This is a genomic window from Blastococcus brunescens (genome assembly GCF_035320885.1).
Lineage (GTDB): Bacteria > Actinomycetota > Actinomycetes > Mycobacteriales > Geodermatophilaceae > Blastococcus_B > Blastococcus_B brunescens.
The window spans coordinates 2,301,545-2,354,349 of record NZ_CP141261.1 but is presented as its reverse complement, the minus strand read 5'-3'; the positions used below and the strand labels follow the sequence as shown (position 1 = coordinate 2,354,349).

Below are 52,805 nucleotides of genomic sequence, written 5' to 3'. Positions count from 1 at the left end.
CGATGCCGCCCCCGATGAAGAGGTACTCCTCGGACGGCACCAGCGGGAAGTTGTTGCGCGGTCCGCCGACGCCGACCAGATCGCCGGGTGCCAGGACGTCGTGGACGTAGGTGGACCCGCCCCGGCTCGCGGGCTCCAGCAGCACCCCGACGCGGTAGGTGAAGGGATCCCACCGGTCACCGCAGAGCGAGTACTGGCGGGTCATCCCGTTGGCGAGCGCCAGGTCGATGTGGGATCCGGGCGTCCAGTCCCGTAGCCGCCCGCCGTCAGGTGCGCCGAGCTCCAGCGTGAGCACGCCGTCGGCCACCAGGGTCTTGCGCAGCACGCGCAGCGTGGCCACGTCCCGCGGTGCGGGGGCTGCGCGGGAGCGGCTGCCCCGTTCTCGAGTGTCAGCACCCGACCTCCTCGTCGTCCCGGGGAGCATGCAAGGCGCACCGGGCGGTCGGTAGCAAACTCTCATTGATTGAGACGCAAACCACAACAAGTGGGAGACTGCGGCCATGGTTCGTACCGGCACAGGGGAGTCGGTCCTCTCGCGCGCCGTCCGGATCTTCGAGGCGTTCTCCCCGGACGACACCGTTCTCCAGGTCTCGGAGATCTCGCGGCGCACCGGGCTGCACCTCGCCACCGCCTCGCGGCTCATCGCGGAACTGGTCGAGCACGGGCTGCTGGAGCGCGGGCCGGATCGCGAGGTCCGGATGGGCCGACGGATGTGGGAACTGGGACTACGGGCTTCGCCGACGCTGTCGCTCCGGGACGCCGCCATGCCCTACCTCGAGGACCTGCACGCCGTCGTGGGCCACCACGTCCAGCTGGGCGTCCTCGACGGCGACGACGTGCTGTTCATCGAGCGACTCACGGCGCGTGACGCCGTCGTGAACTTCTCGCGGATCGCCGGCAGGTTGCCGCTGCACATCTCCTCGTCCGGCCTGGTGCTCCTCGCGCACGGCCCCGCGAGCTGCAGGAGCGGGCTGTATGCACACCCCTGGATCGATACACCGACCGGACCATCACCAGTCACGAAGCGCTGGGAGCCATGCTGGTCCAGGTCCGCAGGCAGGGATACGCGCTGCTTCCGGGGCACGTCCACGAGGACGCCGCCGGCGTCGCTGTGCCGGTCCGCAACGGACTGCAGGAGGTCGTCGCCGCGCTCTCGGTCATCGTCCCGAACGACGGGCGGGCGACGGCGCAGGTGCCGGCGCTCATGGCGGCCGCCAGGGGAGTGACGCGGTCCCTGTGCCAGGTCCACGTCTCGGCCTGATCGTCCGGCACTCTCGCTCAGTGAGAGTTTTCTGTCGTTCGGTGTGACCTGCGCCGCATGCTCCGCATCTCACCCAGCGACGAGGGGATGTCAGGGGCTCCACGGGACTGCAGGGCAGCCGCGCCGGCACACGGCGCGCGAGGAGCGCGCCGGCGCGGGACCGCGGACCGGAGGACGTGAAGGTCGCCGAGGCCGTGGGTCGCACGCTCGGGGAACTCGGCGTCCGGCGCGTCTTCGGGGTGGTCGGGAGCGGCAACTTCCACGTGACGAACGCGCTGATCGACGCGGGCGCCCGATTCGTGGCCGCCCGGCACGAGCACGGCGCCGCCGTCATGGCCGACGCCTACGCGCGGCTGACCGGTGAGGTGACAGTGGTCAGCCTGCACCAGGGATGCGGTCTCACCAACGCGCTCACCGGCATCACCGAGGCAGTGAAGAGCCGGTCGCCGGTGCTGGTCGTGACCGGGGATACGCCTCCGACCCAGACGACCTCCAACTTCTGGATCGAGCAGGCGGCGGTGGTGGGCGCGCTGGGGGCGACGCCCGAACGCGTTCACGGTGCCCGCACCGCCGTGGCCGACACGGCACGAGCCTTCTCGCGGGCACTCCTGGAACGCCGGACCGTGGTGCTCAACCTGCCACTGGACGTCCAGAAGGAGGAGGTGGACTGGAGGCCCGGCGCCGTACCCGCCGTGCCCCGGAGGGTGCTGCCGGGCCCGTCCCCGGACGCGGCCGCGTCCGGACTACCGCTCCGAGCTGGTGGCCGAGAAACTCACGGCCGGCCGGCGGTGGCAGGACGAGCCGTACGAGGACACCTCGGACGCGGAGCACATCGACCCCGGACGCTCACCATCGCCCTGGACGGCCTCCTGCCCAGCCGGCGCGTGGTCGTGCCGGCCGGCGGCAACTTCAACGGATACCCGGCGATGTTCTTCGACGTCCCCGACGCGCAGGGCTTCTGCCTGCCGCTGGCCTTCCAGTCGATCGGGATGGCGCTGGCTGCTGCCATCGGTGCGGCAGTGGCGCTGCCGGACCGGATCGCCGTCGCCGCCATCGGTGACGGCGGCTTTCTCATGTGCCTGGCCGAGCTCGACACCGCCGTCCGGCTGTCTCTCCCCTGGTCGTCGTGGTCTACGACGACGCCGCGTACGGCGCCGAGGTCCACCACTTCGCGCCCGAGGGAGCCTCGATGGGCACGGTGGTCTTCCCCGACACCGACATCGCCGGGATCGCCCGCGGATTCGGCTGCACCGGGGTGACCGTGCGCACCGTCGACGACCTGGCGGCGGTGCGGGACTGGCTGTCGGGTCCCCGCGCGACGCCGCTCGTCATCGACGCCAAGATCACCAGCTTCCCGTCCTGGGTGCTGGCCCATTCCTTCGCAGGTGAGTGACCTGCGAGCCCCGGAGAGGAGAGGTCATTGATCCACGCCCGTGAGGAAGGTCGCCGTCGCCGGCGTCGCCGCTCCACAGGTCTGGCCGTGAGTTGCGCTGCCGCGCTCGTGCTCGCGGCCTGCGGCTCGTCGGACGACGATGGCGGCGGAGGCGGCGGAGGCGGCGACGAAGGCCCGCTCGAGCTCACCGTCGGCTACTTCCCCTGGTGCACACGGCGACCGCCGTGCACGCCGACGAGGAGGGCCTGTTCGACGAGCAGGGGCTGGACGTGACGCTCGAGCAGACGTCGGGCGGCGCGCAGGCGATCCCGTCGTTGATCGCCGGGGAGTACGACATCACCTACGGCAATTACACCTCAGCGCTCCTGGCGGCGCAGCAGGGGCTGCCGATCCGCATCATCGCCGGCAACGACGTGGGTGCGGACGACCACGGGATCATGGTCAACGAGGACTCGCCCTTCCAGGAGCCGGCCGACCTCGAGGGCGCGCGGGTGGCGGTGAACAACCTGCAGAACATCGGCACGGTCGCCGTCCGGGCGGTCCTGGAGGACGCCGGCGTCGACAGCTCGACGGTCACTTTCGTCGAACTGCCCCTGCCCGACATGCAGGGTGCGCTCGACGCCGGTGACGTCGACGCCATCTGGCAGGTGGAGCCGTTCCAGGCATCCTCCCTCGCGAACGGGGACAGGATGCTGTTTCCCTCTTCAGCGGCCCGGTGGACGACATGCCCGTGGCCGGCTGGCTCACCACGGAACAGTTCGTCCAGGAGAACCCGGACGCCGTCGAGGCGTTCAGGGCGGCGTTGTCCGACTCGGTCGACGTGCTGCAGGACAACCGCGAGCGACTCGTGGAACTGGTGCCCACCTACACCCAGGTGCCCGCCGAGGTGGTGGAGCAGGTGGGGATGCCGGAATGGGACGCCGAGCCGAACCCGGAGCAGCTGCAGAAGATGGCGGACCTGATGCTCGAGTACGGGCTCATCTCCGAGGAGTTCGAGGTCTCGGAGATGATCGCCGAGTAGCTCCGCACCGCCCGGCAGGGCGAGCCCACCCCGACGGCGTGGGCTCGCCTTGCCGGGCCCCGGCGCGGTCGTCAGATCTCGGTGGAGGCTCCTGCCACTGCCACTGCCGCACCCAGGCCCGGCCGTAGTCGTTGCCGGGAGGGTGCGCAGCACGGTGTGGATGTGGGTCGCGGAGGTCCGGCTCGCCGTAGAGGGCGATGGTGTAGCTGAACTCGTTGAGGACCGACTCCGGGTCGACGACCTCGCCGACGAAGCCGTTGATCAGCATCATCGCGTGGGCCGTACGCCTAGGGGTCCAGCCCGCGCACCTCGGCGAGGCGCGGGTGGTCGTGCGGGAAGACGTACTGGCGGTACTCGCCGGACATCTCAGTCCTTCCGGGCGTCGTTGACCACGACCGGGTTGCGGAGCACCCCAGCCGCTCGACCTCGACCTCGACGACGTCGCCGGGCTGGAGCAGCCACGGCGGCGTCCGGGCGTAGCCGACACCGGACGGCGTGCCGGTCGCGAGCAGGTCACCGGGCCGGAGGGTGAAGGTGTGCGAGACCAGCGAGAGGGTGTCGCCGACGGTGTACACCATCTCGGAGGTCTGCCCGTCCTGGACGGTCTCGCCGTTGACGCGGGTCTGCACCCGGAGACCGTCGCGGAGGTCGCCCACCTCGGAGGCATCGACCATCGGCCCGAGCGGACCCGACCGGTCCCCGTTCTTGCCGAGGATCCACTGGCTGGTCAGCTTCTGCGCCCGCCGCGAGGTGAGGTCGTTGAAGGTGGAGTAGCCGACGACTGCAGCCAGCGCCTCGTCCGGGGTGGCGTCCACCAGCGGAGCGCCGACGTAGGCCATCACCTCGCCCTCCCAGTCGAGACCGTCCTCGTTCGAGGGGACGGGGACCTCGGCGCCGCCGACGGTCAGCGACTGCGTCCAGCGGGCGAACAGCGTCGGGTGCGGCGGGATCTCCTGGTCGCGGAAGCTCCCTCCGCCACGTGCTTGAGGTAGTTCAGCCCGATGCAGATCACCCGGGCGCCCGGCAGGACCGGGGGCACGAACTCGACGTCGCTCGCGGAAAGCGTCTCCCCGCCGGCCGCGCGGGACAGATGCCCGGCTGCGTCCGCCCAGAACTCCTCCAGGCCGGCGATCACGGTCACCTGCGAGCCGTCGTCGGACAGCGCCGCGACCTCCACGCCGCCGGTGCGGCGCATCCCCACGATCCTCATCGGTCCTCTTCCTTCGTCATCGGGTCGTCCTGGAGGCCGAGACGCCGGCGCAGCTCGTCGACCGTCCGGTCGAGCGCCAGCTTCGCGGCGGCCGGTGCACCTCGTCTCCGGCGGGAGAACGACGTCGAGCTCCACGCCCTTGCGGAGCACGTAGGGGACGACCGGCTTGCCGGGCAGCGTGCCCTTCCACTGGGGCCCTTAGACGGGTCGATCAGGTACTTGAAGCTCATGGGGTCCCTCCCGGCTGGGTCGACGACGACGGATCGAGCACCGGTGACCGGCGTCACCGGACCCATGCCGCTGCCCATCAATGGCAGGGCGCTTGCCGAGGACAGCCTCTCCCGGCGTGGAGCCGGAGCGCGAGCTTGGCCACTACGCCACCGTCGACCGACCGGTCCGGTACCCGTTCGGCCACGGGCTGAGCTACACGACCGTCGAGACCGGCGACCTGCAGGTGACCCCGGCCGGCGACGACACCGCGACGGCGACCCTCACCGTCACCAACGCCGGTGAGCGCACCGGTCGACACGTCGTCCAGGTCTACGTCGCGACCATGGCCGGGCCGGTTCGCGACCGACTTCGGCTCCGCCATCCCGCACGGGGAGCTCGAGCGGCTCATGGCCGAGGCCCGGGCCGCCCGCGCCGGCTGAGGCCTGCAGCGTCCGGGCGACCCGGTCACCCCTCCGGTCGCCACGCCGCCGCCAGGCCAGCACGACGAGCCGGACCACGACGGCCAGCAGGACCAGCCCCGTGATCCAGCCGGCCGGTTCGGCGCCGGCGTCCCCGACGAGCAGGCTCCACACGCCGTGGCCGACGACGTAGCCGAGCACGACGACGAGCAGCGCCGGGACGGCGACGACGAGGATGGACACCGAGCACTCTTCGGGCCCAGGAGCCACGACGGATGCAGCGGACGACGACGTGCGCGGAGGCCCCGTTCCCGGCTGTGGAACGGGGCCTCCGCGCACACGCTCGGTGCGGCTACACGCGGGCGGGGGTCTCGCGTTCGTCCGCGTCCTCGTCGTCGCTGCTCTCGACGACGACCACCTCGTCGACGGCCGCCGGAGCCGACAGCTCCGCGAGCTCCTCCTCGGAGTTCACGGCCTCGCCGCGGGCGACCATGCCGGCGTGCTCGGACAGCGGGATCTCCTTGAGCACCAGCGCCAGCAGCAGGCCGACGGCCAGGATCGGCACGAGGTACCAGAACACCGGGGCCAGGCTGGAGGCGTAGGCGTCGACGATCGCGCTCTTCAGCGGGTCGCCGGCCGCCTCGACCGCCGACGGGACCAGCGTGTCCGGCGAGGTGATGCCCGCCTGCACGGCCTGCTCGGCGTTGGTCGTCAGCGCGCCGGTGAGGTTGTCGGCCAGCCGGCTGGTGAACAGCGTGCCGAACACGGCGACGCCGAGGGTGGCGCCGACCTCGCGGAAGTAGTTGTTCGTCGAGGTGGCTGTGCCGATCTGCTGGGCGGGGACCGCGTTCTGCGCCGCGAGGACGACGTTCTGCATGATCAGGCCGAGCCCGGCGCCGAGGACGAAGAACATCGCGCCGATCGTCCACAGCGACGTGTCCCCGGACAGCGTCGTCATCCAGATCATCGCGGTCATGATCACGGCCACACCGGCGATCGTGAAGATCTTGTACCGCCCGGTCCGCATGATGAACGTCGCCGAGCCCTGGATGGTGATGATGATGCCGACGACCATCGGGACCATCAGCAGGCCGGAGTTCGCGGCCGAGAGGCCCGACGCCATCTGCAGGAACGTGGGCATGAAGGCGATCGCCGAGAACATGCCGAGCCCGACCGCCATGCCCAGCGCGGTGGCCACGACGAAGGTGCGGTTGCCGAACAGGGTCATCGGGATGATCGGCTCGGCCGCGCGCAGCTCGACGGCGACGAAGGCCGTAGCGGACACGACCAGGGTGGCCAGCAGCGAGAGTGCCTGCCACGAGCTCCAGCCGTCGCGTCCACCGAAGTCGGTGAACAGGACGAGGGACGTCGTGGCCGCTGACAGCAGGAGGATGCCGGCGTAGTCGATCGGGGTGGTGGTGCGCTTGCGCGGGAGCGTCAGGGCGAACCAGCCGATGGCGAAGGCCGCGAGGCCCACCGGCAGGTTGATCCAGAAGGCCCACTCCCACCCGAGCGACGGGTGGTCGGTGAAGAAGCCCCCACGAGCGGCCCGGCGACGGCCGACAGGCCGAACAGGGCGCCGATCGGCCCCATGTACTTCGCCCGCTCACGGGCCGGGACGATGTCGGCGATGATCGCCTGCGACAGGATCATCAGCCCGCCGCCGCCGAGGCCCTGGACCCCGCGCCAGACGACCAGCCAGCCGAAGTCAGGGGCGAGGGCGGCACCGGCACTGGCGACGGTGAACAGCCCGATCGCGACGAGGAAGAGCGTCCGCCGGCCCCAGAGGTCACCGAACTTGCCGTAGACCGGCATCACGAGCGTCGTGGCCAGCAGGTAGGCGGTCGTCATCCACGCCATGTGCGAGACGCCGCCGAGCTCGCCGACGATGGTCGGCATCGCCGTCGAGACGATGGTCTGGTCGAGACTGGCCATGAGCATGCCGGCCAGCAGGGCGCCGAAGATCGTGTTGATCCGGCGGCGGGTGAGCACGATCGGAGGCGCGCCGGACTCGGGCGCGGACTCCGTGGTGGGGGCGAGCAACTGCACTCCTCGGCGGAAGGGCGGTGCCGCGGGCGCGGCACCGTAGAAGGACCCCGTCCTCCTCGCCCCTCGTACCTCGCGGCGAGCCTCTGGACGGGGCCGCGTCAGCGCGGCGGTGCGGGCAGGCCGGCGGCGAGTGAGTTCCAGCCCTCGTCGACGAGGACCGGCAGGGAGGCGGTGAAGTCCGTGCCCAGCCAACGGTGCAGTGCCGTGCGCATCACGCAGGCCTGCACAGCGGCGAGCAGCGTCGGGTAGACGTCCATCCCGACCTGTGTGCCGGTGCGCTCGGCGATGGCCTCGGCCAGCATCCGCTCGGACTCGCCGAAGCTGGCGATCAGCTGCTGGACGAGGACGGGATGGGCGTCGATGACCTGCATCCGGAGCGGCCACAGCTCCGGCTCCTCCGCCATCTCCTCGGCGACCCCCGCTGGACGGCACGCAAGGACTCGATGGGGGACTCGCCGGCCGGCCGGCCGGCGAAGGCGTCGCACATCCGCCGGGGTGCGGCCGGGTCGAGGCCGACGACGGCGTCCACCTTCGACGCGAAGTAGTTGAAGAAGGTCCGCGGCGACACGTCGGCCCGCTCGGCGATGTCGTCGACCGAGACGGCGTCGAGGCCGTGATCGGCCACCAGGCGGAGGGCGGCCTCGTGCAGCGCCTGCCGGGTGGCGAGCTTCTTGCGTTCACGGAGGCCGGCGGTCACGGTCGCCATGGTGCCTAGAAATGTGCACAACGTGCAAGTTTGCAGATCATGCACGGCGTGTCGCGTTGAACACGCGCAGGAGGAGCAGACGTTCTAGACGATCGGTTGCGCGTCCGTGAGACGTCCCACATGCTGTCGGCGGGCGGAGCCCCGGGTCGAACCAGGGTTGCGCTCCGCCCGCCAAACTTCCTGCCGCACCGCCGCCGACGCCCAGCAGGGCCGACGCCGGGGACGGCGCCACGGGACACGCGCCCGGACGGGTCTCGATGCCCGGGGGGCCGCGCCGGGCCTGCCGTGCGCCGGAGCGATCCGGTAGCTCCCCTGCGGGGCTAGCGTCCGTCTGCCGCGCATCGCGTGCGGTCGAAGGGGCGACCCATGGACCATGCGGATCCTCCGGGTGCCGGCCGGCAGTCCCTCCCGGCTTTCCTGGTCGTGTCGGACGACCGGGTGCTGCGGAACGGCCTGGTTGCCGACCTCGATCGCCGCTTCGGCCGTGACTACAGCGTGCATGGCGTGCCGTCCGGCGAGGCCGTCGACGTCCTCCACGCGACGACCAGGGGATCGCTCGCGCTGCTCCTGGTGGACGAACGGGTCACCGCACCCACGGCACTCGAGACCTTCGCGCGCGGACGTGAGCGACATCCCCTCGTCGAGCGGGTGCTCCTCGTGCATCGCGGGAAGTGGTCGTCGCGGCACCCGGTGGTGGACGCGATGGCGCTGGGCCGGGTCGACTACCACCTGTACGTCCCGTGGGTGCCGATCGAGCGCGTGCTGTACCCGGCGATCAGCGACTTCCTCGCCGCCTGGGACACCTCGCGCGACGTACCGGTCGTGCCGTTGACGGTCGTCGGACCGGCCCGGGACGCGCGGTCGCACGACATCCGCGACAAGCTGGCCCGCGCGGCGGTCCCGTTCCGGTTCCACGACCGCGCCAGCGCGGCGGGACGCCGGGTGCTGGCGGAGGCCGGACAGGCCGCGGGGCGCCTGCCCGTCGTCGTCGTCTCCTCCACCGGGGCGGTCCTGGAGAACCCGACCGACGCCGACGTCGTGGAGGCGCTGGGCATGAAGACGCGGCCGACCACCTCCCGCTGCGACGTCGTGGTCGTGGGCGCGGGCCCGGCCGGCCTGGCAGCGGCCGTCTCCGCCTCGTCGGAGGGGCTGGAGACGATGATCCTCGAGCCCGAGATCCCCGGTGGCCAGGCAGGCACGAGCTCACTGATCCGCAACTACCTCGGTTTCCAGCGCGGCGTCCGCGGGGACGAGCTCGCCGCGCGGGCGGTCGAGCAGGCCTGGCTGTTCGGCACCGATTTCGTCCTGACCCAACCGGCCGACCGGATCTCCGCGCGAGGCGGTGCCCGTGTCGTGCGGACGGCCGACGGCACGGAGGTCGAGGCCCGCGCCGTCGTCCTCGCCTGCGGGGTCACCTGGCGTCGACTGGGTGTCCCGGCGCTCGAGGCCCATGTCGGGCGCGGCGTCTTCTACGGTGCGGCCGGGTCGGAGGCGAGGGCGGTCGCCGGTCAGGACGTGTTCGTCGTCGGTGCCGGCAACTCCGCCGGGCAGGCGGCGCTGCACCTCGCCCGGTACGCACGCTCGGTCACGATGGTCGTGCGCGGCTCCGGCCTCGCGGCCACGATGTCGGACTACCTCGTGACGGCGATCGGCGCCACCGCGGGGTGGAGGTGCTCGCGCGCTGCGAGGTGGTCGACGGGGGCGGTGAGGGCCAGCTGAGCCGGCTGACCCTGCGCAACCGCGACAGTGGCGAGCGCCGGCAGCTGGCCGCGGCCGCCCTGTTCGTCCTCATCGGCGCCGAGCCGCACACCGGGTGGCTGGCGGACTCCGTCGCACTGGACGACCGCGGATTCGTGCTGACCGGCCGGGACCTGAGCGGTTCGGGCGACCCCGCGGGACGGCCGGGCTCCGGATCACCCCTTCCGCTCGAGACCAGCATGCCGGGTGTCTTCGCGGCCGGGGACGTCCGTCATGGGTCGGTCAAGCGGGTGGCGGCGGCTGCCGGGGAGGGCGCGACGGCCATCCACGTGGTGCACGAGTACCTGACGGATGCCGCCGACCGGTGACGTCCGCGGCTCCGACCGGCTCAGGTCCGGTCGGGCAGGCGGGTCGCCAGCTCGGCGCGGGAGGACACCCCGAGCTTCTGGTAGACGTGCCGCAGGTGGTATTCGACCGTCTTCGGGCTCAGGAAGAGCGCGGCCGCCGCCTCCCGTGTCGTGCGGCCGGCGGCCAGCATCGTCGCGATCTGCAGCTCCTGGGGTGTCAGGGCGCCCAGGGCATCGGCCCCCGCCGCTGAGCTGTCTCGCCGGTGGCCCGCAGCTCCACCGCCGCCTGTTCGGCCCAGGCTTCGGCGCCGAGGGCGTCGAAGGTGTCCAGTGCCGCGCGGAGCTGGCCGCGGGCGTCCACCCGGCGGCGAGCCCGCCGCAGCCGCGCGCCGTAGGCCAGCTGCGTCCGCGCCAGCTCGAACCGGTCCGTCGTCCGCTCGTGGTGGTCCAGCGCCCGGGCGAACACCCGGTCGATCTGCTCCTCCTCGCAGGTGAGGGCGACGGTCCGGGCGGCCCGGGCCAGCGCCCACGGCTGCCCCTTCTCGGCTGCCCGGGCGGCGTGACGGGCTGCCTGCTCGGTCGCCTCCTCGACCCGTCCGAGGTGCACCAGCGCCTCGGCCAGCTCCGGCGCCGGGGACAGGTCGACGTCGACCAGTTCCCGGTCGCCGAGCAGCGCGTCGAGACGCCGGAGGTGCTCGAGCGCCGCCTCGGGTCGGCCGAGGCCGAGTTCCAGGGCGCCCAGCGCGGAGAGCGACCACACCTGGAAGGTCGCCAGGTGTCTCGGCGCGCAGAGGTCCAGTGCCTCGGCGGCGTGCGCCCGGCAGGCGGCCTCGCGGCCCTGCCGGGCCTCGAGCCAGGCAAGGCCGGCGAGACAGGCGGCCAGGTCGGTGGTCGAGCCGGTCTCCCGGGCGAGGTGGATGCCTTCGGTGTAGTTGACCTCGGCGAGGTCCCACCGGTCGCCGGTGGCCTGGTCGCGCGCGATGAGGAACAGCAGGAACGGGAGCCCGCCCAGGTCGCTGCGCCGCCGGAGATCGTCGACGACGGTGGCGACGACGCCGCGCTCGCGCAGGAAGAGCACCCCCAGCACCAGCCAAGGCGCCAGGCGCGGGTCCCGTAGTAGCGGTCCCTCGGGGCGCAGCAGCCGGACGGCGCGGCGGATCCGCTCCGGCCCCCGTGCCCGGTCAGCACGCCGGCCACGCCACCGGCCACGGCCGCCGTCCACCGGGCAGGCTCGGTGGCGGCCCGGTCGACGAGCCGGTCGATCCGGGCGGCTGCGTCGGCCACCGCGGCGGTGTCGGCCAGGAAGAAGCCGGACAGGATGGCGTCGGCCAGCAGCAGGATCGCGGTGTCCGGATCGGTCTGCGCGCTCTGGTCCGCGGCGGCCATGAGCTCGTCGCGGGCGCTCTCCACCGAGCCGGTCCGGGAGGCGATGGCGCCGCGCAGGCCGGACGCCCTGACCCGCAGCTCCGGGGGCTGGGGCAGCTCGGCCGCGCGCGCGAGCAGTGCTGTCGCCCGGTCGGCCAGGCCGGCCCGCCACGACGACTCCGCGGCGTCGACCAGCCGGTGGACCGCCCCGCCGGGGTCCGTGCTCAGCCGGGCCGCGCGCTCGGACGCGCTGGCCGCCACGGCGTGGGCACCGCGCTCCCGTGCCCTGGCGGCCGCGGCGTCGAGGATCCGGGCGGTGTCCTCGTCGGGCCCCAGGGCCGCCTCGGTGAGGTGCCACGCACGCCGGTCGACGTCGTCCTCGGGGAGCGCCGCGGCGAGCGCGCGGTGCACGTCCCGGCGCAGGCGCGCCGGCGCCTCGGCCCACACGGCGGAGCGCACGAGGTTGTGCCGGAAGACCACGAGCCCGGCCGTGACCCGGAGGAGCTCCGCCGTCTCGGCCTCGTCCAGCGCGGCGGCGTCGATCCCGAGCCGCCGGCAGGCGCGGTCGATGAGCGGCAGGTCCTCCCCGCCGGCGGCCGCGACGAGGAGCGCGGTGCGTGCCGGGTGCGACAGCCGGTCGGCCCGCAGCGCGAAGGCACGGGCGATCCGGGTGGGAACGGGAACGGGAGCTCCGGGCGGCAGGGCCTCCAGGAGCGGCACGTCGTCGGCCAGTTCCAGGAGGGCCAGGGGTTGCCGCCCGTGGCCTCGTGCAGGCGCGCCGCGACGGAGGTGCCGAGCCGTCGTCCCGTCGCCGTCAGCAGTTCGCCGGAGGCGGCGGGGAGAGCCCGCCGACGTGCAGGACGGGCAGCCCCGCGTCGGTGAGGACCGACGGTTCCCCGTCGCGGACGGCCGCCACGACCACCACCGGGTCGGCCGTCAGCCGCCGGGCAGCGAAGACCAGCGCCTGCGCCGAAGGCGGGTCGAGCAGGTGGGCGTCGTCCACGAGGATCGCGAGTGGCTGGTCCTCCGCGAACCGGCTGAGCAGGCTGAGCGTGGCCGCGCCGACGGCGAACCGGTCGCTGCCGGTCCCGGGTCGCAGCGCCAGGGCCGACGCCAGCGCCTCTGCCTGCGGGGCGGGGATCCGGGCCAGGTGGACGAGCGCCGCCCGCAGCAGCTGCAGCAGCGCCCCGAAGGGCACCTCCGCCTCCGACTCGGTGCCGGTCGCGCGGAGCAGCCGCATCCCGGTCGCCCGGGCCGCCGCGTCCTCGAGCAGCGCGCTCTTGCCGATGCCCGCGTCACCCACCAGGACGAGCACGGCGCTCTGCCCCACGCGGGCCCCCGACAGAAGGCCCTCGATGAGGGATCGCTCGCGCTCGCGACCGAGCAGCATCCGCCGAGTCTAGGGAGGTCCCAGGGGGTGCCCTGATGCGACGACGGGGTCCGCGCGACCAGGGTCGGAGATGACCGGACCCCCGACACCAGGAGCTGTCATGACCACCACCGAGCTGCCCACCACCCCCGTCCAGCCTGCACCGCGGCCGGTCGACCCCGAGAAGCTCATGGCCTTCGTCTTCCGCACCGTCGAGGAGGTGGGCGCCTCGCTCAACACCGCGCTCGTCGTCATGGGCGACGCGCTCGGCTACTACCGGGCCATGGCCGACGGCGCGGCCACCACGCCGTCCGAGCTGGCCGAGCGGACCGGCACCGACGAGCACTACGCACGGGAATGGCTTGCCGCTCAGGCGGCCGGCAGCTACGTCGACTACGACCCCGCGACACGGACCTACACGCTGCCCGCGGAGCAGGCCGCCGCGCTCACCGACGAGACCAGCCCCGCCTACCTGCCCGGCTTCTTCCAGATCGCCCACGGCACCGTCCGCGACGCCGCGGCCGTGATCGGGGCGGCCCGGACCGGCGACGGCATCGGCTGGCACGCGCACAACGGCGACGTGCACATCGGCTGCGAGCGGTTCTTCCGGACCATGTACAACGCGCACCTGATCGACGAGTGGCTGCCGGCCCTCGAGGGCGTGGTCGAGAAGCTCGAGCGGGGCGCCACCGTCGCCGACGTCGGCTGCGGGCACGGCGCCTCGACCATCCTGATGGCCCGGTCCTTCCCGCGATCGACGTTCGTCGGCTCCGACTACCACGCGGGCTCCATCGAGGTCGCCCGCCGGCGGGCCGAGGAGGCCGGGGTCGCCGACCGCGTCCGGTTCGAGGTGGCACCGGCCACCGAGTTCACCGGCAGCGGCTACGACCTCGTGACGACGTTCGATGCCCTGCACGACATGGGCGACCCGGTCGGGGCGGCCCGCCACGTGCGGCGGACCCTGGCCGACGACGGGACCTGGATGATCGTGGAGCCGATGGCCGGCGACCGCGTCGAGGACAACCTCAACCCGGTGGGTCGGGCCTACTACGGCTTCTCGACCCTGCTGTGCACCCCCGCCTCCCTGTCCCAGGACGTCGGCCTGGCGCTGGGCACGCAGGCCGGACCGGCCCGGATCCGGGACGTCGCGACCACGGCGGGCTTCAGCCGCTTCCAGCCGGTGGCGGGCACGCCGTTCAACAACGTCCTCGAGGTCCGGCCGTGACCGCGACGCGGACGGCCCGACGGCGGGCCGCCGAGGAGGAGGATGCCCACGTGGTGCATGCACCGAGCCGGGCCCGCGACCCCGACGTCCAAGGCGTCGCCGAGCGGGACGGCGTCCGGCTGGCCTACGAGGTCTTCGGTGAGGGTCACCACCCGACGGTGCTGCTGATGCCGACCTGGTCGATCGTGCCGTCGCGCCACTGGAAGGCGCAGGTCGGCTATCTCGCCCGGCACTACCGGGTGGTGACGTTCGACGGCCGGGGCAGCGGCCGGTCGGACCGCCCGGCCGGGGCCGCGGCCTACACCGACGCCCAGTACGCCGAGGACACCGTCGCGGTGATGGACGCGACGGGGACCGGGGCGGCGGTGCTCGTGTCGCTGTCGTGCGGCGGCACCTGGTCGGTGCACGTCGCGGCCGGTCACCCCGACCGGGTGCTGGGGCTGTTCGCCATCGCGCCGGCCTGCGGTTTCCCCGCGTCCCAGCCCGAGCGCGAGCAGTACGCGTGGGACCTGCGGCACGAGGCGCGGCAGGGCTGGGCCCGCTACAACCGGCACGTCTGGCTGGAGGACGACTACGACGGTTTCCTGTCCTTCTTCTTCGGCCAGATGTACAGCGAGCCGCACTCGTCCAAGCAGATCGAGGACGCCATCGGCTGGGGCCGTGACGTGGCCCCGGCCACGCTGGTCGACACCACCGCCGGGCGGATGGGGTGCGACGGCGCCGTCTGCCTGCCCCTCGAGCCGCTGTGCCGCCAGGTCCGCTGCCCGGTCACCGTCGTGCACGGCACCGAGGACCACATCCGGCCGCAGGTCATCGGTGAGCAGCTGGCCGAGTTCACCGGTGGCTCCCTCGTGCTGCTCGAGGGCAGCGGGCACGGGCCGCACGCCCGCGACCCCGTGCGGGTCAACCACCTGATCCGGGCCTTCGTCGACCAGGTGTGTCCTCGCGTCGAGCGGACCACGTGGACGCGGGCCGCCCGCCGCCCGAAGCGGGCGCTCTACCTGTCATCGCCGATCGGGCTGGGTCACGCTCAGCGCGACGCGGCCATCGCCGCCGAGCTGCGGCTCCGTCACCCGGACCTGCAGGTCGACTGGCTGGCGCAGCACCCGGTGACCACGGTGCTCGCCGAGCGTGGCGAGCGCATCCACCCGGCCTCGGCCTGGCTGGCCAACGAGTCGGGGCACGTGGAGCACGAGTCAGGGGAACACGACCTGCACGCGTTCCAGGCCATCCGCCGGATGGACCAGATCCTGGTGAACAACTTCATGGTGTTCGCCGACGTCGTCGCGGACGAGCACTACGACCTGGTGATCGGCGACGAGGCGTGGGACGTCGACCACTTCTTGCACGAGAACCCCGAGCTCAAGCGATTCGCCTACGCCTGGATGACCGACTTCGTCGGCTGGGTGCCGATGCCCGCCGGCGGCGCGGCCGAGGCGGCGCTGACCGCCGACTACAACGCGGAGATGATCGAGCAGCGGGCCCGGTTCCGGCGGGTGCGGGACCGCTCGGTCTTCGTCGGGAGCCCCGACGACGTCGTGGACGCCGACTTCGGGCCCGGCCTGCCGTCGATCCGGCAGTGGACCGAGACCAACTTCGACTTCGCCGGCTACGTCACCGGCTTCGACCCCGCGACGCTGACCGGCGGGCAGGACCTGCGGCACGACCTCGGGATCGGCCCGGACGAGAAGCTCTGCCTGGTCACCGTGGGCGGCTCCGGGGTGGGCGGCTCGCTGCTCCGACGGGTGCTCGACGCCGTCCCGCGGGCGCGGGACCTCGTCCCGGAGCTGCGGTTCCTCGTCGTCACCGGGCCGCGGATCGACCCGGCGTCCCTGCCGGCCGTTCCCGGCGTCCGGGTGACCGGCTACCTGCCGGACCTGTACCGGCACCTGGCCGCCTGCGACCTGGCGGTGGTGCAGGGCGGGCTGACCACCTGCATGGAGCTGACCGCGCTGCGCAAGCCGTTCGTCTACGTGCCGCTGCGCAACCACTTCGAGCAGAACATCCACGTGCGGCACCGCCTGGACCGCTACGGGGCCGGCCGGTGCATGACCTACGAGGACGCGATGGACCCCGACGCGCTCGCCGAGGCGATCGCGAAGGAGGTCACTCGGGAGATCGCCTACCGCCCGGTCGAGACCGACGGGGCCCGGCGGGCGGCGGCGCTGCTCGCGGACCTGCTCTAGCCCGCGTCACCGTTCGCGCGGCCCCATGCCAGGCATCGCCGCTCGTGCATCCCTGAGCGGCCCACTATGTGATTCCTAACCACGACGTCCTCCCGACGTGTCCCGGCCCGCCGAGCGATGTGCACTGAGGGCGACTTCTAGCGCCAAAAGCAGCCATCAGCGCACATTGCCTCCGCGGTCGTCGACTGTCCCTGAGGCCGCCGGCAGGGACTCGTGCTGGCTGACTCGGTCCGGCGGCCGGTTCATCGCCGAGCGGCCGGCCCCGGGAGCGGCCTCCGACTCGAGCAGCGGCAGCGTGCGCCACGGGACCAGCTGCGACAGGGCCACGACACTGGTCGACCGCACGATCGCCGACGACCGGTTGAGGTCGACCAGGATCTGCTGCAGGCCCTCGTTCGAGCTCGCGGCCACCCGGCAGAGCACGTCACCGCTGCCGGTGGTGGCGTGCGCCTCGAGCAGGCCCGGGATCGCCTCCAGGTCGCGCTGCACGTCCTCCAGGGCGCCCTGCGCGATCTCCAGCGTCACGAAGGCCTGGACCTCGAAGCCGGCCGCGGCCACGTCGACGTCCGGGCCGTAGCCGGTGACCACGCCGTCGTCCTCCAGTCGCCGGAGCCGAGCGGAGACGGTTGCGCGCGCGACCCCGTGATGCGCGACAGCTCCAGTGCGCCGGCTCGCGGGTTGCGGCGCAGGGCGCCGAGCAGGGCGACGTCCAGGGCGTCGAGCGTGCGACGTTCGACCATGCGCGAACTATGCGGGTTGCTCAGCTGATGCGCCACCAACGTGACTCGGACGGGCACACGGACCAGCAGCACCAGCACCCGTTGCACAGCCGCGACCGGAGGGTGTCCAGTGGTCCGGACAGCACCGCCGCACAGGATGGGAGAGACGACCGTGAGCCTCGAGCAGACCCTGAACGACGAGGAGCGCCTGGCCGGACTCGACCGCCGGCAGCTCGAGCAGCTCGTCGGCCTGGTCGAGTACGACGCGTCGGCCGACCCCTTCCCGGTCTCCGGCTGGGACTCCCTGGCCTGGGTCGCGGGGAACGCGACGCAGACCGCGCACTTCTTCCAGTCGGCGTTCGGCATGGAGCTCATCGCCTACTCCGGGCCCGAGACCGGCAACCGCGACCACCACGCGTTCGTGCTGCGTTCCGGCGCCGCCCGCTTCGTCATCCAGGGCGCGTACGACCCCGCGAGCCCGCTGGCCGACCACCACCGCCGGCACGGCGACGGGATCGTCGACATCGCCCTGTCGGTGCCCGACGTCGACCGCTGCATCGCCCACGCCGCGGCCCAGGGCGCCACCGTCCTCGAGCAGCCGCACGACCTCAGCGACGAGCACGGCACCGTCCGGGTGGCCGCGATCGCGGCGTACGGCGAGACCCGGCACACGCTGGTCGACCGCTCCCGCTACTCCGGACCGCACCTGCCCGGGTACGTCGCCCGGACGTCGTCCTTCGTGAAGCGCCCCGGCGCGCCCAAGCGGCTGTTCCAGGCCGTCGACCACGTCGTCGGCAACGTGGAGCTCGGCGCCATGGACCAGTGGGTGGACTTCTACAACCGGGTCATGGGCTTCACCAACATGGCCGAGTTCGTGGGTGCCGACATCGCCACCGACTACTCGGCGCTGATGAGCAAGGTGGTCGCCAACGGCAACCACCGGGTCAAGTTCCCGCTCAACGAGCCGGCCCAGGGCAAGAAGAAGTCCCAGATCGACGAGTACCTCGAGTTCTACGGCGGCCCCGGCGCGCAGCACGTCGCACTGGCCACCAACGACATCCTCGGTACGGTCGACGCCCTGCGCGCGGAGGGCATCGAGTTCCTCGCCACGCCGGACTCCTACTACGAGGACCCAGGGCTGCGCGCGCGGATCGGCACCGTGCGCGCGCCGATCGAGGAGCTGCAGGCGCGCGGCATCCTGGTCGACCGCGACGAGGACGGCTACCTGCTGCAGATCTTCACCAAGCCGCTCGGCGACCGGCCGACCGTCTTCTTCGAGCTGATCGAGCGGCACGGCTCGCTCGGCTTCGGCATCGGCAACTTCAAGGCGCTGTTCGAGGCCATCGAGCGCGAGCAGGAGAAGCGCGGCAACTTCTGAAAGTCGAAGGACCCCGCTGCCCCCACCGCTCGCTCCGCTTGCGGCGGGCCCCTGCAGCGGGGCCGACCGAAAGGGTCACCATGGCGCACTACCGGCAGGTGGGGAGATCCCACCGAAGCGGCACACGCAGTTCCGTCGTCCCGACGGCGGGCTGTACGCCGAGGAGCTGATGGGGAGGAGGGCTTCTCCTCCGACTCCTCGCTGCTGTACCACCGCGGCATCCCGTCGTCCCTGGTCGACGCCCGGCCCTGGGAGCTGCCCGACCAGACGACGACGCCGAACACCCCGCTGGTGCCCCGGCACCTGAAGCTGCACGACCTGTTCCCCGGCGAGGAGCACAAGAGCGTCGACCCGGTGACCGGCCGGCGACTGGTCCTGGGCAACGCCGACGTCCGGATTTCCTACGCCGTGTCGTCCCTGCCCAGCCCGCTCTACCGCAACGCCGTGGGCGACGAGTGCGTCTTCGTCGAGCGCGGAACGGCGACGGTCGAGACCGTGTTCGGCGCGCTCGAGGTGCGGCAGGGCGACTACGTCGTCCTCCCGCGGGCGACGACGCACCGCTGGCTGCCCACCGGCGACGAACCGCTGCGCACCTACGCCGTCGAGGCGAACGGCCACATCGCCCCGCCCAAGCGGTATCTGAGCAAGTACGGGCAGTTCCTCGAGCACGCGCCCTACTGCGAGCGGGACCTGCGCGCGCCGGGGAGCCGCTGCTGGCCGAGGGCAGCGACGTCGAGGTGTACGTGAAGCACCGCGGCGACGGCCCCGGCGGGCTGGCCGGCACGATCCACGTCCTCCCGGAGCACCCGTTCGACGTCGTCGGCTGGGACGGCTGCCTCTACCCCTACGCGTTCGACGTGGCCGACTTCGAGCCGATCACCGGTCGCGTGCACCAGCCCCCACCGGTGCACCAGGCGTTCGAGGGGCCGAACTTCGTCATCTGCAACTTCGTGCCCCGCAAGGTCGACTACCACCCGCTGGCCGTGCCAGTGCCCTACTACCACTCGAACGTCGACTCCGACGAGATCATGTTCTACGTCGACGGCGACTACGAGGCCCGCAAGGGGTCGGGCATCGGCAAGGGCTCGATCACGGTGCACCCCGGCGGCCACTCCCACGGGCCGCAGCCGGCCGCGGTGGAGCGCTCGCTGGGCGTCGAGTTCTTCGACGAACTCGCCGTCATGGTCGACACGTTCCGCCCGCTCGGGCTCGGCGAGGGCGGGCGGGCCGTGGACGACGGCCGCTATGCCTGGTCCTGGTCGGGGCGCGGGCCGGCCACGTGAGCTGGCTGGAGCTCCCGGAGGACACCGGCTTCGGCATCGACAACCTGCCGCTCGGGGTGTTCCTGGGCGGGGACGGCCCGGTTTCCGGCACGGCGCCCGAATCGGCGACTCCGTCCTCGACCTGTTCGGCATGACGGGGCTCCCGGTGCACGGGACCCGGACGCTCGACCCGTTCCTCGTCGCGGGTCCGGGCGCCTGGGGGACCTGCGCGCGCAGATCACCGAGTGGCTCACCGACGAGCGGCACCGCGCCCGCGTGGAACCGAACCTGGTCCCGCTGGACGCGGTGACCCTGCACCGCCCGATCGGCGTCCCGAACTACGTCGACTTCTACAGCTCGCGGCACCACGCCGAGAACGTCGGGCGGCTGTTCCGTCCCAACGCCGAGCCGCTGCCGGCGAACTGGCGGCACCTGCCGATCGGCTATCACGGGCGCGCGGGCACGGTGCAGGTGTCGGGGACGCCGGTGGTCCGGCCCTGCGGTCAGCTCGGTCCGCCGTCGGACGGTCTGCCGCCGTTCGGCCCGAGCCGCCGGCTGGACTTCGAGGCCGAGGTGGGCTTCGTGGTCGGGGCGCCGTCCGAGCCGGGGAGCGGGTGGCGGTGACGGACTTCGCCGAGCACGTGTTCGGCGTCTGCCTGGTCGACGACTGGTCGGCCCGCGACCTGCAGGCGTGGGAGTACGTGCCGCTCGGCCCGTTCCTCGGCAAGTCGTTCCAGACCTCGATGTCGCCGTGGATCGTGCCGCTCGCCGCGCTCGAGGCGGCACGTGTCCCGGCGCCGCCCCGCGACACGGAGCTGCTGCCCTACCTGCGCGACGACGACGACCCGTGGGGCCTGGACCTCGACCTGGAGGTGCGGCTGAACGGGCAGCTGGTCAGCCGGCCGCCGTTCCGCGACATGTACTGGACGCCGGCGCAGCAACTCGCGCACCTCACCGTGAACGGCGCCTCGCTGCTGCCCGGCGAGCTCTTCGCGTCGGGCACGGTGAGCGGCGGAGCCCGGGACCAGTGGGGATCGCTGCTCGAGCTGTCGGAGAACGGGGCGCGGCCGCTCACCCTCGCCGACGGCTCGACGCGCACGTTCCTCGAGGACGGCGACGTCGTCACCATCTCGGCGTCGGCACCCGGCCCGGGTCGCACCCGGATCGGGTTCGGCGAGGTCACCGGGACGGTCCTCCCCGCCCGATGAGGTGAGCCCCGGGCCGTCGCGCCCGCTAACCGGCCCCGGGCGGTGATCATGGGCGGATGCGCCTCCTGGTACTGGTCAACGCGGCGGCCGGCACGACCGACGACGAGTCGGTGGAGGCAGCCCTGACCGCGCTGCGCCGCGGAGCGGACGTCACCGTGGCCGCGACCGCCGACGAGGCCGAGCTCACCACCGCGGTGTCCGGCCTCGGAGACCGTCGTCCGGTCGTGATCGGCGGTGACGGCTCGGTCCACGCAGCCGTCCGTGCCCTGGACCGGGCCGGTGTGCTGGATCCGGGGCTGCCGGTCGGCATCGTCCCGCGCGGCACCGGCAACGACCTCGCGGGCACCCTGGGCCTGCCGCTGGACCCGGCGGAGGCGGCCGCCGTGGTGCTCGCCGGGACGCCGCGGCCGCTGGACCTGGTCCGCGACGACGCCGGCGGCCTGGCGGTCAACGCCGTCCACGTGGGGGTCGGCGCCCTCGCGGCGGCCGAGGCGCTCCGCTTCAAGGAGCGGCTCGGCACGGTCGCGTTCCCGCTGGGGGCCGCCATCGCCGGCGTCACCACGTCCGGCTGGCCGCTGCGGGTGGAGGTCGACGGGCGTGTTGCCGTCCACCCGGGCGAGGGGTGGGCGGCCGACGGGAGCATCGACGTGCTCATGCTGGCCGTCTGCACCGGCGCCACGATCGGTGGCGGCGCCCCGCTGGCCCCCGACGCCGTGCCCGACGACGGGCTGGCCGAGGTGGTGGTGAGCACCGCGACCTCCGCGGTGGCCCGCGCCGCGTTCGCCGCGGCCCTGCTGAACGGGCGGCACGTCGACCGTCCCGACGTCCTGGTGCTCCGCGGCCGCCAGGTGACCTTCTCCGGGGCTGCCGTGGACGTCAACGCCGACGGGGACGTCGAGGAGGGCGTCGACGCCCGCACCTGGCGGGTGGAGCCGCACGCCTGGTCGGTGCTCGTCCCGCGCTGACCCCGGCCGCTCAGCCGGCGAGGACGACGAGCAGCGTGCGCGGCCCGTGCACGCCCTCGACCCGTTGCAGTTCGATGTCGCTGGTGGCCGACGGGCCGCTGATCATCGTCAGGGGGCGAGCGGATCCAGTCGGGCCAGCCCTCGGGGACGCTGCCCACCACCTGGGCTGCCTCGACGACGCACACGAGGCAGTCGGGCAGGAGCGAGAGGGCGCGACGACCGGAGAGCGGACTGCCGTCGAGGACCAGCGTCCCGGTCTCGGCGATCGCGACGGCGACGCCGGTGACCGTCGCCGCGTAGCCGGCGAGGGACACGGCGGGACGACCGTCGTCCTCCACCGCACCGTCCGGCCGCCAGTTCCCGGGCACGCCGAGCGCGACGACGACGTCGCCCGGGGAGTGCTCGCCGAGCGCCGTCCGCAGCGCACCGGCGACGGCGATCGCGACGTCGGACGGCGCGCACCGCACGACCGTGGCCTTGTAGTCCTGGAGCCGGTCGGTGAGGACGTCGAGCAGCTCGCCGGGGAGCGGTCGTCGGTCAGCCGGTAGTCCCGCACGATCTCCGCGGGCTCGGCACGGTCGGGGCCGAGCGCGGTCCGGATCCGGTCCAGGATCTCGTCCCGGGCCGTCATCCGCCGTGCTCCCGCGCCCAGGCCTGCGTGAAGGTCTCCTTCGGCGGCGTCGGCAGGTCGCGGGTGCGGGTCCACTTCGAGGCCGGCGGCGGGAGCGCGGCCGGCAGAGTCGGCCTGCCCCGCGCGAGGAATCGGCCGAGACCCGCCGCCCGCTGGGCCAGCCGCCACAGCCGCGGATGCGACATGGCCGTCGACAGCGCCCGGAAGGCGACGGCCTCCGGCGTCGTGCGGGTCTGCGCCTCGACGTGCTCGGCCCGCAGGTGCACCAGGATCGAGGGGATGTCGATCGCCACCGGGCAGACGTCGTAGCAGGCCCCGCACAGCGAGCTCGCGTACGGAAGGGACGCGTTGTCCTCGACCCCGGTGAGCTGCGGGGAGAGCACCGCCCCGATCGGGCCCGGGTAGACCGAGCCGTAGGCGTGCCCGCCCGCACGCTCGTACACCGGGCAGACGTTGAGACAGGCCGAGCAGCGGATGCAGTGCAGCGCCTCGCGGCCCACCTCGTCGGCGAGCACCGCCGTCCGGCCGTTGTCGACCAGCACCAGGTGGAACTCCTGCGGTCCGTCGCCGGGCGTCACCCCGGCCCACAGCGAGGTGTAGGGGTTCATCCGCTCGCCGGTGGAGCTGCGGGGAGGAGCTGCAGGAACACCTCGAGATCGCGCCAGGTGGGCACCACCTTCTCGATGCCCATGACGGTGATCAGCGTCTGCGGGAGGGTCAGGCACATCCGCCCGTTGCCTTCGGACTCGACGACGGCGAGCGTCCCGGTCTCGGCGACGGCGAAGTTGGCGCCGCTGATGGCCACCCGCGCCCGGAGGAACCGCTCGCGCAGGTGGGCCCGGGCGGCCATCGCGAGCTTCCGCGGGTCGTCGGTCAACCCCGGGTCCACCCCGGGCATGGTCCGCAGGAAGATCTCCCGGATCTCCGCCCGGTTCTTGTGGATGGCCGGCACCAGGATGTGCGAGGGCTTGTCCTTGCCCAGCTGGACGATGAGCTCGGCCAGGTCGGTCTCGTGCGCGGCGATGCCGGCCGCCTCCAGGGCCTCGTTCAGCCCGATCTCCTGGGTGGCCATCGACTTGACCTTGACCACCTCGTCGGCCCCGGTGGCCTGCACGAGCCGAGTGACGACGGCGTTGGCCTGGGCGGCGTCGCGCGCCCAGTGCACTGTGCCCCCGCGGGCGGTGACCTGCTCCTCGAGCGCCACGAGGTGCTCGTCGAGGCGCGCCATCGTGGCCGCCTTGATCGCCCGGCCGGCCTCGCGCAGCTCCGCCCAGTCGGGGACCTCACCGACGACGGCGGCGCGCTTGCCCCGGATGGTCGCCGTCGCATGCCCGAGGTTGGCCCGCAGCTGGCCGTCGCGCAGCGACTCGCGGGCCGCGTCGGGGAACGACCGGTCGCCGCGCAGGTGGCCGACGCCCGGGGAGCGGTGGGGATCCCCAGGAAGACCGCGGTCATGCCTGGATCGCCGGCGCAGTCGCCTGCTGCGGGCTCACGGCTTCCTCCGTCGAGGCCAGGATCTCGGCGAGGTGCACCGTCCGGGTGCCCGAGCGCAGCCGGGACAGCCCGCCGCCGATATGCATCAGGCAGGACGCGTCACCGGCGGTGCACACCTCGGCGTGCGTGGCGAGGACGTTGGCCATCTTGTCGGTGAGCATCGCCGTCGACGTCTCCGCGTTCTTGATCGCGAACGTGCCCCCGAAGCCGCAGCACTCCTCCGCGCCGGGCAGCTCGACCAGGTCCAGGCCGCGGACCGCGCGCAGCAGCCGGAGCGGTCGGTCGCCGACCCGGAGCATGCGCAGCGAGTGGCAGGTCGGGTGGTAGGTGACGCGGTGCGGGTAGTAGGCCCCGACATCGGTGACGCCGAGGACGTCGACCAGGAACTGCGACAGCTCGTACGTCCGCTCGGCCAGGGCCGCGGCCTCGTCGGCCAGCGCGTGCTCGCCGGCCCGCCGGGCGACGGCGGCCTGCTGGTGGTGGATCGAGGCCACGCAGGACCCGGACGGCGCGACGACCGCCTCGGCCCCGGCGAACGCGCGGACGTGGTTGGCGACGACCGGCACGGCCTCGCGCCGGTACCCGGTGTTGACGTGCATCTGCCCGCAGCAGCTCTGGCCCGGCGGGACGAGGACCTCGTGGCCCAGCCGTTCCAGCAGGACCGCGGTCGCGTGGGCGACCTGGGGCACCATCGTGTCCACCAGACAGGTGGCGAACAGCGCGACCTTCACGACTCGGCGTCCCGGAGGGCGGTGCTCGGCCGCCGCACCGCGAGCAGCGGCTCCGTCGCCCGCCGGCCCCGCTCCTGCCCGGGCCGGCGGACCCCGCGGGCAGGGCCACGTCGCGGGTGCTGGGGGTCAGCGTCGCCTCCTGGGGTCCGACACCGGCGTGAACCGGTTCGTCGCGGTGCGCCAGGGCGGCACGCCGTGAGGGTAGGCACAGTCCTACCAGTCTCCCCGGCGGCCGGCGGCCGGCGCCGCGGCCGTCCGCCGTCGCCCCGCCGATCGTGGGGGAGACGGGACGTCCGGCACCATGACCGGATGACGACCGCCGCGGCCGGACCACAGGTCACCAACTGGGCGGGCAACCACACCTATCCGGCCGCGCGGGTGCACCGGCCGGCCGGCATCGAGGAGCTGCAGGAGATCGTCTCGCGCGCGCCGAGCGTGCACGTGCTGGGCTCCCGGCACTCCTTCAACGGCATCGCCGACGCCGCGGAACTCGTCTCGCTGGAGGCGCTGCACACGGCGCCGGCGCTGCCCGCCGCGGTGGCCGTCGGCCCCGACGGCCGCACGGTCTCCTCGGCGGCGGCGTGAAGTACGGCGAGCTGGTCGAGCGGCTGCACGACGACGGTCTGGCGCTGCACAACCTCGCGTCCCTCCCGCACATCTCCGTCGCCGGGGCGGTGACGACGGCGACCCACGGCTCGGGCACCGGGAACGGGAACCTGGCGACGGCCGTGGCGGCGCTGGAGATGGTTCTCTCCTCCGGCGAGATCCGGCGGGCCGAGCGCGGGGACCCCGACTTCGACGGCCTCGTCGTCGGCCTCGGTGCGCTGGGTGTGATCACCCGCTTGACCCTGGACGTGGAGCCCGCGTTCGACGTGCGGCAGCAGGTGTTCGAGGGGATGAGCTGGAGCGCTCTGCTGGAGCACTTCGACGAGGTCATGTCGTGCGGCTACAGCGTCAGCGTGTTCACGCTCCTCGCGGATGCCGTCGACATGGTGTGGGTCAAGACGCGCACCGACGTCTCCGACGCGCTGTCCGGCGACCTGTTCCGTGCGCGGCCGGCGCCCGCCGACCGGCATCCGGTCGTCGGGCTGGACCCGACCCCTGCACGCCGCAACGAGGCCGGTCCGGCCCCTGGCACGACCGGCTGCCGCACTTCCGCATGGGGTTCACGCCCAGCGCCGGCGAGGAGCTGCAGTCGGAGTACCTGCTGCCGCGTCGGCACGGTCCGGCGGCGATCGAGGCGGTGCGGGAGTTGGCCGATCGCATCCGCCCGTTGCTGCTCACCTGCGAGATCCGGACGGTGGCCGCCGACGGGCTATGGATGAGCACGAGCTACGGCCGGGACTCCGTCGCGCTGCACTTCACCTGGGTGCGCGAGCAGGGCGCCGGGAGGAGCTGCTCCTCGCACTGGAGTCCGCGCTGGCCCCGTTCGCCGCCCGTCCGCACTGGGGCAAGCTCTTCTGCGCGGAGGCCGCGGCGATCGCCCCGCTCTACGAGCGCCATCCGGACTTCGTCAGCCTGGCCGAGCGGTGGGACCCGCGCGGTGCCTTCCGCACTCCGTGGCTGGAGGCGCGGGTACTCGGCGTCCGGTAGCCCCGAGAACCCGGGGTCAGGCGCTGACGGCGTCCCGCCGCTGGACCCGCAGCCGACGGCGCTCACGCTCGGACAGGCCGCCCCAGATGCCGAAGCGCTCGTCGTTGGTGAGGGCGAACTCCAGGCACTCGGCGCGCACGGTGCAGCCGGTGCACACGCGCTTGGCCTCGCGGGTCGAGCCGCCCTTCTCCGGGAAGAACGCCTCGGGGTCGGTCTCGGCGCACAGGGCGTCCGCGCGCCACCCCTCCTCGCCGGCGTCCTCTCCGGACGTCCCGAGGACCGTCCACGGGGAGGGCTGCGACGGGGCGGCCCAGGGGAGGTCTCGGCGGCCGATGCGGCCGGACCCGCCGACGAATCGGTGAGCAGGGTCAGGAACGGGCGGGAGAACGACGACACGGGGAGCTCCTCGGGGAAGGGGGATGCAGGTGCCCCAGTCCGTGACGGACCGGTACGACCTGGCTGCTGTCCGTGACGTTACGGGCCGGGCGACCGAGTCGGCACCGGCACATATCCAACGAAACCGCACCGTCCGATTGGAGACATGTGTCGACATGTCGACGGGGGCGGTGCCGACCAGCCGGTGGTCAGGCGGTGCCGGTGCGGTCCGTCCGCGGCGGCTCGAGCAGCAGCACCGGGATCCGACGACGGGTCCGCCGCTGGTACTCCACGTAGGACGGGAAGACCGTGCAGGCCAGCGACCACCACCGGCTCCGCTCGGCACCGGTGGCCTCCCGGGCGACGAGGGCGAGCACCCGGTCGCCGTCCCGCAGCGTCACCTCCGGGTGGGCCAGCGCGTTCGCGTACCAGTGCGGATGCCGGTCCTCCCCGCGCGTCGAGGCGACCGCTGCGTAGAGCCCGGCGAGCTCGACGCGCATGAGCGGCGTCTTGCGGAGGAGCCGGGTGCGGGCGCCGACGGTGGTGAGCAGGACGACGGAACGACCCCGCAGCCCCGAGCCCGTGCGCTCGAGGTGCGCCACCTCCTCGCGGACCCACGCGACGGTGCTGGGCCCGTACTCGCCGGTGGATGGCATGTGCCCAGTGTGCGGTCCGGGCGCCCCCACCCGCCGGCGGATCGGTCAGCCGAGGGAGGCGATCAACTCGCGGCAGGCCTGCTCGCAGGAGCGGCACGCCTCTGCGCACACCCGGCAGTGCTCGTGCATCGAGGCGTGGCTCCCGCACTCGTCCCCGCACGCCTTGCACGCCGCGGCGCAGGCCTCCAGCACGGCGCGGGTGAGATTGGCGTCGTAGCCGGTGTGGCGGGACAGCACGCGACCGGTCGCGTCGCACACGTCGGCGCAGTCGAGGTTGGTGCGGATGCACTTCCGGAGATCGGCCACCATCTCCTCGCTGAGGCAGGCGTCCGCGCAGGCGGTGCACGCCTGGGCGCACTCCACGCACGCGTCGATGCAGGCCAGCAGCTTCGTCCGGTCGACACCGCCGAGATCCGCCGGGTAGGTCTCGAGCATCTGGGCTGCGACGGTCATGGGAGCTCCTGATGATCTCCGGTGGGGACGACACCGTGCCGCCCCGCTGGACACCGGTTCCCCCGGCCCCTACCCGGTCACCCGAGGGAGCCACCTGCGTCATCCAACCGTCATGTGGCGGTCCTCGCGCGCGGTGTCAGGCTGCGCGCGGCGGGGCAGGGACGCCGGGGCACACGGTGCCGACCGGCGACGACGGGGGCGAGAGGAGCTGGAGCCGTGATCGACATCCTGCTGGTGGCGGCAGGTGCGCTGGGGTTGCTCGTGGCGGCGTTGTCCGAGCGACTGCGCCGGCTGCCGCTCTCGGAGCCGGTGCTGGCGCTGGTCGTGGGCGTCCTCCTGGGGCCCGCGCTCACCGGCGTGCTGGACCTGCGCCCCATGACCGAGGACGCCGCCTGGCTGCACTCGGCGTCGAGGATCCTGCTGGCGGTCTCGGTCATGTCCGTGGCGCTGCGGTATCCGTTCGCCGCTGCGCGCACGCAACTGCGGCCGGTCCTCCTGCTGCTGGCGGTCGTGCTGCCGGTCATGGCGGTGGTCACCGCCGGCCTGGCGGCATGGACCCTGGGAGTGGGTCTGGGCACCGCGGCGCTGCTCGGTGCGGCGCTGTGCCCCACCGATCCGGTGCTCGCGTCCAGCGTCGTCACCGGCGGGCCGGCCGAGCAGGACCTCCCGGAGCGGGACCGGCAGATCCTGTCGCTGGAGTCCGGCGCCAACGACGGCCTGGCGCTGCCGCTGGTGCTCGTCGCCGTCGCGATCGCCGGCTCCGAGTCGCTGGGCGCCGCGGCCTTGGAATCGCTCTGGCAGGTGCTCGGCGCCGTGGCGGTCGGGGCCGCCAGCGGCTGGCTCGGGGGCCGTGCCCTGCGCCTGGGGAGGAGCACGGCTCCACCGATCCCGGACCCCGGCTGCTGTTCACCGCCGTGCTCGCCCTGGCCGTGCTCGGGCTGTCCGGGCTGATCCACGTCGACGGCATCCTGGCGGTCTTCGCCTGCGGGCTGGCGTTCAACGTGGTCAGCACCGGGTCGGAGCGCACCGACGACGCACCCATCGACGAGGCGGTCAACCGCTTCCTCGTCCTGCCGCTCTTCGTCGGGCTCGGCGCGGTCCTGCCGTGGTCGGCGTGGGCGGAGCTGGGCTGGCGCGGGCCGGCGCTCGTCGTCGGGGTCCTGCTGCTGCGGCGCCTGCCGATCGTGTGGCTGCTGCGCCGGCCCCTGCACCTCGGCCGGCCGGACGCGCTCTTCCTCGGGTGGTTCGGCCCGATCGGGGTGTCGGCCGTCTTCTACCTGGCCCTGGAGGCCGATCATCTCCGGCTCGACCCGGTGGTCCTCGCCGCCGGCAGCCTCGTCGTGGCAGCCAGCACGCTGGCGCACGGCATCACCTCCTCGCCCGGGCGGGACCTGTACCGCCGGGCCACGTCGTCTGACGCAACCGGTAGCGATGCCCCGAGCCGGGCCTGACCGGCAGCTGAGAGGAATGAAGCATGTGGTTCGACTCGTGGTCCGACCTGGTCCGCGTCCTGGTCGTCGGCGCCAGCGCCTACGTCACGGTGGTCCTGGTCCTGCGGTTGTCGGGAAAGCGGACGCTGGCCAAGCTCAACGCCTTCGACCTGGTCGTCACGGTCGCCCTCGGGTCGACGCTGGCGACCATCCTGCTCAGCTCCGACGTGTCGTGGACCGAAGGCGCGCTGGCGCTCGCGCTCCTCGCGGTCCTGCAGACCGCCGTCGCGTGGGTGACCTCTCACTGGCCCGTCGCGCGGAAATGGGTGACCGCGCGTCCCACGCTGCTCCTCCGGGACGGCAGTCCCATCGAGCCGGCCATGCGGTCGGAACGCGTGTCGATGGACGAGGTCCGGCAGGCCGTGCGGGCCTCCGGCTCGGGTGACGTCTCCTCGGTCGCGGCCGTGGTCCTCGAGAGCGACGGGAGCCTGAGCATCATCCCCGCCCAGAAGTTCGGGAACGGCTCCAGCCTCTCCGGCGTCCGGGGCTACGGCGAGTGACCGTCAGCCGACGACGACGTTCCACGGCCGGATCGTCCATCCGGTGACCAGCCCGTGGACGACGTAGGGGTCGCGGGCGACGAAGTCCTCGACGACCTCGCGGGTGGCGGCCCAGACCAGCACGGCCCGGTCGTAGGGGTCGGGCAGCGCGCCGGCGAGCAGCAGTTCCCCCGCTCGTGCGCCGCCCGGGCCAGCGCCAGGTGGTCCTCGCGCAGCGCGGTCCGGCGCTCGAGGTAGTCCTCGGCCAGCGTGTACTCGAGCAGCAGGTGCATGCCGACACCTTCACACGGTCGCGGGTAGCCGGGGCCGCAACGCCCCGCCCAGCAGCAGTGCCCCGAGCCCGGCCGCGACCACGGTCAGCAGGGCCACCCGGAGGCTCGTGGCGTCGGCCAGCACCCCGATCAGCGGCGGCGACACCAGGAAGCCGATGCGCAGCAGCCAGTTGATGACCGCCAGGCCGGTGCCGCGCCGCAGCCCCGGGAGCTCGTCGGCGGCGGCGTAGACGGCCGGGATGAGCGTGGCGACCCCCAGGCCCGCCAGCGCGAAACCGATGAGAGTGCTCGCCACCGAGGGGACGGCGAGCGCCAGGCCCATGCCGACCGCGATCAGCACGCCGCCGACCTGGGCGACCAGCCGCTGCCCGAAGCGGTCCACCACCCGGTCCCCGGTGAGCCGGCCGACGGTCATGGCTGCCGACAGCGCGACGAAGCCCAGCCCGGCGACGGCGGGGCCCGCTCCCAGCTCGGTGCGCAGGTAGAGCGCACTCCACGAGGACCCGGCGTCCTCGACGAACGCGCCGCAGGTCGCGAGGACGCCGAGCGCAGCCAGGGCGAGGACGGCGGTACGGCGTCCGTCCGGCCGGCGGGCGGGGACGTCCCCGGCCGTCCCCGCCACGGGCTCCCGGTCGTCGTCGTCGCCACCGGGCAGCAGTGCTCGGAAGGCCAGCAGCGACAGGAGACCGAAGACGACGGCCGAGGCGCCGAGATGGACCGCGAGCGGGATGCCGAGCCCCGCGGCGGCGGAGCCGAGCAGGCCACCGCTGACGGCGCCGATGCTCCAGAGGCCGTGGAAGCCGTTGAGGATCGACCGGCGGTACAGCCGCTGCACCCGGAGCCCGTGCGCGTTCTGCGCCACGTCGATCACCGCGTCGAGCGCCCCGGCGACGAGCAGGGCGGCGGCGAGCGCCCCCAGTTGGGCGCGATGGCGACCGTCCAGAGCGCGAGCCCGAGCAGCACCAGCCCGGTGCTCGCCACCCGTGCCGAGCCGAACCGGCGGATGAGCACCGCCGAGGAGAGGGCGGCGAGCAGGGCTCCCAGCGGCAGCGCCGCGAGGGCGGCGCCGAGCGAGGAGTTGCTCAGCCCGAGATCGGCCTTGATCTGGGGCAGCCGTGGCACGAGATTGGCGTAGAAGACCGCGTTCAGGAAGAAGCACGCGGCGACGGCGACACGTGCTCGGCGCAGTGCGCGGCTCGGAGCCGGGGCCCGGGTGTCGGTCACCGGGCGAACCGGGACAGGGCGTGCCGGATCTGGTCGCGGTCCATCGGGTCGGTGGACAGTGCGCTGTGCAGCACGAGTCCCTCGACGAGCGCGTCCAGCTCGCGAGCGGTCACCGGGTCGAAATGCCGCTCCAGGCTCCGCCGGCTGCGTGCCATCCAGTCCTGCGTCACCGCTCGCAGGGCCGGGTTCCGGGCGGCGGCGACGTACAGCTCCACCGTCAGGACGAGGTCGCGGGCGGAGTCGAGCAGGTCGCCGGCCAGGTGCTCCACGAGGTACTCCAGGACCTCCCCGGAGCCCGTCGCCGCCTTCATTCGCTCGTCGAACCGCGGGGCCACGGTGTCCACGTGCGCGGTGAAGGCGGCGCTCAGCAACTCGTCCAGGGACGTGAAGTGGTAGGTGATCGAGCCGAGGGGACGTCGGCGGCGCGGGCTATCACCCGGTGGGAGGCGCCGGCGACACCCTGTTCGGCGATCACGTCGAGGGTCGTGGCGACGATGCGGTCCCGCCGTCCCGGGTCGTACCGCCGGCTCCGTCGGGCCGGCGCCTGCGACACCGTCACGCTCCGTCGTCCAGGGTCCGCACCACGCGGGCCGGGTTTCTGACGGCGACGACGTCGGCGGGCAGATCGCGAGTGACGACCGCGCCGGCGCCCACCACGGTGTTCTCGCCGATGGTGACCCCGGGCAGCACGATCGCGCCGCCGCCGAGCCAGACGTTGTTCCCGATGGTGATCGGCTGCGCGGCCTCCACTTCTGCCGCCGGGGCTCCGGGTCGACCGGGTGGGTGGGGGTGAGCAGCTGGACGTTCGGCCCGATCTGGACGTCGTCACCGATCGTGATGGCGGCGACGTCGAGCGCCACCAGGCCGAAGTTGGCGAAGCATCGGGCGCCGATGCGGAGGTGGGCGCCGTAGTCGACGAAGAGCGGCGGCCGGATCTCGGTGCCCTCGCCGACCGCGCCGAGGAGTTCCTCCAGGAGCTGCCGGCGCAGCGGACCCTGGCGGGCCGACGTCGCGTTGTAGGCGGCCATCAGGTCGAGCGCGGCGGCGCTCTGCTCGCCGATCTCGGGGTCGTCCGCGATGTACAGGTCACCGGCGAGCATCCGCTCGCGCATGCTCCGGGAGTCGTCCACACCCGCACGCTACCCGACGATAGGAACACTCGTCCCTATCGGGGCGACGGGCGCGCGGGCAGAATCCCGGCATGCCCCGACTGCTCGTCATCCACCACACGCCCTCGCCCAACCTGCAGGTACTGCTGGAGGCGGTGCGGGAGGGCGCCGCCATGGTGGAGGAGATCGAGCTCGTGGCGCGGCCGGCCCTCTCGGCCGGCGCGGCAGACCTCCTGGAGGCCGACGGCGTCCTGCTCGGCACCCCGGCCAACATCGGCTACATGTCCGGTGCGCTCAAGCACTTCTTCGACACCGTGTACTACCCCTGCCTCGACGCGACGGTCGGGCTGCCGTACGGCGTCTACGTCCACGGCGGCGACGACACCGCGGGTGCGCTGACGGCGATCGGGAAGATCACCGGGGCGCTGCGGTGGAAGCAGGTCGCCGCCCCGCTGAATCTCACCGGGCCGCCCACGGCGGCCGATCTCGAGGCATGCCGGGAGCTCGCGGCCACCGTGGCGGTCAGCCTGTGACCACGGACCCTCGGGCCGCGCGGGCACCCACCGTCCCGCGAGGGCGTCCCTGACCTCCTGCTCCCAGGCGTCCGTCTCCGACCGGGGCACCGAGGTGGACTCCTGGGCGAGCTCGACCACCTGTCGGAGGTAGTCCTCGAGATCGGTGTCGAGGAGCCCGTGGGGGCGCGCCAGGCCAGTTCGCGCAGCAGCCCGGCGAGCCGGCGGAGCACGGCGGGTTGTCCGGAGGCGAACTGGATCGGCTCCTCGAGCCCCAACCGCAGCAGGGTGCCCACCTCCCACGCGGGGACGACGAAGCGGAGCACGCCGTCGTCGTCGCGGACGGCCGACGGCCGTGGCGGACGGGCCACCAGCTCCCCGAGCAGCGCGGAGACGTGCGAGAGGCCGTGCACCGCCGTGGTCGGGTCGTTGGTGCTCGGGGAGAGGGCGCGGATCACGATGTCGACGACCTTCCGCAGGCTGTAGGCGACGTCGCGGGTGGGCGAGCGCTCGAAACCGAGCCGCAGGCAACCGTCCAGCGCCGCCTCCAGCGCGTCGAGGTCCGGCGTCGCACTCGGGTCGGTGCTCCAGACCGTGGCCACCGGCGTCCCGACGACGACGGAGTCGCCGATCCGGGCGCTCAGCAGCACCGTGACGCCGGCCTCGGTGGCCGCCGTCACGACCCCGCGGGGATCGACGTCGACCACGAAACCGCTGGATCGCGCCGGCACCTGCCTGCCGGGTCCGGCGGGTAGCTCGATTCCCGGGTCGTCGCCGTCGTCGTCGGGGAGCTCGCGGGCATAGGTCTCGGTCGCCTCGTCGTGGACGTCGCGGAACATCGTCTCCACCCGCAGGGACCGCGCCAGGTGGGCGAGGAAGAGCACGATGGCGACGACGCTGACGAGGGTCAGCGCGAACCCGACGGTGACCGACAGGCGTGGGACGAAGGCGCTCTCGTCGTTCGTCGCGCTCTCGGTCCGGACCGTCCGGAGCACGGTGAGCGCGTAGACGAAGGTCGCCACCAGCTGCGCCAGCGTGAACTGGACGACGCGGTCGGTGACGAACGTCTGCAGGAGCCGGGGCGAGTGCTGGCTGCTGCTGAGCTGGAGCGCGACAACGGTGAAGGAGAAGGTCAGGCCGGTCACCGAGATGAGCGAGCCCGCGATCGCGGCCAGCAGGTCACGGGCAGCCGTCGGGCCGCCCCGAACGCGAAGAAGAGCGGATGGCCGTCGGGTCGGGACGCGAGCATCTCGTCGAGCGCGGGCAGGCCCACACCCAGACCGATGGCGATGACGATGCCGAGCACCGGCACCGGCCAGAGGGAGCCGCGGAGCCGGGCGACGATCGCCGCCCGTGCGCCGCCGCCCCGGGAGTCACCAGCCACTGGTGGCTTGCAGAACGGCCTCGGTGAGGGCGCGGGTGCGCAGCGCAGTGACCTGCTGGTACTCGGGATCGGCGACCATCCGGCTGAACGCTTCGCGGGAGGGGTAGCGCACCAGGAGCACGGCGTCCCAGGCCTGGCCGTCCTCGGCCACGAGCGACGTCGACCCGTCCCCGGCGTAGAGCACCTCGCCGCCGTACCGCGGCAGGAACGTCGTGCTCAGCGCCTCGGCGTACTGGGCGTACAGCTCGCGGCCGCCCTCGGCGTAGCGCAGCAGGTTGAGCATCACCACCGGTCCTCCGGGGTCCTCCTGGAGGTAGCGCTTGAGATCGGCACCGCGGGGATCGACAGCCATGCCGGGAAGCTAGCAAGGCGGACCGGGCGCGGCCCGCTGATCGGTTGACCGTCGCCGGATCCTGGCAGCGTGCGACTCACGTTCACCCGGATGGCCGATCGCCGTCCCGGCGAGACGCTCGTGGAGCGCGACGACGGCGTCGTGTTCGCCAGGCGGGGCGCGGGCGGAGGCGCGGACCTGCCGCACGACCTGGTGCACGCGCTGATGGAGACCGAGCTCCGGATCGCCGACGGGATCTGGGGCTGCGTCGCGGACGGGGCGGTCTGGGGTCCATGCGGCACGTCTCCAGTCGCCGGCCGCCGCACTGGAAGGAGCGCTCGGACGGGCTGAGGAAGGCACGGGACGCCGCCATCGACCACGCCGAGGCGGTCGCGGACCTGGTGTTCCGGCTGGCGTGCGGTGCCGAGGTGCTCTCCGGCCAGGTGGCGTCATCGGGGCTTCCCCTGCGCAGGTCCACGCGGCCGTCGCGGCCCTGGCGCCGCGGGCCGGAGGTGGGCGCAGCTCCGCCGGGCGCGGCCTGGGTGGTGGAGTGGCCCGAGCCGTCGAAGCGCCGGCACGTCCCGGGGCCGCGACCGCGCGCGCTGCTCGTGCGATCTCGCCGTGACACGCTCGGACCGTGACACGGGTGGGCCTGGTGCTGGGTGGCGGGGGCGTCGTCGGGCAGGCCTACCACTCGGGCGTGCTGGCCGTGCTGCAGCACGACTTCGGGTTCGACGCGCGGACGGCCGACGTCATCGTGGGCACGTCCGCCGGGTCGATCACCGGAACTCTGCTGCGGCTCGGAGTCTCCCCGGAGGATCTGGCCGCCTGGACGGTGAAGGCCCCGCTGTCCGGCGACGACGACGTCCTCCGGCAGTTGGCCGAGAACTCCGCGCCCGAGCTCGCCCCGTTCAGGCCGCTGTCGCTCGTCCGGCGGCCCATGCGGCTGCCCGGCCGGCACATGGTGGCGCGCGCGGTGACGCGGCCTCTGCAGTTCCGCCCGCTGGCCGCGGGATTGGCCCTCATGGCCCCGGGCCGGCACGACGTCCTCGCGCAGCTGTCCGCGCTGCGCGAGCTCGAACGCCCCGAGTGGCCCACGCCGGACCTCTGGATCTGCGCGGTGCGCCGCCGGGACGGCCGCCGGGTCGTCTTCGGCCGTCCCGGGACCCCGGAGGTCCCGATCCACCGGGCGGTCGGCGCCTCGTGCGCCGTGCCGGGGTACTTCGCGCCGGTGCGGATCGGCCGGCACAGCTACGTGGACGGCGGGGCGCACTCGCCGACGAACGCCGCGGTGCTCCGGGGACAGCAGCTCGACCTCGCCGTCGTCATCGCGCCGATGAGTGGCCCGGCAGGCTGGCGACCCGGGGTCCTTCCCTCTGTCCGCCGGTACTCCGACCGCCTCCTGCGCAGGGAGGTGCGGGCGCTGGAGGCCGACGGGATACGGACGGTCGTCTTCACCCCCGGAGCCGGCGAGCAGCAGGTGATGGGCACCGACATGATGTCGCGCGAACGGCTGGACGAGGTCATCCAGCAGTCGTTCCTCACCGCCGGTGCGTACGCCGCGACGTCCGACGTGGCCGAGCTGCTGCGGGCGGCGGCCGGCGGGGAGTAGGGCCGCGTCCCCCGTCCGCTCAGCCGTTGAGCTCGAGCACCTGCGTCGTCTCGGCCCGCACTTCGGCGAGCAGGTGGGGTTCCTCGGACAGCCGGTGCCCGAAGGAGGGGATGACCTCCTGCAGCGCCGGGCGCCACGCCGGGATCCGGTCGGGGAAGCACCGCTCCAGCAGGCTCAGCATGGCCGACACCGCGGTCGAGGCGCCGGGGAGGCGCCGAGCAGGCCGGCGATCGAGCCGTCGCCACCGACGACGAGCTCGGTGCCGAACTGGAGGACGCCCCGTCCAGTCGCCGGGTCGCGCTTGATGACCTGGACGCGCTGGCCGGCCGTGACCATGTCCCAGTCGGCCTGCTCGGCCAGCGGCACGAAATCCGCCAGCGTCGCGTGCCGCGCCGAGCGGGACTGCAGGAGCTCCTTGATCAGGTACTTCGTCAGGCCGAGCTCCGTACGGGCGACGCCGAGCATCGAGCTGAGGTTGTTCGGCTTGACGCTGCGCGGCAGGTCGAAGATCGACCCCGCCTTGAGGAACTTCGGGGAGAAGCCGGCGTAGGGGCCGAAGAGGAGCGAGTGGTCGCCGTCGATGAGGCGCAGGTCCAGGTGCGGAACCGACATGGGTGGCGCTCCGACGGCCGCCTGGCCGTAGACCTTGGCCTGGTGGCTGCCCACCAGCTCGGGTGAGGTGGTGCGCAGGAACATGCCGCTGACGGGGAACCCGCCGAACCCGCGGATCTCGGGGATCCCGGCCTTCTGCAGGAGCGGCAGGGCGCCGCCACCGGCGCCGACGAACACGAAGCGGGTGCGCAGCGTGCGCGGCTCCCCGGTGCGGGTGTCGATGACGGTGACCTTCCAGCGGCCGTCGGACTCGCGGTCGAGGTCCTGGACGCGCTGGTTGGTGTGCACGGTCACGCCGCGGCCGCCGGCGTCCTCGAGGAGGAGGCGGGTGAGCGCGCCGAAGTTGACGTCGGTGCCGGCCGCGGAGCGGGTCGCGGCGACGGCCTGCGACGGGTCGCGGCCGGCCATCATGAGTGGGAGCCAGCCGGCGAGCTCGGCAGCGTCCTCGGTGTACTCCAGGCCGTGGAACAGCGGCTGGGCGGCGAGCGCCTCGTGGCGGGCGCGCATGTAGCGCCGGCCGGCCTCGCCGGTGACGAAGCTCAGGTGCGGGACGGGGGTGATGAAGTCCTTGGGCGAACCGGTCATGCCGCCGCGCACCAGGGAGGCCCAGAACTGGCGCGAGACCTGGAACTGCTCGTTGATCGTGACGGCCTTGGACGCGTCGACGCGACCGTCCGGGCCGGCCGGCGTGTAGTTCAGCTCGCACAGTGAGGCGTGGCCGGTCCCGGCGTTGTTCCAGGGGCCCGAGCTCTCGCCGGCCACCTCGTCGCCGGACTCGAAGAGCGTGACGCTCCACTGCGGCGCAACGACGTTGATCAGCGCGGCGAGCGTGGCGCTCATGATGCCGCCGCCGACGAGGACCACGTCGGGGTTCGCGCTGTCGGGGACAGCGCTGTCAGGGATACCGTGCCCGGCTGCTACGCCGTTCTCGGAATTCACGTCTGTCTCTCCGGCCGTCGCAAAGTTCGCGCCCTCGGGCGCCGTCCTCCTGATCGTCGGACGAAACGGCCGATGACATGCACTCCGGAAGGTGTGAGGTATCTCCAGGACGTGAGCTTCCCCATATCCAGGCCGCACGGTGACGCGTATGCGCAGGTCAGCGGCTCGGGGACCGGGCGCCGCCGGGGGCCGGCCGTCACCTCTCCGGGGAGCGGCCGGTCCGCGGGACGGGTCTGGGATCGTGTCCTGGCGGAGCCGCCGACCGGGTCGACGGGGTCGATGGCGAGCAGCACGGCGAGGAGGCACGGGGTGGTCGCTGGTCGCCGCCGGCCGGGACGTCCGGAGCGGTCCAGGGATTCCGAGCCGGTGCACCTCGCGGAGCCGGACGAGCGGGAGGCGTACCGCATCCTCGACTTCGCCCTGCGGACCGGCGAGATCCTGCTGTCGGGAGGCGCGGGCGCCGTCGACGTGACGGCGACGACCATCGCCCTCGCGCAGGCGTGCGGTCTGCGGAGCGTGGTGTCGGAGGTGACGTTCACCTCGATCACGCTCTCCTACGTGCGGGCGCCCGACGTCGCGCCGGTGACCAGCGTGCGTCTGGTGCAGCAGCGGACACCGGACTACACGCGGGTCACCGAGATCCACAACCTCGTCGACGACCTGGTGGAGCAGCGGATCACGCCGGCCACGGCGATGGCCCGGCTGGACGAGGTGGCGCACCGCCGGCACCCGTACCCACGGTGGGTGGTGACGGCCTTCCGGGCTCTGCTGGCGGCGGCTGTGGCGGGCCTGCTCGGAGCCGGCGTGCTCGTGACCGGCATCGCCTTCGCCACCACCGTGGTCGTCGATCGTGCGACCGGGGCGCTCTCGGCACGTCGGCTGCCGGACTTCTACGCGAACGCGGTGGGCGCGGCGATCGCCACCACGGTCGCCGTGGCCGTCATGGTCGCGGACCTCGATGTCCGGCCGTCCCTCATCGTCGCCAGTGGGATCGTGCTGCTGCTGCCCGGCGTCACGTTGGTCGGCTCGGTGCAGGACGCGATCAGCGGGTTCCTGCTGACCGCGAGCGCCCGGGCGTTCGAGGTCTTCGTGCTGACGGCCGGCATCATCAGCGGGGTCGCCGCGGTCCTGTCGGTCGCCGACCGGTTCGGGGTCGCGCTGACCGTGACGACACAGCCGGCCGGCCAGTTGGGTGATGTGCCCGTCCAGGCACTCGCCGCCACGGTGGCCGCGGCTGCGGCGGCCGGGGCGAGCTACGCACCCCGACGCGCCCTGCCGATCGCCGGGCTGGCCGGGCTCCTGGCCTGGGGGCGTTCCGAGCACTCGGCGAGGCCGGGTTCGACCCGGCGCTGTCCGCCGGAGGGGCGGCGGTGCTGCTCGGCGCGGGCGCCTACGTGTTCGCCCACCACCAGAAGGCGCCGACGCTGATCTACATCGCGGCCGGGATCATCCCGCTGCTCCCCGGCCTCACCATCTACCGCGGCATGCTCTTCCTGGCGGACGGGAACACCGGCGCCGGGCTGCTGCTGCTCAGCGAGGCGACGACGATCGGCCTCGCGCTCGCCGCGGGCGTCATCCTGGGCCAGTTCCTCGCCCAGCCGGCGCAGCGGGAGCTGCGGCGCTCCGAGCGACGCCTGGTCGGCCCGCGCCTGGCCGGGCCGCTGCGCACCCGCCGGGGCCGGTAGCAGCAGCGTCAGGCCAGCGACACGCCGTCCAGATAGCGCCACCGGCCGTGCTCGCGGGCGAAGCGGCTGTGCTCGTGCTGAGCGCCCGTCCGTCCGTCCACCACGTGGTGCGCGCGGAACTCGACGGTGCCCTCGGAGCTCAGCAGGGTGCCGCCGGTCGTGGCCAGCACGTCCAGGCCGGTCCAGCGCAGCCCGACGTCGAGCTCCAGGCGCTCCGGCCGTGTGCTGGAGTGCCAGGTGGCGAGCAGGTAGTCGGGCAGACCGAGCGCGAAGGCGCTGTACCGGGAGCGCATGAGCTGCTCGGCTGTCGCCGGGGTGCCCGATCCGTCGTGGAAGCGGCCGCAGCACTCGGCGAGCGGGAGGCCACTGCCGCAGGGGCAGCGTCGGGAGGGCACGAGCCCAGTCTCCGGGATGGCAGAAATCCTTCGCGAGCAGGCATTCCTGCCACTGGCCCGACGTCCGGTCCCGGCGCAGGGTGGAGGAGTCGGATCCGACGGCCGAACGGAGGAGGTGGGGATGTGGGCACCCTGATCGTCCTGCTGCTGTGCGTGCTGGTCCTCCGCGCCCTGGCGGCGCACCGGCCCGACCGGTCGGCGTCCGGATCGGTGCTCGTGGTGGTCCGGGGGTGGATGACCGACGTGGTGGACGGCGCCCGCACCCTGGCGCGCCTGGACGCGGCCCGCCGGAGGGGTCTCGACCGCCCGCCCTGGGTCTGACGGCGTCGGCACGGACCTCCCTGCACGGCGGGTCAGGGGAAGTGCCCGGACCGGCCGGAGGTGGGTGCCATGATCGGCGGCGGTGGGCCGGATGTGCCGGCCCCGGACCGGGCGGGGACAGGGATGCCGGAGCGCACCGCGCCCTCCAGGGCGTCGGGACCGGTCGTGGTCGCGTTCTCCGGGCTGGTGCTCGCCGGGTGCACCGGCGACGGGCCGACCGAGGCCATCCGCTCGTACGAGGTCGACATCGTCGCCGGGCGCGACGGCTCGCTCGTCGTCGAGGAGACGATCGACTACGACTTCGCCGGCGAGGAGCGGCACGGGATCGTCCGCGTCCTGCCGGACCGCGCCCCGTACGAGCAGACCCGCGACCGGCGCTACCCGGTCAGCGACATCGCCGTGGAGAGCCCGACCGGCGCACCGGCCGAGACCGAGGTGACCGGCGAGGACGGCGCCCTGACCATCCGGGTGGGCGATCCCGACGAGGAGATCAGCGGACGGCACACCTACGTGCTCACCTACCGGGTGGCCGCCGTCGTCGACCCGGGGAACGACACCGACGTCGTGACGTGGAACGCCGTCGGCACCGGCTGGGAGGTGCCGATCGACGACGTCGAGGTGCACCTGTCCGGCCCCGCGAGTGCGCTCGATGCCGACTGCGCGGCCGGGGCGGAGGGCGAGCAGGGATCCTGCCGGACCGAGGAGTCGCCCGACGGGTCCGTGCGCTACGGCGCCGGAGATCTGGGCCCCGGGGAGGGCGTGACGGTCAGCGCGTCCTTCCCGTCCGGGACGTTCCCGGGTGCCCGGCCGATCTACGAGGAGACCTTCAGCCCGGCCCAGGCCTTCCGCGCCACGCCCGCGACGCTCGGGCTGGCGCTCGCCGGTCTGCTCGCCCTCGTCGCCCCCGTTCTCCTGCGCCTCCGCCGCGGTCGGCCGGCCAGGTACGCCGGGCCGGTGCCGCCGCAGTTCACCCCGCCGCACGACGGGCGTCCGGCGCAGCTGGGCACCCTGCTGGACGGCTACGCCCAGCGGCACGAGGTGACGGCGACCCTGCTCGACCTCGCCGTCCGTGGCTTCCTGCGCATCGAGGAGGTCGCGGACGCCGACGGCGGGACCGCGCAGGACTGGCGACTGGTGCGCGGGGCGGCTCCGTCCGGGCTGCGGCCCTACGAGCAGCGGGTGCTCGACGCCTTCTTCGCCGACGGGGACGAGGTCGTGCTCTCGGACCTGCAGGACCGGTTCGGCGCGATCGAGTCCGACGGCTGCGCCGCGATGTACGCCGACGTCGTGCAGCTGGGCTGGTTCCACGAGGACCCGGCCGCCATCCGCCGCCGCTGGTACGGCGTCGGCGGAGCGGTGCTGGTGGCGGGGGTGCTGCTCACCGTGATCCTGGCGCTCACCTCCACATGGGCGCTGGCCGGCGTCGGCGTCGTCCTGGCCGGGATCGTCGTCCTCGCCCTCGCCGGGCGGATGCCGCAGCGCACCGCCTCCGGAAGGGCGGTGCGCGAGCAGGTGGTGGCCTTCCGCGACCACCTGGCCGCCGCCGATCCGCGCTGGCTCGCCGAGCAGGGCCGGGTGGACGACGTCGCCTCGGCCGCCCGCGCCGACCCGCGCATCCGCTACCTGCCGCACGCTGTGGCCCTGGGCGTCGCCGAGGAGTGGACCGAGCGGGTCGCATCGGTCGGTGGGCCCGCCCCCGACTGGTACGTGCCGGCCTCCCGGAACGCGACGGTGTGGCCGGCACTGCTGGTGTTCTCGTCCTCGAGCAACCCGGCGCTCGTGCCGCCCGCGTCTGCGAGCAGCGGGGGCTCCACCTACGTCGGCGGCGGAGCCGGGGCGGTGGCGGCGGCAGCTGGTGACCCGCCCGGGAGGCGGTCAGGCGATCCGCCGCGCGCCGGTGTAGCTGCCCATGGAGTCGATGGCCGCCGTCCTGACCGGCACGCCGGCGGTCGAGGCGTGCACCATCTGCCCGTTGCCGATGTAGATGCCGACGTGGCTGACGGGACTGTAGAAGAACAGCAGGTCGCCCGGCTGGAGGGCCGACCGGGACACCGGGGTGCCCATGGTCGACTGCATCCGGCTGGAGTGCGGCAGGTCGATCCCCGCCGCCGCGTAGGCGTACTGGACCAGGCCGGAGCAGTCGAACGCGTCCGGACCCGCGGCGGCCCACACGTAGGGGTCGCCCACCTGGGCCATGGCCGTGTCGACGGCGGTGCGCGCAGCGCCGCTACCGCCGCCCGCGACGGGGGCCGGAGCTGCGGCCGGCGCGGGCGCCGGGGCCGGGGCGGGGGCTGGGGCGGGGGCCGGAGCGGGGGCCGGAGCAGGAGCCGGTGCCTCGGGTCGGGCGGTGCCGGCGCGGGGCGCGGCGGGCTGCTCCGCCGCCGCCTGCTCGGAGGCAGCCTGCGCGGCGGCCGCCTGCTCGGCCGCGTGCCGCTCGGCCTCGGCGCGGGCCGCCCGCTGTTCCTCGGCGGTCAGCCGCTCGTACTGGGCCTGGTACACCGCGATCTGCGTGTCGAGCCGCTCCCGCTGCACCGACACCCGGTCGACCTGCTCCTGCGCCCGGGCCGCGGCCTGCACGGCCTCGGCCTTCGCCCGCTCGGCCGCCTCGTCGGCCGCCTCGGCGACGCCGAGCACGCCGTTGTTGTGGTCGGCGATCGACTGGAGGAGGGCGACCCGGCCGAGCAGCTCGGTGGGGAGCCGCTGGTGACCAACGCCTGGAGCGTGCCGAGGCGATCGCCGGTGTAGGCGCTGCGTGCCACGGTCCTGATCCGCTCGCGGGACGCGGCGAGTGCCTCCTCGGCGGCGGCGAGCTCCGCGCCGGCGAGGTCGGAGGCCTCCTGGCTGGCCTTCAGCCGCTCGCGCGTCTCGTTGAACTCCTCGGTGAGGACCTCGAGGTCGTGCGCCCGCTCGGCGACGAGCGCTGCTGCCTCCTGCGACGTGGTGGGGTCCGGATCCGCCGACGCGGGCAGCGACGTCAGGACGACGCCACCGGCGGCGAGGAGCGCGACCACGGTGCGGCGGCTGCGGGCGGACGAGCGGGGACGGGCAGGGTCGAGCGGACTCGCCATGTTCGGCGGGTGGTCCCTTCTTCCACGGCCGCCTACCGGGTTAGCTGACGGGTTCGGGCGGAAGGCGCCCGGCCCCGGCGGTCCATTCCAGTCGCAGCAGACCGTCGGGAGCTTCACCCCGGACGTGCGTTGGTTCCCCGGTCCGGGTGCCGGCGCGGAGGCACCGGCGATGGTTCGGCGGCGCCTGGACGGCGGTCGCCGGGAGGCGACGGGGGAACCGTTCGGACCGGGCCCACGCTAGGTCGGTCCGGATGGTTCGACCAGCGGATCGGACGAATCCGTCCCGATCTTCGCCGTGCCCGCGCGTGCCGGTCACGAAAGGTCACGGGCGCGCCGGGGGACCGCCGGGGACGAGCCGGATCTGCGTGGGGCAGCATCGGCGGCATGTCGACGACGGGCGCCCGTGAGCCGGGCTGGGTGCAGGACGTCATCTGGTGGCACGTCTATCCGCTGGGCTTCGTCGGCGCCGAGCGGTCGGCGGCACCCGATCGACCGGTCGTCCACCGGCTCGACCACCTCGCCGGCTGGCTGGACCACGCCGTCGAGCTCGGCGCGTCCGGTCTCGCCCTGGGCCCCGTCTTCGCCTCCGAGACGCACGGGTACGACACCATCGACCATCTCCGGGTCGATCCCCGGCTGGGGACGGCGGCGACCTCGACGCGCTGATCGCCGCGTGCCGGGAGCGCGGCCTCAGGGTGCTGCTCGACGGGGTCTTCAACCACGTGGGGCGCGGGCACCCCGCCTTCCGCGCCGTGCTCGAGCAGGGCCCGTCCGCGCCCACCGCGTCATGGTTCCGGCTGCGCTGGCCGCAAGGCGACTGGGCCCCGGGACGGAACCTGCGTACGACGACTTCGAGGGGCACTCGGCGCTCGTCGCGCTCGATCACGACGAGCCGGCGGTCGCGGACCACGTCGTCGAGGTGATGTGCCACTGGCTCGATCGCGGGGTCGACGGCTGGCGGCTGGACGCCGCCTACGCCGTCCCGACGTCGTTCTGGGCGGGCGTCGCCGACCGCGTGCGCGAGCGTCATCCCGACGCCTACCTGATGGGCGAGGTCATCCACGGCGACTACACCGGCTTCGTGGCCGGGTCGCACCTGGACGCCGTCACCCAGTACGAGCTGTGGAAGGCCGTCTGGAGCTCGCTGAACGACGCCAACTTCTTCGAGCTCGATGCGGCGCTCACCCGGCACGGCGGCTTCCTCGACGCGTTCGTGCCCTAGACGTTCCTCGGCAACCACGACGTCACCCGCATCGCCAGCCGGCTCACCGACGAGCGGCACCTCGCGCATGCTCTCGTCGTGCTGCTCACCACGGGCGGGACGCCCGCCGTCTACGCCGGCGACGAGCACGCCTTCCGCGGTATCAAGGAGGACCGGGCGGGCGGGGACGACGCCGTCCGCCCGCGGTTCCCCGTCTCGCCGGCGGAGCTCTCGCCGTTGGGCCTGCCCACCTACGCCCTGCACCAGGAGCTGGTCGGACTGCGCCGCCGGCACCGGTGGCTGCACACTGCACGGACGACGACGCTGCACCTGACCAACGAGGAGCTGGTCTACGAGGCGGTGGGCGACGGCGGGCGCCTCGTCGTCGCGCTGTCGGTGCGGGAGGCGCCGGTCGAGGTGCCCGCCCCGGGCGCCGGCGAGGTGCTGGTCGGGGAGGCCTCCGTGGCCGGGGACCGGGCGCGGCTGCCCGCCTCCGGCTGGGCGGTCCTGGCGGGCTGATGGCGCAGGACAAGCCGCTGCCCGACGTCATCGCGCCGGACCTCGACGTGCTGTTCTGCGGGATCAACCCTCGCTGCTGTCGGCCGAGCGCGGGCACCACTTCGCCCGGCCCGGAAACCGGTTCTGGCCGGCGATCCACCTGGCCGGCTTCACCCCCGGCTCTTCACGCCGGACGAGGACCGCGCGCTGCCCGCGCACGGGCTCGGCATCACCAACGTCGTCGCCCGACCCACGCGGGCGGCGGCCGAGCTGACCACCGACGAGCTGATCGAGGGCGCAGCTACCCTGGCGGAGCTGGTCACGGAGTACCGGCCCCGGGCGCTGGCCGTCCTGGGGATCACCGCCTGGCGGGCCGGCTTCGATCGTCCGAAGGCCGTCATGGGCCTCCAGCCGGAGCGGATCGGCGGTGCCACCACCTGGGTGGTGCCGAACCCGAGCGGCCTGAACGCCCACTTCCAGGTGGCCGACCTGGCCCGCCTCTACGGCCGGCTGCGGCCCCGATCCGACGTCGAGCCCTCAGACGAGGACGATCTCGACCCCTGACTTCTCCAGCGCATCCAGGGTCTCGCGGTCCGCGTCGTCGTCGGTGATGAGGACGTCGACATCCTCCGGTGCGGCGAAGCGGACGAGGGTCTCCCGCTCGAGCTTGCTGGAGTCGGCGAGGACGACCACGCGCTGCCCTGCGCTCACCATCGCCCGTTTCACCAGCGCCTCGTCCTCGTCCGGCGTGGTGAAGCCGTAGCTGCTGGTGATGCCGTTGGTGCCCATGAACGCCACGTCCACCCGGAGATTGCCCAGCGTGCGGACGCCGGCCTCACCGACAGCGCACTGGGTCACACCGCGCACCCGGCCGCCCAGCATGTGCACCGTGATGCCCGGCGCGGTCGCGAGCCGAGCCGCGATCGGGACGGCGTTCGTCACGGTCAGCAGCTTCCGGTCGGTCGGCAGCAGCTCGGCGAGGGCGGCGGTGGTCGTCCCGCCGTCCAGGATGATGCTGCCGTTCAGGCCCGGCAGGAAGTCCAGCGCCGCAGCCGCGATCCGCGCCTTCTGCTCGGCGAGCCGGCCCGTCCGCTCGCCCAGCCCGAGCTCGACGAGCGCCACCGCGTTCACCGGCACGGCGCCGCCGTGGACGCGACGGAGCATGCCGGCGCGCTCCAGGACCGCGAGGTCGCGCCGGACCGTCTCGGTCGTCACACCGAACTGCTCCGCGGTCGTCGTCACGCTCAAACGGCCGCGCTGACCCACCAGCTGCGCGATCGCCTGCTGTCGTTCCTCCGGATACACGGAGCCTCCCTCTGGTGCGGTTCGATGCCCGGTTCTGTGGGCCGCTGTCGTGCTTCTGTGGCTTCGCGTGGGATTCCGTTGACAAAGCTACCTCGATAGGTGACGCTGGTCACGTTGCGATGACCTGCGCCACACGATCCCCACAACGGAGTGCGTACCAGCTCGGTGTGGACCTCTCGTGGCTCCGGGTCGACCTCGGCCGGAGAGCCGTGCGCAACCCGGGTGTCCATCCGTCCCATCGGGAGGAAAGCCAGTGAGCGCATCAACGACAGCACCTGCGGGGCGCTCGGGCGCCAGGGTCGCGGTGCAGAAGGTCGGCACGTTCCTGTCCGGGATGATCATGCCGAACATCGCGGCCTTCATCGCCTGGGGCATCATCACGGCGCTGTTCATCGCGGACGGCCCGTTCCCCGTGGGCGGTATCGGCGGCTTCGGCGAGAACGACGCGGGTGAGCCGAACATCGGCCTCGTCGGTCCGATGATCCGGTTCATGCTCCCGCTGCTCATCGCGGCGCAGGGCGGGCGGATGGTCTACGGCGTGCGCGGCGCCGTGGTCGCCGTCGTGGCGACCATGGGTGTCATCGTCAGCACCGACCAGCCGATGTTCCTGGGCGCGCTCATCATGGCCCCACTCGCGGCGTGGGTGATGAAGCAGATCGACAAGCTCTGGGACGGCAAGATCAAGCCCGGCTTCGAGATGCTGGTGAACAACTTCTCTGCCGGCATCGTCGCCGCCGCGCTCGCCGTCGCCGGCTTCTTCGCCTTCGGACCGGTGATCGAGGCGATCTCGCGGGGCCTGGGCAACGGGGTGGACTGGCTCGTCGACAACGGGGTGCTGCCCTCGCCAGCATCATCATCGAGCCGGCCAAGGTGCTGTTCCTCAACAACGCCATCAACCACGGCGTGCTGACCCCGCTCGGCGTCGAGCAGGCCGCGGAGACCGGCAAGTCGATCCTGTTCCTGCTCGAGGCGAACCCCGGCCCCGGACTCGGTGTGCTGCTCGCCTACATGCTGTTCGGCAAGGGGTGGCCCGGGCCACGGCGCCGGGCGCGGCGATCATCCACTTCTTCGGCGGCATCCACGAGATCTACTTCCCGTTCGTGCTGATGAAGCCGGTCCTGCTCCTCGGCGCCATCGCCGGCGGCATGGTGGGCATCGGCACCCTCGTCGTCTTCGACGCCGGTCTGCGGGCGCCGGCCGCGCCGGGCTCGATCATCGCGGTGCTGGCGCAGACCCCGGGCGACAGCTTCGTGGGCGTGATCCTTTCCGTGGTGCTGGCCGCCGCGACCTCGTTCGTCGTCTGCGCGCTCCTGCTGAAGGTGAGTCGCGACAAGGACGGCGACCTCGCGGAGGCGACGGCTGAGATGGAGGCCCTGAAGGGTCGCAAGAGCTCCGTCGCCGGATCGCTCACGACGACCGAGGCAGCGGCCGGGGACGAGGTGGAGGCATCGGGTGTCGCGCCCCGCGACGCCGCGGCCCGCACCCCGATCCACCGCATCGCCTTCGCCTGCGACGCCGGCATGGGTTCCAGCGCGATGGGCGCCTCGGTACTCCGCAACAAGATCAAGAAGGCGGGCTTCGGGGATGTCGACGTGCAGAACGTGGCGATCGCCAACCTGACCGACGACGTCGACCTGGTCGTGACGCACCAGGACCTGACACCCCGGGCGCAGAGCATGTCGCCGTCGGCGCAGCACGTGTCGGTGGACAACTTCATGAACAGTCCGCAGTACGACGAGATCGTCGAGCAGCTGAGGACGACCAACACCCAGGGCGCGTCGTCCACGCGCTGACCCGACCCGGCCGGCCGGCACCGCCCTTCAGCGTGCCGGCCGGCCGCCTTCAGCTCCCGAGGAGACCCATGAGCGACGTACTCACCCAGACCCAGGTCAAGGTCCCGGGGAGGCCAGGAGCAAGGACGACGCCATCCGGGAGGCGGGGCAGGTCCTGGTCGACGCCGGGGCGGTGACACCGGCCTACGTGGACGCCATGTTCGAGCGCGAGAAGTCGGTCTCCACCTACATGGGCAACTTCCTCGCCATCCCGCACGGTACGAACGAGGCCAAGGACGCCATCGGCCGGTCGGCGATCTCCGTCGTGCGGTACGACGCGCCCATCGACTGGGACGGCAACGAGGTGCGCTTCGCCGTCGGGATCGCCGGCGTCGACAACGGGCACCTGGAGATCCTCGGGAAGATCGCCATCGTCTTCTCCGACTCCGACGAGGTCGACAAGCTGCTCGCCGCCTCCTCGGCCGACGAGCTGTACGACCTGCTCCAAGCCGTCAACGACGACTGAGTGCAGGCGTCGGTCGACACCTGCACATCGCACGGACCATCGACAGGCCCGCGCTGCTCGCGGCCGGGATGACAGAAAGGTGAGCCCATGAAGGTGCTGCGCTTCTACGCGCCGAAGGACGTCCGGATCGAGGAGGTCCCCGAGCCGGAGTGCGGCCCCGACGAGGTGAAGCTCCGGGTGCGCAACTGCTCGACCTGCGGCACCGACGTGAAGATCGTCAACAACGGGCACCAGAACATCACCCCACCGCGGATCATGGGCCACGAGGTCGCCGGCGAGGTCGTCGAGGTCGGGGCGGACGTCAGCGGCTGGTCCGTGGGCGACCGCGCCCAGGTGATCGCCGCCGTTCCGTGCGGCGAGTGCTACGAGTGCCGCCGCGGGTGGATGGCCGTCTGCCAGAACCAGACGTCCGTCGGCTACCAGTACGAGGGCGGGTTCGCCGAGTACCTGATCGTGCCCCGGCAGGTGCTCAAGGTCGACGGGCTCAACCGGATCCCGGACAACATCGGCTTCGACGAGGCCTCCGTCGCCGAGCCCTTCGCCTGCGCGATCAACGCCCAGGAGCTGATCTCCGTGGCCGACGGGGACACCGTCGTCGTCTTCGGGGCCGGGCCGATCGGCTGCATCCACATCCGCCTGGCCCGTGCCAACGGTGCGAGCAGGGTCTTCCTCATCGACGTGAACGCCGAGCGGCTGAAGATGTCCGCCGACGCGGTCCGGCCGGACGAGGTCATCAACGGCGCCGAGGTCGACGTCGTGGAGCGGGTCCTGGAGCTGACCGACGGGCGGGGCGCCGACGTCGTCATCACCGCGACGGCGGCGAACGTCGCCCAGGAGCAGGCGATCCGGATGGCGGCGCGGCGGGGGCGGATCTCGTTCTTCGGGGGCTGCCCAAGACCAACCCCTACATCCAGTGCGACTCCAACCTGGTCCACTACCGGGAGCTGATGATCATGGGGGCCAACGGGTCCGCCCCGAGCACAACAAGCGCGCGCTGGAGTACATCTCGACCGGCCGGGTGCCCGTCAAGGACCTGATCACCGCACGCCTGCCCCTCGAGCGGGCGCTGGAGGCCTTCGACATCGTCGCCAAGGGCGAGGCCATCAAGGTCACCGTCGAACCCTGAGCCGATCGGTTGCCATGCGCAACTCCGGGTAGCCCCGACCCGGAACGTGGTCGGGGAAGGGTCTCGGTGTCAGCAACGCAGCATCGGTCGCACGTGCACGCCCGCGAGGCAGTCGACGACCGCCCGGACCCACGGCGGTGGAAGGCACTGTCCGTCTGCCTCGTCGGCGGCTTCATGGTGCTGCTCGACGTCTCGATCGTGAACGTCGCACTGCCGTCGATCCGCGACGGGCTGCAGGCGTCGGAGAGCGAGCTCCAGTGGGTGGTCTCGGGCTACGCGCTCACCTTCGGCCTCCTGCTCGTCCCGGCGGGCCGGGTCGGTGACGTCCGCGGCCGCCGAACCATGTTCGTGATCGCGCTGGCGCTGTTCTCGCTCGCCTCGCTGGCCTGCGGGCTGGCGCCCACCAGCCTGGCCCTGGTCATCGCCCGGCTCGTGCAGGGCCTGGCCGGTGGTCTGCTCACCCCGCAGATCAGCGCGCTGATCCAGCAGCTGTTCAGCGGCCGGGAACGGGGATCGCCTTCGGTCTCTTCGGCACGATCATCGGGGTGTCGACGGCGGTCGGGCCGTTGCTCGGCGGTGCGCTCATCGCGCTGTTCGGCCCGGACGAGGGCTGGCGCTGGGTGTTCTTCATCAACCTGCCGATCGGGCTGGCCGCGATCCCGCTGGCCTGGCGGCTGCTGCCGAAGCCGGATCCCTCGGGGAGCGGCACGACTACGACCCGCTGGGCGTCGTCCTGCTGGGGGCCGGGATCGTCGCCCTCCTGCTGCCGCTGGTGCAGGAACGGCAGTGGCAGGGGTCGGCGAAGTGGCTGCTGGTCCCCGTCGCCGCGCTGCTGCTCGCGGCGTTCGTGGCCTGGGAGATCCGCTACGCCCGGCGCGGCAAGGAGCCGCTGGTCGATCTCGTGCTCTTCCGGCTGCGCTCGTTCTCGTTCGGCTCGGCGATGATCACGTTGTTCTTCGCCGGCTTCACCCCGCTGTTCTTCGTCTTCACCCTCTTCCTGCAGACCGGCCTGGGCTACAGCGCGCTGGAGGCCGGCATCGCGATCACGCCGTTCGCCGTCGGTTCGGCCGTCGGAGCTGCGTTCGGCGGTCGCATCGTGGACCGCTTCGGGCGCACCCTCGTCGCCGGCGGGTTGTCGATGGTGGTCATCGGCTTCGTCGGCGTCGTGGTCGCGGTGTGGCTGGTCCCCGAGCGTGGCACGGGCTGGGCGACGCTGGCGCCCCTGCTGATCGGCGGGGTCGGAGCCGGGCTGGTCATCTCGCCGAACCAGGCGCTGACGCTCTCGCAGGTGCCGGTCGCGCGCGCCGGCACCGCCGGCGGCCTGCTGCAGGTGGGCCAGCGGATCGGGGCGGCGGTGGGCATCGCCGCGGTGGGCTCGGTCTTCTTCGCCCGGGTGGCCGCGACGGAGGGCGACTTCGCCAGCGCCTTCGACCACGGGATGCTCGTCGCCACCGGTTTCGTCGTCGCCGCGCTGGTGGTCGCGGTCGTCGACGTGGTCCTCGACCGGCGGATCCACCGGCGTGCGACGGTCGGTCAGCCGGGGTCCGTCGCCACCTCGTAGAAGGACATCACCGGCTCACCGTCCACCAGCCCGGGCGCCACCCGGAGGAACTCCTGCGTGTGGTCGTGGGTCATGTGCTCGTCCAGCGCGGCCCTGTCCGCCCACACTTCAATGCTGAGGATGCGGTCCTCGGCCTCCACGTCGGCCGCGAAGGAGTACGCCAGGCAACCTCGGTCGGTGCGGGTGGCGGCGGCAACGCCTCGGGCGGCGTCGAGCAGCTCGTCGCGACGCCCGGGCGCAGCCGTGGCGCTGCCGAGGACGATCAGCACGGGCTCAGCCCTCGATCAGCGCGAGCTGCTTGTTGATCTCGCGCGGGTTGGAGTCGCCCGCCATCTTCTGCAGGAACGGCGTGTGGTCGAAGACGAAGTCGCGGATCGGCCGCAGCGGCGCCGGGGCGTGGTGGAAGACCTTGCCGAGCATCCAGGCCATCTGGACCTGTTTCGCGGTGTGCGGCTTGCGCGGGTCCTCGTAGCTCTGCAGCGCGCGCTGGACGGCGGCGGGGTCGGCCAGGTCGACCCCGCGCAGGGCCACCCCGAGGAAGTAGCCGTCCTCGATCGACATGCCGGCCCCGTACGCGGCGTACGGCGACGTGGGGTGGGCGGCGTCGCCGACCAGGGTTGCGCGACCCTTCGACCACTGCTTCAGCGCCGGCCGGTCGCGCAGCACCCAGCGCTGAACGTTCTGCGGCTCGGTCGCCGCGATGAGCCCCGGCAGCGGGGCCGGGAATCCGGCGGCCAGCCCGGTCGCCGCCGCCTTGAGGTCGGCCGGTGCCGGGGCGTCCGGGTCGGTCGAGGTGAGTACCCACCACTGGTGGCCGTCGCGCCCCTTGTTGCGGATCGACGTCCAGCTTCCCTGGACGGTCCGGCTGTGCGTGAGGACGCACTTGTTCGGCACGGTGCCGGCGACGTCTTCGAAGGTGAACCCGCCGAAGATGTGCAGCCGGTGCTCGCGCTTGGGCGCATCGCCCCACAGGGTCCGGCGGACCAGCGAGTCGATGCCGTCCGCGCCCACCAGGACGTCGTGCTCGGCGGTCGTGCCGTCGGCGAAGTGCAGGGTCACCGCGCGGTCGTCCTGCTCGATCCGGTCGACCTGCTGACCGAACCGGATCGTCCCGGCAGGGATCGCGGCGAGCATGCGCTCGTAGAGCTCCGGACGGAGCAGCCCGATGAACCCCCGCCGAAGGCCGCCTTCACGTCCTCGTCGAGCTTCACGTCCACACGGACCTTGCCGCGCATGTTGCGGAACTCCGAGTGGGTGGGGAGCCGAGGTCGTCGGTGTCCACGCCCAGCGCGCGCAGTGCCTTCAGCGGTGGTGGCCAGAGGTTGAGGATGTTCCCGGCCGGGCGGGCCTCGCGGTAGCGCTCGTAGACGACGACGTCGTGGCCGGCCCTGAGCGCGCCGAGGGCGGCGGCCATGCCGGCGGGACCGGCACCCAGGAC

At 73.1% G+C, this 52,805-nt stretch carries 66 protein-coding genes, 9 pseudogenes and 1 riboswitch (1 of these 76 cut by a window edge); of the genes and pseudogenes, 41 read left to right on the top strand and 34 right to left on the bottom strand.

All coding sequences use genetic code 11. The features are described 5' to 3' along the window. Positions 1 to 201: 201 nt before the first annotated feature. On the bottom strand, positions 202 to 396 hold the full coding sequence (locus tag U6N30_RS15675) for a hypothetical protein (protein ID WP_324278007.1): 195 nt from the start codon (positions 394 to 396) through the stop codon (positions 202 to 204). A 104-nt stretch (positions 397 to 500) separates the two neighbouring features. On the opposite strand from U6N30_RS15675, the pseudogene U6N30_RS33940 reads away from it, so the two are divergent. The 4 genes and pseudogenes from U6N30_RS33940 (at position 501) to U6N30_RS15650 (ending at position 3,616) form a co-directional block, all read left to right on the top strand. Beyond that, positions 501 to 1,261 (top strand): annotated as a pseudogene (locus U6N30_RS33940) (IclR family transcriptional regulator). Between the two features lie 176 nt (positions 1,262 to 1,437). Beyond that, positions 1,438 to 2,495: pseudogene (locus U6N30_RS15660) on the top strand (thiamine pyrophosphate-binding protein); the annotation flags it as partial. A gap of 21 nt (positions 2,496 to 2,516) precedes the next feature. Continuing rightward, on the top strand, positions 2,517 to 2,654 hold the full coding sequence (locus U6N30_RS15655; RefSeq protein WP_324278005.1) for a hypothetical protein: 138 nt from the start codon (positions 2,517 to 2,519) through the stop codon (positions 2,652 to 2,654). A 206-nt stretch (positions 2,655 to 2,860) separates the two neighbouring features. After that, entirely contained in the window at positions 2,861 to 3,616 is a 756-nt protein-coding gene (locus tag U6N30_RS15650; RefSeq protein ID WP_324278004.1) for an ABC transporter substrate-binding protein, read from the top strand. A 15-nt stretch (positions 3,617 to 3,631) separates the two neighbouring features. On the opposite strand, the gene U6N30_RS15645 is transcribed toward U6N30_RS15650, so the two are convergent. The 7 genes and pseudogenes from U6N30_RS15645 to U6N30_RS15615 form a co-directional block, all read right to left on the bottom strand. Continuing rightward, positions 3,632 to 3,946 carry a hypothetical protein gene (locus U6N30_RS15645; RefSeq protein WP_324278003.1) on the bottom strand — a complete coding sequence of 105 codons (315 nt, stop codon included), beginning with the start codon at positions 3,944 to 3,946 and terminating at the stop codon, positions 3,632 to 3,634. 16 nt (positions 3,947 to 3,962) lie between these two features. Beyond that, on the bottom strand, positions 3,963 to 4,583 hold the full coding sequence (locus U6N30_RS15640) for a fumarylacetoacetate hydrolase family protein (RefSeq protein ID WP_324278327.1): 621 nt from the start codon (positions 4,581 to 4,583) through the stop codon (positions 3,963 to 3,965). Then, positions 4,580 to 4,885, bottom strand: a complete 306-nt coding sequence (locus U6N30_RS15635) for a hypothetical protein (RefSeq protein WP_324278002.1) — start codon at positions 4,883 to 4,885, stop codon at positions 4,580 to 4,582. Before U6N30_RS15635 ends, U6N30_RS15640 begins: the two co-directional genes overlap by 4 nt. 497 nt (positions 4,886 to 5,382) lie before the next feature. Further along, positions 5,383 to 5,757, bottom strand: a complete 375-nt coding sequence (locus U6N30_RS15630; RefSeq protein ID WP_324278001.1) for a hypothetical protein — start codon at positions 5,755 to 5,757, stop codon at positions 5,383 to 5,385. Between the two features lie 109 nt (positions 5,758 to 5,866). Further along, positions 5,867 to 7,413: pseudogene (locus U6N30_RS15625) on the bottom strand (MFS transporter). 248 nt (positions 7,414 to 7,661) lie between these two features. Next, complete coding sequence (locus U6N30_RS15620; protein ID WP_324278000.1) at positions 7,662 to 7,934, bottom strand: acyl-CoA-like ligand-binding transcription factor; 273 nt, start codon at positions 7,932 to 7,934, stop codon at positions 7,662 to 7,664. Then, a complete protein-coding gene (locus U6N30_RS15615) occupies positions 7,892 to 8,269 on the bottom strand; it encodes a TetR/AcrR family transcriptional regulator (protein WP_324277999.1) in 378 nt (125 codons plus the stop codon). Before U6N30_RS15615 ends, U6N30_RS15620 begins: the two co-directional genes overlap by 43 nt. A 438-nt stretch (positions 8,270 to 8,707) precedes the next feature. Here U6N30_RS15615 and U6N30_RS15610 point away from each other — a divergent pair, with 438 nt between their 5' ends. Both U6N30_RS15610 and U6N30_RS15605 read left to right on the top strand, forming a co-directional pair. Continuing rightward, on the top strand, positions 8,708 to 9,988 hold the full coding sequence (locus U6N30_RS15610) for an NAD(P)/FAD-dependent oxidoreductase (protein ID WP_324277998.1): 1,281 nt from the start codon (positions 8,708 to 8,710) through the stop codon (positions 9,986 to 9,988). Beyond that, entirely contained in the window at positions 9,940 to 10,335 is a 396-nt protein-coding gene (locus U6N30_RS15605) for an NAD(P)/FAD-dependent oxidoreductase (protein WP_324277997.1), read from the top strand. The genes U6N30_RS15610 and U6N30_RS15605 overlap by 49 nt, the downstream gene beginning before the upstream one ends. Positions 10,336 to 10,355: 20 nt before the next feature. On the opposite strand, the gene U6N30_RS15600 is transcribed toward U6N30_RS15605, so the two are convergent. From U6N30_RS15600 to U6N30_RS15590, 3 genes are all read right to left on the bottom strand, one after another. After that, positions 10,356 to 10,505, bottom strand: a complete 150-nt coding sequence (locus tag U6N30_RS15600; RefSeq protein WP_324277996.1) for a response regulator transcription factor — start codon at positions 10,503 to 10,505, stop codon at positions 10,356 to 10,358. A gap of 26 nt (positions 10,506 to 10,531) precedes the next feature. Beyond that, positions 10,532 to 11,536 (bottom strand): hypothetical protein, encoded by a 1,005-nt coding sequence (locus U6N30_RS15595; RefSeq protein ID WP_324277995.1) that lies wholly within the window; start codon positions 11,534 to 11,536, stop codon positions 10,532 to 10,534. A 957-nt stretch (positions 11,537 to 12,493) separates the two neighbouring features. Continuing rightward, on the bottom strand, positions 12,494 to 13,069 hold the full coding sequence (locus U6N30_RS15590) for an ATP-binding protein (RefSeq protein WP_324277994.1): 576 nt from the start codon (positions 13,067 to 13,069) through the stop codon (positions 12,494 to 12,496). A 100-nt stretch (positions 13,070 to 13,169) separates the two neighbouring features. Between U6N30_RS15590 and U6N30_RS15585 the strand changes: the two genes are divergently transcribed. Then, positions 13,170 to 14,273 (top strand): class I SAM-dependent methyltransferase, encoded by a 1,104-nt coding sequence (locus U6N30_RS15585; protein WP_324277993.1) that lies wholly within the window; start codon positions 13,170 to 13,172, stop codon positions 14,271 to 14,273. Beyond that, positions 14,270 to 16,459 carry an alpha/beta hydrolase gene (locus U6N30_RS15580; RefSeq protein ID WP_324277992.1) on the top strand — a complete coding sequence of 730 codons (2,190 nt, stop codon included), beginning with the start codon at positions 14,270 to 14,272 and terminating at the stop codon, positions 16,457 to 16,459. The genes U6N30_RS15585 and U6N30_RS15580 overlap by 4 nt, the downstream gene beginning before the upstream one ends. A gap of 156 nt (positions 16,460 to 16,615) precedes the next feature. Here U6N30_RS15580 and U6N30_RS15575 read toward each other — a convergent pair whose 3' ends face one another. Beyond that, a complete protein-coding gene (locus U6N30_RS15575; protein ID WP_324277991.1) occupies positions 16,616 to 17,047 on the bottom strand; it encodes an Lrp/AsnC family transcriptional regulator in 432 nt (143 codons plus the stop codon). Further along, positions 16,981 to 17,235: a hypothetical protein gene (locus U6N30_RS15570; RefSeq protein ID WP_324277990.1), complete on the bottom strand. Its 255-nt coding sequence runs from the start codon at positions 17,233 to 17,235 to the stop codon at positions 16,981 to 16,983. Before U6N30_RS15570 ends, U6N30_RS15575 begins: the two co-directional genes overlap by 67 nt. 115 nt (positions 17,236 to 17,350) lie before the next feature. On the opposite strand from U6N30_RS15570, the gene hppD reads away from it, so the two are divergent. From hppD to U6N30_RS15535, 7 genes are all read left to right on the top strand, one after another. Beyond that, a complete protein-coding gene (gene hppD, locus U6N30_RS15565) occupies positions 17,351 to 18,556 on the top strand; it encodes a 4-hydroxyphenylpyruvate dioxygenase (protein WP_324277989.1) in 1,206 nt (401 codons plus the stop codon). 291 nt (positions 18,557 to 18,847) lie between these two features. Continuing rightward, positions 18,848 to 19,303, top strand: a complete 456-nt coding sequence (locus U6N30_RS15560) for a cupin domain-containing protein (protein ID WP_324277988.1) — start codon at positions 18,848 to 18,850, stop codon at positions 19,301 to 19,303. Then, positions 19,294 to 19,839 carry a homogentisate 1,2-dioxygenase domain-containing protein gene (locus U6N30_RS15555; protein ID WP_324277987.1) on the top strand — a complete coding sequence of 182 codons (546 nt, stop codon included), beginning with the start codon at positions 19,294 to 19,296 and terminating at the stop codon, positions 19,837 to 19,839. The genes U6N30_RS15560 and U6N30_RS15555 overlap by 10 nt, the downstream gene beginning before the upstream one ends. Then, positions 19,836 to 19,973 carry a hypothetical protein gene (locus U6N30_RS15550; RefSeq protein WP_324277986.1) on the top strand — a complete coding sequence of 46 codons (138 nt, stop codon included), beginning with the start codon at positions 19,836 to 19,838 and terminating at the stop codon, positions 19,971 to 19,973. The genes U6N30_RS15555 and U6N30_RS15550 overlap by 4 nt, the downstream gene beginning before the upstream one ends. 121 nt (positions 19,974 to 20,094) lie before the next feature. Beyond that, entirely contained in the window at positions 20,095 to 20,442 is a 348-nt protein-coding gene (locus U6N30_RS15545) for a fumarylacetoacetate hydrolase family protein (protein ID WP_324277985.1), read from the top strand. After that, on the top strand, positions 20,433 to 21,026 hold the full coding sequence (locus tag U6N30_RS15540) for a fumarylacetoacetate hydrolase family protein (protein ID WP_324277984.1): 594 nt from the start codon (positions 20,433 to 20,435) through the stop codon (positions 21,024 to 21,026). The genes U6N30_RS15545 and U6N30_RS15540 overlap by 10 nt, the downstream gene beginning before the upstream one ends. Positions 21,027 to 21,082: 56 nt before the next feature. Continuing rightward, positions 21,083 to 21,991: a diacylglycerol/lipid kinase family protein gene (locus tag U6N30_RS15535; RefSeq protein ID WP_324277983.1), complete on the top strand. Its 909-nt coding sequence runs from the start codon at positions 21,083 to 21,085 to the stop codon at positions 21,989 to 21,991. A gap of 194 nt (positions 21,992 to 22,185) precedes the next feature. Here U6N30_RS15535 and U6N30_RS33935 read toward each other — a convergent pair. The 4 genes and pseudogenes from U6N30_RS33935 to U6N30_RS15515 form a co-directional block, all read right to left on the bottom strand. Further along, positions 22,186 to 22,305 (bottom strand): annotated as a pseudogene (locus U6N30_RS33935) (LutC/YkgG family protein); the annotation flags it as partial. A gap of 313 nt (positions 22,306 to 22,618) precedes the next feature. Beyond that, positions 22,619 to 23,230: a 4Fe-4S dicluster domain-containing protein gene (locus tag U6N30_RS15525; protein WP_324277981.1), complete on the bottom strand. Its 612-nt coding sequence runs from the start codon at positions 23,228 to 23,230 to the stop codon at positions 22,619 to 22,621. Further along, entirely contained in the window at positions 23,227 to 23,850 is a 624-nt protein-coding gene (locus tag U6N30_RS15520) for an LUD domain-containing protein (protein ID WP_324277980.1), read from the bottom strand. Before U6N30_RS15520 ends, U6N30_RS15525 begins: the two co-directional genes overlap by 4 nt. A gap of 223 nt (positions 23,851 to 24,073) precedes the next feature. Next, the gene (locus U6N30_RS15515) at positions 24,074 to 24,847 is read right to left on the bottom strand and encodes a (Fe-S)-binding protein (RefSeq protein ID WP_324277979.1); all 774 of its coding nucleotides are present in this window, start codon (positions 24,845 to 24,847) and stop codon (positions 24,074 to 24,076) included. A 309-nt stretch (positions 24,848 to 25,156) separates the two neighbouring features. On the opposite strand from U6N30_RS15515, the gene U6N30_RS15510 reads away from it, so the two are divergent. Genes U6N30_RS15510 through U6N30_RS15500 form a run of 3 tightly spaced genes read left to right on the top strand, consistent with a single transcriptional unit; the run spans position 25,157 to position 26,440 of the window. Further along, positions 25,157 to 25,432: a hypothetical protein gene (locus U6N30_RS15510; RefSeq protein WP_324277978.1), complete on the top strand. Its 276-nt coding sequence runs from the start codon at positions 25,157 to 25,159 to the stop codon at positions 25,430 to 25,432. Further along, positions 25,429 to 26,172: an FAD-binding protein gene (locus U6N30_RS15505; protein ID WP_324277977.1), complete on the top strand. Its 744-nt coding sequence runs from the start codon at positions 25,429 to 25,431 to the stop codon at positions 26,170 to 26,172. Before U6N30_RS15510 ends, U6N30_RS15505 begins: the two co-directional genes overlap by 4 nt. Further along, complete coding sequence (locus U6N30_RS15500; protein WP_324277976.1) at positions 26,165 to 26,440, top strand: D-arabinono-1,4-lactone oxidase; 276 nt, start codon at positions 26,165 to 26,167, stop codon at positions 26,438 to 26,440. The genes U6N30_RS15505 and U6N30_RS15500 overlap by 8 nt, the downstream gene beginning before the upstream one ends. 16 nt (positions 26,441 to 26,456) lie before the next feature. Here U6N30_RS15500 and U6N30_RS35450 read toward each other — a convergent pair whose 3' ends face one another. From U6N30_RS35450 to U6N30_RS15485, 3 genes are read right to left on the bottom strand one after another with little or no spacing between them, the layout of a single operon-like run. Beyond that, positions 26,457 to 26,993 carry a WhiB family transcriptional regulator gene (locus U6N30_RS35450; RefSeq protein ID WP_479690609.1) on the bottom strand — a complete coding sequence of 179 codons (537 nt, stop codon included), beginning with the start codon at positions 26,991 to 26,993 and terminating at the stop codon, positions 26,457 to 26,459. Between the two features lie 31 nt (positions 26,994 to 27,024). Continuing rightward, positions 27,025 to 27,471, bottom strand: a complete 447-nt coding sequence (locus U6N30_RS15490) for a nitroreductase/quinone reductase family protein (protein WP_324277975.1) — start codon at positions 27,469 to 27,471, stop codon at positions 27,025 to 27,027. A gap of 45 nt (positions 27,472 to 27,516) precedes the next feature. Further along, complete coding sequence (locus U6N30_RS15485) at positions 27,517 to 27,924, bottom strand: four-helix bundle copper-binding protein (RefSeq protein ID WP_324277974.1); 408 nt, start codon at positions 27,922 to 27,924, stop codon at positions 27,517 to 27,519. A 216-nt stretch (positions 27,925 to 28,140) separates the two neighbouring features. Here U6N30_RS15485 and U6N30_RS15480 point away from each other — a divergent pair, with 216 nt between their 5' ends. From U6N30_RS15480 to U6N30_RS15470, 3 genes are read left to right on the top strand one after another with little or no spacing between them, the layout of a single operon-like run. Next, positions 28,141 to 28,875, top strand: coding sequence for a cation:proton antiporter domain-containing protein (locus tag U6N30_RS15480; RefSeq protein WP_324277973.1), 735 nt, complete (start codon positions 28,141 to 28,143; stop codon positions 28,873 to 28,875). Continuing rightward, complete coding sequence (locus U6N30_RS15475) at positions 28,839 to 29,375, top strand: cation:proton antiporter domain-containing protein (RefSeq protein WP_324277972.1); 537 nt, start codon at positions 28,839 to 28,841, stop codon at positions 29,373 to 29,375. The genes U6N30_RS15480 and U6N30_RS15475 overlap by 37 nt, the downstream gene beginning before the upstream one ends. 23 nt (positions 29,376 to 29,398) lie before the next feature. Further along, complete coding sequence (locus tag U6N30_RS15470) at positions 29,399 to 29,914, top strand: DUF421 domain-containing protein (protein ID WP_324277971.1); 516 nt, start codon at positions 29,399 to 29,401, stop codon at positions 29,912 to 29,914. Here the strand turns inward: U6N30_RS15470 and U6N30_RS15465 are convergent. From U6N30_RS15465 to U6N30_RS33930, 4 genes are read right to left on the bottom strand one after another with little or no spacing between them, the layout of a single operon-like run. Continuing rightward, positions 29,902 to 30,186, bottom strand: coding sequence for a YciI family protein (locus tag U6N30_RS15465; RefSeq protein ID WP_324277970.1), 285 nt, complete (start codon positions 30,184 to 30,186; stop codon positions 29,902 to 29,904). The two genes, U6N30_RS15470 and U6N30_RS15465, sit on opposite strands and share 13 nt — an antisense overlap. A 10-nt stretch (positions 30,187 to 30,196) precedes the next feature. Beyond that, complete coding sequence (locus U6N30_RS15460; protein ID WP_324277969.1) at positions 30,197 to 31,057, bottom strand: MFS transporter; 861 nt, start codon at positions 31,055 to 31,057, stop codon at positions 30,197 to 30,199. Continuing rightward, positions 31,054 to 31,410 carry an MFS transporter gene (locus tag U6N30_RS15455; protein ID WP_324277968.1) on the bottom strand — a complete coding sequence of 119 codons (357 nt, stop codon included), beginning with the start codon at positions 31,408 to 31,410 and terminating at the stop codon, positions 31,054 to 31,056. The genes U6N30_RS15460 and U6N30_RS15455 overlap by 4 nt, the downstream gene beginning before the upstream one ends. Beyond that, positions 31,407 to 32,540, bottom strand: a complete 1,134-nt coding sequence (locus U6N30_RS33930; protein ID WP_422678075.1) for a maltose acetyltransferase domain-containing protein — start codon at positions 32,538 to 32,540, stop codon at positions 31,407 to 31,409. Before U6N30_RS33930 ends, U6N30_RS15455 begins: the two co-directional genes overlap by 4 nt. Positions 32,541 to 32,611: 71 nt before the next feature. Between U6N30_RS33930 and U6N30_RS15435 the strand changes: the two genes are divergently transcribed. Continuing rightward, on the top strand, positions 32,612 to 33,052 hold the full coding sequence (locus U6N30_RS15435) for a flavodoxin family protein (protein WP_324277967.1): 441 nt from the start codon (positions 32,612 to 32,614) through the stop codon (positions 33,050 to 33,052). Between the two features lie 242 nt (positions 33,053 to 33,294). On the opposite strand, the pseudogene U6N30_RS15430 reads toward U6N30_RS15435, so the two are convergent. From U6N30_RS15430 to U6N30_RS15420, 3 genes and pseudogenes are all read right to left on the bottom strand, one after another. Beyond that, positions 33,295 to 34,197: pseudogene (locus U6N30_RS15430) on the bottom strand (DUF2254 domain-containing protein); the annotation flags it as partial. Continuing rightward, a complete protein-coding gene (locus tag U6N30_RS15425; RefSeq protein ID WP_324277966.1) occupies positions 34,173 to 34,415 on the bottom strand; it encodes a hypothetical protein in 243 nt (80 codons plus the stop codon). The gene U6N30_RS15425 and the pseudogene U6N30_RS15430, both read right to left, overlap by 25 nt. Then, positions 34,405 to 34,767 (bottom strand): DUF1330 domain-containing protein, encoded by a 363-nt coding sequence (locus U6N30_RS15420; RefSeq protein WP_324277965.1) that lies wholly within the window; start codon positions 34,765 to 34,767, stop codon positions 34,405 to 34,407. Before U6N30_RS15420 ends, U6N30_RS15425 begins: the two co-directional genes overlap by 11 nt. A gap of 69 nt (positions 34,768 to 34,836) precedes the next feature. On the opposite strand from U6N30_RS15420, the gene U6N30_RS15415 reads away from it, so the two are divergent. From U6N30_RS15415 to U6N30_RS15405, 3 genes are read left to right on the top strand one after another with little or no spacing between them, the layout of a single operon-like run. After that, entirely contained in the window at positions 34,837 to 35,097 is a 261-nt protein-coding gene (locus U6N30_RS15415; protein WP_324277964.1) for a hypothetical protein, read from the top strand. Between the two features lie 50 nt (positions 35,098 to 35,147). Continuing rightward, positions 35,148 to 35,387 carry a hypothetical protein gene (locus U6N30_RS15410; RefSeq protein ID WP_324277963.1) on the top strand — a complete coding sequence of 80 codons (240 nt, stop codon included), beginning with the start codon at positions 35,148 to 35,150 and terminating at the stop codon, positions 35,385 to 35,387. A 5-nt stretch (positions 35,388 to 35,392) separates the two neighbouring features. Continuing rightward, positions 35,393 to 36,358 (top strand): patatin-like phospholipase family protein, encoded by a 966-nt coding sequence (locus U6N30_RS15405; RefSeq protein WP_324277962.1) that lies wholly within the window; start codon positions 35,393 to 35,395, stop codon positions 36,356 to 36,358. A 19-nt stretch (positions 36,359 to 36,377) separates the two neighbouring features. Here the strand turns inward: U6N30_RS15405 and mqo are convergent. After that, positions 36,378 to 37,810 (bottom strand): annotated as a pseudogene (mqo, locus tag U6N30_RS15400) (malate dehydrogenase (quinone)). 465 nt (positions 37,811 to 38,275) lie between these two features. On the opposite strand from mqo, the gene U6N30_RS15395 reads away from it, so the two are divergent. Then, a complete protein-coding gene (locus U6N30_RS15395) occupies positions 38,276 to 39,337 on the top strand; it encodes a threonine/serine exporter family protein (protein WP_324277961.1) in 1,062 nt (353 codons plus the stop codon). After that, entirely contained in the window at positions 39,280 to 39,594 is a 315-nt protein-coding gene (locus U6N30_RS15390) for a threonine/serine exporter family protein (RefSeq protein ID WP_324277960.1), read from the top strand. Before U6N30_RS15395 ends, U6N30_RS15390 begins: the two co-directional genes overlap by 58 nt. Positions 39,595 to 39,602: 8 nt before the next feature. Here the strand turns inward: U6N30_RS15390 and U6N30_RS15385 are convergent, their stop codons facing one another. Further along, positions 39,603 to 39,989 (bottom strand): YchJ family protein, encoded by a 387-nt coding sequence (locus U6N30_RS15385; RefSeq protein ID WP_324277959.1) that lies wholly within the window; start codon positions 39,987 to 39,989, stop codon positions 39,603 to 39,605. Positions 39,990 to 40,112: 123 nt separating this feature from the next. Between U6N30_RS15385 and U6N30_RS15380 the strand changes: the two genes are divergently transcribed. Both U6N30_RS15380 and U6N30_RS15375 read left to right on the top strand, forming a co-directional pair. Then, positions 40,113 to 40,310, top strand: a complete 198-nt coding sequence (locus tag U6N30_RS15380) for a hypothetical protein (RefSeq protein ID WP_324277958.1) — start codon at positions 40,113 to 40,115, stop codon at positions 40,308 to 40,310. 69 nt (positions 40,311 to 40,379) lie between these two features. Continuing rightward, a pseudogene (locus U6N30_RS15375) lies at positions 40,380 to 41,966 on the top strand (DUF2207 domain-containing protein); the annotation flags it as partial. Positions 41,967 to 42,185: 219 nt separating this feature from the next. Here the strand turns inward: U6N30_RS15375 and U6N30_RS15370 are convergent. Continuing rightward, a complete protein-coding gene (locus tag U6N30_RS15370; protein WP_324278323.1) occupies positions 42,186 to 42,506 on the bottom strand; it encodes a C40 family peptidase in 321 nt (106 codons plus the stop codon). Positions 42,507 to 43,392: 886 nt separating this feature from the next. Next, positions 43,393 to 43,543, bottom strand: a riboswitch (cyclic di-AMP (ydaO/yuaA leader). Positions 43,544 to 43,762: 219 nt separating this feature from the next. Here U6N30_RS15370 and U6N30_RS15365 point away from each other — a divergent pair. The 4 genes and pseudogenes from U6N30_RS15365 (at position 43,763) to U6N30_RS15350 (ending at position 45,641) form a co-directional block, all read left to right on the top strand. Beyond that, entirely contained in the window at positions 43,763 to 44,044 is a 282-nt protein-coding gene (locus U6N30_RS15365; protein ID WP_324277957.1) for an alpha-amylase family protein, read from the top strand. 29 nt (positions 44,045 to 44,073) lie between these two features. Then, positions 44,074 to 44,301 (top strand): hypothetical protein, encoded by a 228-nt coding sequence (locus U6N30_RS35445; protein WP_479690608.1) that lies wholly within the window; start codon positions 44,074 to 44,076, stop codon positions 44,299 to 44,301. Then, positions 44,301 to 45,098: pseudogene (locus U6N30_RS35440) on the top strand (alpha-amylase family glycosyl hydrolase). Before U6N30_RS35445 ends, U6N30_RS35440 begins: the two are co-directional and overlap by 1 nt. Positions 45,099 to 45,221: 123 nt before the next feature. Next, positions 45,222 to 45,641 carry a mismatch-specific DNA-glycosylase gene (locus U6N30_RS15350; protein ID WP_324278321.1) on the top strand — a complete coding sequence of 140 codons (420 nt, stop codon included), beginning with the start codon at positions 45,222 to 45,224 and terminating at the stop codon, positions 45,639 to 45,641. On the opposite strand, the gene U6N30_RS15345 is transcribed toward U6N30_RS15350, so the two are convergent. Continuing rightward, positions 45,615 to 46,382, bottom strand: a complete 768-nt coding sequence (locus tag U6N30_RS15345) for a DeoR/GlpR family DNA-binding transcription regulator (RefSeq protein ID WP_324277955.1) — start codon at positions 46,380 to 46,382, stop codon at positions 45,615 to 45,617. The two genes, U6N30_RS15350 and U6N30_RS15345, sit on opposite strands and share 27 nt — an antisense overlap. 304 nt (positions 46,383 to 46,686) lie before the next feature. Between U6N30_RS15345 and U6N30_RS15340 the strand changes: the two genes are divergently transcribed. The 8 genes and pseudogenes from U6N30_RS15340 (at position 46,687) to U6N30_RS15300 (ending at position 51,367) form a co-directional block, all read left to right on the top strand. Then, the gene (locus tag U6N30_RS15340) at positions 46,687 to 47,292 is read left to right on the top strand and encodes a PTS transporter subunit EIIC (protein ID WP_324277954.1); all 606 of its coding nucleotides are present in this window, start codon (positions 46,687 to 46,689) and stop codon (positions 47,290 to 47,292) included. Continuing rightward, the gene (locus U6N30_RS15335) at positions 47,253 to 47,489 is read left to right on the top strand and encodes a hypothetical protein (RefSeq protein ID WP_324277953.1); all 237 of its coding nucleotides are present in this window, start codon (positions 47,253 to 47,255) and stop codon (positions 47,487 to 47,489) included. Before U6N30_RS15340 ends, U6N30_RS15335 begins: the two co-directional genes overlap by 40 nt. Further along, the gene (locus U6N30_RS15330; protein ID WP_324277952.1) at positions 47,408 to 48,175 is read left to right on the top strand and encodes a PTS sugar transporter subunit IIBC family protein; all 768 of its coding nucleotides are present in this window, start codon (positions 47,408 to 47,410) and stop codon (positions 48,173 to 48,175) included. Before U6N30_RS15335 ends, U6N30_RS15330 begins: the two co-directional genes overlap by 82 nt. Before the next feature lie 133 nt (positions 48,176 to 48,308). Then, on the top strand, positions 48,309 to 48,680 hold the full coding sequence (locus U6N30_RS15325; RefSeq protein WP_422678116.1) for a PTS mannitol transporter subunit IIA: 372 nt from the start codon (positions 48,309 to 48,311) through the stop codon (positions 48,678 to 48,680). A gap of 87 nt (positions 48,681 to 48,767) precedes the next feature. After that, positions 48,768 to 49,628: an alcohol dehydrogenase catalytic domain-containing protein gene (locus U6N30_RS15320; protein ID WP_324277951.1), complete on the top strand. Its 861-nt coding sequence runs from the start codon at positions 48,768 to 48,770 to the stop codon at positions 49,626 to 49,628. Beyond that, complete coding sequence (locus U6N30_RS15315; protein WP_324278691.1) at positions 49,594 to 49,806, top strand: hypothetical protein; 213 nt, start codon at positions 49,594 to 49,596, stop codon at positions 49,804 to 49,806. The genes U6N30_RS15320 and U6N30_RS15315 overlap by 35 nt, the downstream gene beginning before the upstream one ends. Positions 49,807 to 49,980: 174 nt before the next feature. Continuing rightward, positions 49,981 to 50,456, top strand: a pseudogene (locus tag U6N30_RS33920) (MFS transporter); the annotation flags it as partial. 122 nt (positions 50,457 to 50,578) lie between these two features. After that, positions 50,579 to 51,367 (top strand): MFS transporter, encoded by a 789-nt coding sequence (locus U6N30_RS15300; protein ID WP_422678074.1) that lies wholly within the window; start codon positions 50,579 to 50,581, stop codon positions 51,365 to 51,367. Here U6N30_RS15300 and U6N30_RS15295 read toward each other — a convergent pair. From U6N30_RS15295 to U6N30_RS15285, 3 genes are all read right to left on the bottom strand, one after another. Beyond that, the gene (locus U6N30_RS15295) at positions 51,340 to 51,636 is read right to left on the bottom strand and encodes a putative quinol monooxygenase (RefSeq protein ID WP_324277948.1); all 297 of its coding nucleotides are present in this window, start codon (positions 51,634 to 51,636) and stop codon (positions 51,340 to 51,342) included. The genes U6N30_RS15300 and U6N30_RS15295 overlap by 28 nt on opposite strands. 4 nt (positions 51,637 to 51,640) lie before the next feature. Continuing rightward, a complete protein-coding gene (locus U6N30_RS15290) occupies positions 51,641 to 52,501 on the bottom strand; it encodes an FAD-dependent oxidoreductase (RefSeq protein WP_324277947.1) in 861 nt (286 codons plus the stop codon). A 73-nt stretch (positions 52,502 to 52,574) separates the two neighbouring features. Then, positions 52,575 to 52,805, bottom strand: the 3' portion of a protein-coding gene (locus U6N30_RS15285) for an FAD-dependent oxidoreductase (RefSeq protein WP_324277946.1). It continues 39 nt past the right edge of the window; 231 of the gene's 270 nt are visible here — the last part of the coding sequence; its start codon lies off the right edge, out of view; the stop codon is at positions 52,575 to 52,577.

Bases quoted from the DNA above. Each gene is read 5' to 3' on its own strand.
- U6N30_RS15645 (WP_324278003.1), bottom strand. From the start codon at position 3,946: ATGATGCTGATCAACGGCTTCGTCGGCGAGGTCGTCGACCCGGAGTCG.
- U6N30_RS15635 (WP_324278002.1), bottom strand. From the start codon at position 4,885: ATGAGGATCGTGGGGATGCGCCGCACCGGCGGCGTGGAGGTCGCGGCG.
- U6N30_RS15620 (WP_324278000.1), bottom strand. From the start codon at position 7,934: ATGCAGGTCATCGACGCCCATCCCGTCCTCGTCCAGCAGCTGATCGCC.
- U6N30_RS15615 (WP_324277999.1), bottom strand. From the start codon at position 8,269: ATGGCGACCGTGACCGCCGGCCTCCGTGAACGCAAGAAGCTCGCCACC.
- U6N30_RS15600 (WP_324277996.1), bottom strand. From the start codon at position 10,505: ATGCTGGCCGCCGGCCGCACGACACGGGAGGCGGCGGCCGCGCTCTTC.
- U6N30_RS15590 (WP_324277994.1), bottom strand. From the start codon at position 13,069: ATGCTGCTCGGTCGCGAGCGCGAGCGATCCCTCATCGAGGGCCTTCTG.
- U6N30_RS15585 (WP_324277993.1), top strand. From the start codon at position 13,170: ATGACCACCACCGAGCTGCCCACCACCCCCGTCCAGCCTGCACCGCGG.
- U6N30_RS15535 (WP_324277983.1), top strand. From the start codon at position 21,083: ATGCGCCTCCTGGTACTGGTCAACGCGGCGGCCGGCACGACCGACGAC.
- U6N30_RS15525 (WP_324277981.1), bottom strand. From the start codon at position 23,230: ATGAACCCCTACACCTCGCTGTGGGCCGGGGTGACGCCCGGCGACGGA.
- U6N30_RS15520 (WP_324277980.1), bottom strand. From the start codon at position 23,850: ATGGCGCGCCTCGACGAGCACCTCGTGGCGCTCGAGGAGCAGGTCACC.
- U6N30_RS15510 (WP_324277978.1), top strand. From the start codon at position 25,157: ATGACGACCGCCGCGGCCGGACCACAGGTCACCAACTGGGCGGGCAAC.
- U6N30_RS15500 (WP_324277976.1), top strand. From the start codon at position 26,165: ATGGATGAGCACGAGCTACGGCCGGGACTCCGTCGCGCTGCACTTCAC.
- U6N30_RS35450 (WP_479690609.1), bottom strand. From the start codon at position 26,993: ATGTCGACACATGTCTCCAATCGGACGGTGCGGTTTCGTTGGATATGT.
- U6N30_RS15490 (WP_324277975.1), bottom strand. From the start codon at position 27,471: ATGCCATCCACCGGCGAGTACGGGCCCAGCACCGTCGCGTGGGTCCGC.
- U6N30_RS15485 (WP_324277974.1), bottom strand. From the start codon at position 27,924: ATGACCGTCGCAGCCCAGATGCTCGAGACCTACCCGGCGGATCTCGGC.
- U6N30_RS15470 (WP_324277971.1), top strand. From the start codon at position 29,399: ATGTGGTTCGACTCGTGGTCCGACCTGGTCCGCGTCCTGGTCGTCGGC.
- U6N30_RS15465 (WP_324277970.1), bottom strand. From the start codon at position 30,186: ATGCACCTGCTGCTCGAGTACACGCTGGCCGAGGACTACCTCGAGCGC.
- U6N30_RS15435 (WP_324277967.1), top strand. From the start codon at position 32,612: ATGCCCCGACTGCTCGTCATCCACCACACGCCCTCGCCCAACCTGCAG.
- U6N30_RS15420 (WP_324277965.1), bottom strand. From the start codon at position 34,767: ATGGCTGTCGATCCCCGCGGTGCCGATCTCAAGCGCTACCTCCAGGAG.
- U6N30_RS15370 (WP_324278323.1), bottom strand. From the start codon at position 42,506: ATGGCCCAGGTGGGCGACCCCTACGTGTGGGCCGCCGCGGGTCCGGAC.
- U6N30_RS15365 (WP_324277957.1), top strand. From the start codon at position 43,763: ATGTCGACGACGGGCGCCCGTGAGCCGGGCTGGGTGCAGGACGTCATC.
- U6N30_RS15320 (WP_324277951.1), top strand. From the start codon at position 48,768: ATGAAGGTGCTGCGCTTCTACGCGCCGAAGGACGTCCGGATCGAGGAG.
- U6N30_RS15290 (WP_324277947.1), bottom strand. From the start codon at position 52,501: ATGCTCGCCGCGATCCCTGCCGGGACGATCCGGTTCGGTCAGCAGGTC.